Genomic DNA, 57,671 nt, shown 5'->3' on the forward strand with positions numbered 1-57,671 from the left:
GGTCAGTTTAGCTTCCTGCGCTCGACTTGCATGTATTAGGCACGCCGCCAGCGTTCGTCCTGAGCCAAGATCAAACTCTCAATAAAATTGATGAGTAATACTTTACTCTGGTTTCAAGCACTAGCTTGTCTTACTTTATTTCTTAACATTACTGTGTGTGTTATTCAGTTTTCAATGGTCAAATAATTAACTGTCCGTGTCAGACAGTAAATATATCATAGCATAGCGACTTTACACTGTCAACATAAAATATTCACAATTATCAAAAAATGTCGATGTGCGCGTTCGAAATGCAACGTTTTCTATCATAACGAATCCTTACTTGAATGTCAATGATGAATATACAAATACTTTACGTCTCTACTCTATTCTTTACCAAGAGTCATGACATGGATTAAAAAAAGAGCATGCACCGTTTATTATAGTACATACTCTTTTTGTCTATTTAATTCGCTACGATGTTAACAAGTTTACCAGGCACAACAATAACTTTACGCACGGTTTTATCTGCTAGCTTCTCTTTGATTTGATCATGCTCTAGGGCAAGTTTTTCTAAATCTTCTTTAGATATGTCTTTGTTAACCATCATCTTCGCACGGTTCTTACCTAGAATTTGAATGACGATCTCAACTTCACTTTCAACAAGCTTCTCCTCATCAAAAGTTGGCCAAGCAGCATAAGCAATCGTTTCTTCATTACCAAGTAGTTGCCACAACTCTTCAGCCAAGTGAGGGGCTACAGGTGACAGTAATTTCACAAAGCCTTCCGCATAAGCGGTCTTAATCTCATCCGCCTTATACGCTTCATTAATGAAGACCATCATTTGTGAGATCCCTGTATTAAACTTCAATTCTTCAAAGTTTTCCGTGACCCGTTTGACCGTTTCGTGATACACCTTTTCTAATGTATCATCTGATATGTCGACTTTTACTTTACTCGTTATCTGGCTTGTTTCCTCATCAACATAAAGGCGATACACGCGATCTAAGAATCGCCGCGCACCGTCAAGACCGTTTTCTGACCAAGCAATTGATGCATCAAGTGGTCCCATAAACATTTCATAGAGACGCAATGTGTCCGCTCCATGTGACGCAATAATTTCATCTGGGTTCACGACATTACCTTTAGATTTACTCATCTTCTCATTGTTTTCACCAAGGATCATCCCTTGGTTAAACAATTTCATAAACGGTTCTTTTGTTGGTACAACTCCGATATCATATAAGAATTTATGCCAGAAGCGTGCATAAAGTAAGTGTAAGACAGCGTGTTCTGCTCCACCAATATACACATCAACTGGTAGCCAGTCTTTTAACGCCTCTGGGTTAGCTAATTGTTCACTGTTATCCGGATCGATAAAACGCAGGAAATACCAACAGCTCCCTGCCCATTGCGGCATCGTATTGGTTTCACGGCGCCCTTTCATACCTGTCTCTTCATCTACAACATTCACCCAGTCATCAATAATCGCAAGGGGTGATTCACCTGTACCTGAAGGCTTAATTTCATCTGTCTTTGGCAACACGAGTGGTAAGCTGTCTTCTTTAACGCCTGTTGTTGTTCCATCTTCCCAGTGAATAATTGGAATAGGTTCGCCCCAATAGCGTTGACGGCTAAAGAGCCAGTCTCTTAAACGATAAGTAACTTTTTTCTCACCCTTATGATGTGTTTCTAACCAATCAATCGCTTTGTTAATTCCGTCTACTTTATTTAATCCATTTAAGAAGTCAGAATTAATGTGCGGGCCATCTTCTGTAAAAGCAGCTGTTTCAATATCGCCACCTTCAAGAACCGGAATGATGTCTAAATCGAATTTTTTCGCAAATTCATAGTCGCGCTCATCATGGGCAGGAACAGCCATAATTGCCCCACTTCCATAACTAACAAGGACATAGTCAGCAATCCAAATAGGAACTTCTTTACCGTTAATTGGATTAATCGCGTAAGCACCAGTGAACACACCGGTCTTGTCTTTTTGCAACTCAGTACGTTCTAAATCGCTTTTTGACTTCACTTGATCAATATATGTTTCAACCGCTTCACGTTGATCATCAGTCACTATTTCATTTACAAGGTGATGTTCCGGTGCAAGCACGGTATACGTCGCCCCAAAGAGTGTATCTGGACGTGTCGTAAACGCTGTAAATGACGTGTCATGGTTTTTTATTTCAAATGTTACATTTGCCCCTTCAGAACGACCAATCCAGTTACGTTGCATATCTTTAATGCTTTCTGGCCAATCAAGCTCATCTAAGTCCTCAAGTAAACGATCTGCATAAGCCGTGATTTTTAACATCCACTGTTTCATTGGGCGACGCTCAACCGGATGCCCCCCACGTTCACTCAAACCATCGATGACCTCTTCATTTGCAAGTACTGTCCCAAGTGCTGGACACCAGTTTACAGCTACTTCATCGACATAAGCTAACCCTTTTTCATAGAGTTGTAAAAAGATCCATTGTGTCCATTTATAGTAGTTAGGATCCGTTGTGGCAATTTCACGATCCCAATCATATGAAAAACCAAGCTCTTGAATTTGACGTCTAAACGTATCAATGTTTTTCTTTGTAAATTCAGCTGGATCATTTCCTGTATCAAGGGCGTACTGTTCTGCCGGTAAACCAAAAGCATCCCATCCCATTGGGTGAAGCACTTCATAGCCTTGCATTCGTTTCATACGTGATAGAATATCCGTTGCCGTATACCCTTCTGGATGCCCAACGTGTAAGCCTGCCCCTGATGGGTAAGGGAACATATCCAATGCATAAAACTTTTCCTTCGTTGAATAAGTATCTGCTTTAAATGTTTTATTAGAAAGCCAATAGTCGCGCCATTTCTTTTCAACCTGTTGATGATTAAATGACATTATTTCTCCTCCTCATGTATTATGTATAACGACAAAAGTAGAACATACGTTCTAAAATATAAAAAAGCCCTCATCCCAAAACTGGGACGAGAGCATTCCCGCGGTACCACCCAAAATTAACGCCAACAGGCGTTCACTTTCATTCTTTAACGCAGAATACGGCGGTCATTACTATTGTTCACAACCGCAACCAAACAGGTGAGTTCAACTGATCCATTGAGTAACTTTCACCGACCGTTACCTCTCTTGACAACGCATCACGCCTACTATTCCTCTTTATTGTCGTTCTTCATATTTTAATCGTATTGTAAGTAAACCGTCGTTATTTGTCAAGCAAATGTTAAAAAATCGACAAATCTCAATGCCCCTTCCATCTGTCATTATGTTAGAATAACCAACGTAACATTATTTTAATCAAGTAGGAGCGTATATTTATGACAAATCCCTTTCCATATGCGTTTGAGGACAAACGCTACCATTCATGGAATTATCATTTAAAAAATCACTTCGGTGAAAAAATTTTTAAAGTCGCCCTTGACGGTGGGTTCGACTGTCCTAATCGTGACGGCACCGTCGCTTACGGTGGGTGTACTTTTTGTTCTGCGGCTGGGTCGGGTGACTTTGCGGGTGATAGAATCGATGACTTAGAAACACAATTCAACACCGTAAAAGAAAAAATGCACCGAAAATGGCCGAACGCAAAGTATATGGGCTATTTCCAGGCTTACACTAATACGCATGCACCGGTTGAGGAGCTGCGCGAGAAGTTTGAACTTATTTTAAAACAAGACAATGTAGTCGGGCTATCGATCGGGACACGTCCTGACTGTTTACCTGATGATGTTGTTGAGTATCTAGCAGAACTTAACGAACGCACGTATCTATGGGTTGAACTCGGCCTTCAAACAATGCATCAATCAACATCTGATTTAGTTAATCGTGCCCATGATATGGCGTGTTATTTAGAAGGTGTTGAGAAGTTAAGAAAACATAACATCAATGTGTGTACACACATTATTAACGGGTTACCCGGGGAAGACTATCACATGATGCTCGATACCGCAAAAGCTGTGAGTGAAATGGATGTTCAAGGCATTAAAATCCATATGATGCACTTACTCAAAGGCACACCTATGGTGAAACAATATGAAAAAGGCATGCTAACATTCATGACTCGCGATGAGTACATCCAGCTCGTCGTTGACCAATTAGAGATTTTACCGAAAGAAATGATTATTCACCGGATTACTGGCGATGGTCCTCCTGAATTACTGATTGGTCCAATGTGGTCGATGAGCAAGTGGGAAGTCCTAAATGCCATTGATGCTGAACTCGTTAAGCGCAATAGCTACCAAGGGAAACATTACAATCAATATCCGGCGGTGCTTGCATAATGAAGCGCGTCATCCCGTACAGTCATCAATTACTAAAAGAAACCATTCAACCTGGCGACGTTGTTGTTGATGCGACAATGGGGAATGGTCATGATACGTTATTGTTGTCAGAACTCGTTGGTGAGTCTGGGTTCGTCTATGCTTTTGATATACAAGAAAAAGCATTAACTGCTACGAAACAGCGTTTAGAAGTACATCAACAACCACCACGCGAGCTTATTTTAGATTCACATGCTCATGTGGAAAATTATTTAAAACCAGAACACAACCGTCATATTAAAGCGGCGATTTTCAATTTAGGTTATTTGCCCGGCAGCGATAAAACCATTATCACTACGCCTGACTCAACCATTACCGCCGTTAAAACATTGATTGATCATTTAACGTTTGACGGTTTAGTCATTCTCGTCGTCTATCACGGTCATCCTGGGGGTGACATTGAACGAGATGCTTTAACTGCTTACTTAAGTCAATTAGATCAAAAATCATTTGATGTCCTCCGTTATGGATTCATTAATCAAAAAAATCATCCACCGTTTATTTTAGCGGTCAAAAAAAAGTCGAGAAACTAAGTTTCTCGACTTTTTTGCTCATTATCTAGTAATCGCGATTACTTTCAGTTCTAACATCACGTTCTTACTCTTTATTGATGCGCTTCAACATACTGTACAATCGCTTCAGCTTTATCTGTTTTCTCCCAAGGGAAGACCACATCCGTTCGACCGAAGTGACCGTAAGCGGCTGTTTGTTTAAAAATCGGTTGACGTAAGTCTAACATCTTAATAATCCCCGCTGGACGCAAGTCAAATAAATGACGGACCGCTTCAACGAGTAACTGTTCAGTTACTTTGCCTGTTCCGAATGTATCGACAGCAACCGATACAGGTGATGCGACACCAATCGCATATGCGAGCTGAACTTCACAGCGGTCCGCAAGACCAGATGCGACAATATTCTTCGCCACGTAACGCGCCGCATAAGAAGCTGATCGGTCCACTTTCGTTGCATCTTTCCCACTAAAAGCACCACCACCGTGACGAGCGTATCCACCGTAAGTATCGACAATAATCTTACGACCCGTTAAACCAGCATCACCTTGTGGTCCACCAATGACAAAACGCCCACTTGGATTGATAAAGTATTTCGTCTCATCATCCAGTAAGTCACTTGGAATGACCGGAAGAATGACGTGTTCTTTAATATCTTTTTGAATTTGACTTAATTCAATTTCTGGATGGTGCTGAGTCGAAATAACAATGGTATCAATCCGTACGGGACGATCATTTTCATCATACTCAACCGTGACTTGCGTTTTACCATCTGGACGTAGGTAATCCAATACTTTTTCTTTACGTACATCACTTAAGCGTTTAGCTAATTTATGTGATAAAGCGATCGGTAACGGCATCAGTTCAGGTGTTTCATTGTTGGCATAACCAAACATTAACCCTTGGTCCCCTGCACCGATTGCTTCAATATCTTCATCATTCATTTGACCTTCTCGCGCTTCAAGCGCTTGGTCTACTCCACCAGCAATATCAGGTGATTGTTCGTCAATTGCTGTTAAAACGGCACACGTTTCAAAGTCAAAGCCATACTTGGCACGTGTATAACCAATGTCTTTAACCGTTTGGCGAACAATTTTCGGGATGTCAACATAGGTTGATGTTGTGATCTCTCCACTCACTAATACAAGCCCCGTTGTAACGGTTGTTTCACATGCGACACGCGCAAGTGGGTCTTTTGCTAAAATAGCATCCAAAATCGCATCAGAAATTTGATCACTGATTTTATCTGGGTGACCTTCTGTAACGGATTCGGATGTGAATAAACGACGATTTAGAGTCATTCTAAATCTCCCCTTTCTGTAACATGCTTATGTTACCTCTTTATTTTGTTTTATAGCGCGTTTTCTTAGCCAACTTTATCATAACGGAACAGATAGAGAATTGGCAGATACCGTTTCTTTTTTGTTCGTCTTTTTTAGTTGTTTGTCGAAATTTGTCAATCTCGATTCGATTAGCGTACGAATGTTATCGTATCTAAACAACTCCCGCTTGTCAATATTCGTTGTCTATTTTTACTGAAGTTTTTTAACACGTAAAAAACTTTGTCACATTTTCCACCCTTTATACATGACAAAAGCTTTAAAGCACCGCGCTTTAAAGCTTTTTTTCTTCAATCCATTTAATCGCTAACGCCACAACCTCATCTTTCATAATAAAACTGTATCGCTCATCCGTTTTCAATTCTTTTGGGAGACAGTTCACTAATACCGGACCATGCGTCTCATAATACGTATCTTGGCCTATTAATTGAGCAACATCTGCAAGATAAACATTCTTAACGATTTGGTCAGCTTTTCCGTCGACATAATATTGACCGAGATAAATAAGGTGGTCAACATCGCCCCCGGTCTCCTCTTTCACTTCACGAATAGCCGCTTCCATTGCCGTTTCGCCTTTTTCTACTTTCCCACCAGGAAATTCTAGTCCACGGGTTTTATGGTGTGTTAATAACCACTGATTCCCAATTCGAGTAATGACAAGCACATGTTTTGGCTCTTTTGAAAAAGGATGATCGGAAAAAGAGAAAGTGACGGTATTATTGTAGTAATCTTTAAATATCTTCATAACAACCCCATTCTCCCTCTTCTTTTTAACCAGTATAACATATACCACTTTTCACTTTTACACTTACTTAGTCATTTAGTTCACTTGAATGAAGATCGACCTGACTAATCCTCCATTGATCTGTGTAATTAAAACGTAGCTGGATGTGATAAGGTCCGTACAATTCTATATTTTCTACTGTTTGTTCGACAATGACTTCTTTGTCTGATACTTCGGTTAACTCATACGGTATATCTTTTTCAAACCACGGGGGTAATTCTGTCGGACGTAAGTAGACGCCCTCTTCAGTCTCAGTAAAATAATAAGACACATGAGGCTCACTGACCTCCCGCGTGGCCACTTGGTCAAATTGCTCATATAATTCAGCGATTGTTGGGACATGAACTAGTCGGTAATCATCATCAATCTCTTGTTTAATATAAGTTAAATACGCCTCTGTAAGTGTCGTTAAGTCAGCTTCAGTAAAAGGGATAGATGTTTGTTTAATCGTCGCTTTATCACTCACTGCCGCTTGACGATAGCTATTTGATTCATTCGCTATGTTTTCAGACTTAGTCACGTAAGCTGATACAAAAACCGCCCCACTGACAATGATTATAATTGTTATTAAGCTGATTACCATTCGCTTCATTATTGCCACCCTCTTCTTTTATAGCCACCTTTTTATTTATCGCTCGTTCACTATAATAGTTGATTCCACAAAATCGTGACGATTAAACCTGTTCCTTATTTCCAATGCCCTCCGATTTTTTTCGCCCGAATCTTGGCTTGCCCTGCATCAGTGAGTGACGATGCACGCATCACACTATCAGCCCCGAACGTTTCTTTAAGATGATCCATCACCTCGGCAAGCTGCTCCTTTTTTATCGGATCATCAAATAACGATAATTGACGGGTCGTTTTATCTTCTAAGTGGGTTAATGTTACCCCCACTGACCGTACCGGTTGTCCGTTCCACGACTGATCGAATAGCCGTTTTGCCGCTTCGTAAATATCATCCGATACCGCTGTTGGTGCAGTTAGCTTCATTTGTCGCTTAAAACCATCGTGACGGTGAAAGTCATGTCCCCTCACATATAAATTTATGCCCGACCCAAGATAGCGTTGTTTCCGTGTTCGTCTGGCGACTTCTTCTGACAATTCACGTAAGACGACTAAAATAGCCTCCCTTTCAACATAATCATACGGTAATGTCATATGATGACCAATCGCTTTTTGTTTGACATGGGTATGTTTCGTCACCGGGCTTGGATCAATACCGTGACTAAAACGATATAACACTTCTCCATTAATACCAAAACGTTGTTTAATCCAGACAAGCGGATGGTTGGCTAAACTACCAATCGTATAGAGCCCCATTCGTTTAAAATGCGCCTCCATTCGGTGTCCTACACCAAATAAATCGCCTATAGGCCTAGGCCACAATTCGGCTTCTATTTGGTCTTTAGTTAGCTCATAGATACCCGTTGGATGCTTTTTCGCAAAGTGATCACACGCCATTTTAGCCAACACCTTTGTCGGACCTATCCCTATCCGCGATTCAATCCCAATCGTATCTAAAATCTCATCATGGATGGCTTGAGCCATATGATTTCGGTCTTTAAAGAGATGTACCGTATGTGTGACATCGACAAATTGCTCATCAATCGAATACACTTCCACTAAATCTGTATATTTTTCTAAAATACGCGTGATTTGCATTGAGACATCAATATACAGCGCCATATGTGGCTTGATAACTTTTACACCAGGACACTTAGCCCGAGCTTGCCACAATGGTTCAGCTGTTTTTATTCCGTAAGCTTTTGCCTTTGGACAGGCAGCAAGGATAATGCCACTGCGCTGATTCGGATCCCCCGCAACAACGATAGGTTCATGCCGAAATCGCGGATGTGTCACTTTTTCAATAGAGGCATAAAATGACTGCATATCGACTAAAAAAATAATCCGTTCCATTAAAAAAACCTCCAGAGTAAGACCGCGTTGTTTATCTCATTATAAACGAACACACGTTCTTTTTCTAGAGGATATTTGTTCCATCACTTTATTCAAGCGAGACATCACTTCCTTTGTTGATTCGCAAACGGTACCCTTTATTACGGACAGTCTCTATCATCTCTCCTGCTTCTTTTAACTTCTGTCTAAGACGACTGATAAAAACATCGATGATACGGACATCTGATTCTTCCGCATGACTCATCACTAATTTTACTAACGTTTCACGGGTTAACACTTTTTCCGGATGAAGCAATAAAGCATACAGCAGCATCGCTTCTTTTTCTGTGAGCGTGACCGGTTTATCTTCAACATAAGCGGTTTGTGTATCAACACGGAGTGAGAGGATACCAAACTTAATTGTCTGATTGGATTCTGTTAGAAAATGAAAATTCCCCCGTCTTTCCACTGCGCGGATACGTGTTAAGAGCTCTCTTAGGTCGAACGGTTTAACTAAATAATCATCAGCTCCTAACTCTAACGACAGCATACCATCCAGTTTCATCGGTTCAGAAACGAGTACCATTAAACAACCATTAAATTTTAAACGTCGTAAATCCGCACAAAGATCGGCACTTTGATAATATAACGCACGATCAATAATAATATGCGTTGGCTCAACTGTACTTATTAGATAATGCAATGACGGCTCTGATTCCACGACCCAAATTGAATAACCTTCCCGTTTAAACGACGGCTCTATTTGAGCGATGAGCTCTTTATCTTCACTTAAAAGAATTAATACACGTGACATCCTTTCACCCTCTTCGTCTATAAATATCTAGTATTTAGTCTAACGAATAGATGTTAGCTAGAAATGAATAGAAGGTAAAGTTTATGTAAAAAAAGCCACATAAAAAGCTATGCCGAAAATGGCATAGCTTTTAGTAAAAGACTCAAATTAAGCTGATAGTTTCACATGAGCCTGTTTTTGAGCAATCCACGGCTTCAACTTAACAAATAACGGGACAAATAGAATGGAGACAATGACACCTTTAATTAAGTTGAAAGGGACAACGCCCGCAAAGATCGTTCCAAGTAAAACACTTGGTGTTAGTTGTTCAAAGCCCATAAACGCACTATAAATTGGTAGTAATACAAAATAGTTTAAGATACCCATCGCAATGGTCATAACGACAGTTCCGACAACAAGACCGGAAATGAGACTTTTTTGACCTTTGTACTTGTGATAAACCATCGCAATTGGCACAACAAACGTCACACCAGCGATAAAGTTAGCTAACACACCCACCGGATCGGCTGCACCTGATAATGCAAGGTAAAGCAGGTTTTTAATCAATTGCACAACCACACCCGCCATTGGCGAGAAGATAAGCGCCGCAAGTAGTGTTGGTACTTCACCAAAATCTACTTTTAAATACGGTGGTAGGAAAGGTAATGGAAAGTTTAAAAACAGTAAAACCATCGAGACCGTTCCAAAGAGTGATAAAATAATCAGTTTTGTTAATTGTGATGTTTGACCTTTTTTCATGTCGACATCCTCCTTCATCTTGTTTATCGATTGGGATCTTTATGATGAAGGGAGAGTAACATTCTTGAACATTAAAAAGACCTAAAGCACATACTTTGGGCTTTAGGTTTAATGGCATCAAGAAATAAATGGTCGATGACCATTTTACTCCATATCTTCTCCCATCCAGACTTTAACTGTCGGCTCTGGACTCTCACCAGATCCACCGCACACGTGCGGGTCACGGACTTCTAACAAAGGTTAGTTACCGTCGGTCGGGAATTACACCCTGCCCCGAAGATTCAATCGATATTTTATTATAGTTACAGTATAGCGCGACTTATGAAAAAAGTGAAGAGTTTTGCATGAACTTTTTTCACAAAGTTTAAAGTTATGTATTTAAAGTGCCTCTCCGTTTAAAAAAAGAGACACAAAACCCGCCTCAATTATAATGAGACGGGTAATGACTAGTCTTCTAACGGATTTAAATTTTCTTTACCTGTCATATGAAGGATCCAATCGACGATTAAATCGATTTCTTCTTCAATATCTTTAATACTTGCGGTTTCAACAGGTGAGTGCATATAACGTAGCGGTAAAGACACTAAGCTAACCGGCACACCTTGATTAGTTAAACGCATTTTATCAGCATCCGTTCCCGTCATACGCGGCGTTAATTCATACTGCACGTCCATATTTAAACGTTTGGCTGCTGCTTCTAACCATTGATTGATTTTTCGGTTAATCGGAGCACCTTTGGCAAGGACTGGTCCACCGTCAAGAATGATATCTCCGTATTTGTTTTTATTGACATGTGGATAATCTGTCGCAAATGTCACATCACACGCAATCGCAAGCGTTGGATTAATCCCACTTGCCGCAAAGTAAGCCCCACCCATATTCGTCTCTTCATTGACCGTACTCGCGGCATAGACACCGACATTTAAGTCTTTTCCTTTTAGTTTACGTAAGACTTCTCCAACAATAAACTGCCCGGTACGGTTATCAAGACCGCGACCGGTAATATAGCGGTCCATCAATACATCAGGTGAACGGTCATATACGGCCAGATCACCAATTTGAACAAACGCACTGATCTCTTCTTTCGACTTTGCCCCACAATCAATGTATAGATCATCGACATCAAAGTCTCCTTTTATGCCACCATGGTGCTGGGCATTCACACCAATTACTCCAGTCAACGTTTTATGACTACCCATTACATGCACACGCATCCCAATGGCAGCCTTCGGGTTGACACCACCCATTTTATCAAAGTATAAAAAACCATTCTCATCTATCCGATTAATCACGAGCGCAATTTCATCGCAATGTCCCGCCAGTAAAATTTTAAAATCTGCCTCTTTATTTAAGACGGCAATCGCATTACCGGCATGATCAGTAATGATCTCATCAGCATACGGTTTCATGTAGTCGATCCACGTTTTTTGAATCGCCATTTCCATACTAGACGGAGATGGCGTTTTAAGTAAGGTCATTAAAAAATCTTGATTTTCTAACGTCAATAGTAACGCCTCCTGTAGCTTTTATTGGACATTCTCTGTTCTTGCTCATCAAAAGAGCCACGCACTTTTATTAGTATCGCTTCTTTAACGAAAAAAATCAAGGCATCCTAGGACACCTTGATTGTTAATCGTTAAAAAATTACAAACGTTTTTCTAACGCTTTTTTCTCTTCTTCGAATCCTGGTTTACCAAGTAAAGCAAACATGTTTTTCTTATAAGCTTCTACACCTGGTTGATCAAATGGATTCACACCGAGTAAGTAACCGCTAATCGCACATGCCTTTTCAAAGAAGTAGGCCACATAACCGAATGTATAAGCATTTAATTCTGGTAAGTGAACAATGAGGTTAGGTACTTGACCATCTGTATGAGCTAAGAGGGTACCTTGGTACGCTTTTTCATTCACAAAGTCAACGGTCTCACCGGCAAGATAATTCAAGCCATCTAAGTCTTGTGGGTCTTCTTCAATTGTTAAGTCATGACGTGGTGATTCAACGTGAAGCACTGTTTCAAAAATATCACGACGTCCTTCTTGTACGTATTGACCTAATGAGTGAAGATCGGTTGAAAAGTTAGCTGATGATGGGTAAATCCCTTTAAAGTCTTTCCCTTCACTTTCACCAAACAGTTGCTTCCACCATTCGTTGAAGTATTGTAATGCTGGTTCATAGTTAATCAGCATTTCAATTGTTTTACCTTTATTGTAAAGGACATTACGCACAGCCGCATATTGATATGCAGGGTTCTTATCTAAATCCGGTTCACTAAAGTCAACCTGTGCTTGGTGAGCCCCTTCCATCATGTCATCAATATTGACCCCACTTGCCGCAATGGGTAATAAACCAACCGCTGTCAGTACTGAATAACGGCCACCAACATCGTCAGGAATGATAAAGCTTTCATAACCTTGTTCTGTCGCCAATGTTTTAAGTGCCCCTTTTTCACGGTCTGTCGTTGCGTAAATACGTGATTTCGCTTCTTCTACGCCGTATTTATCTTCTAAGAACTTACGGAAGACACGGAAAGCAAGCGCTGGTTCTGTTGTTGTTCCACTCTTAGAGATAACGTTAACTGACACGTCTTTATCTTTTAATAGATCAAAGAGGTCGTGCATGTAAGTTGAACTGATGCTGTTACCAACAAAAATCACTTGTGGCGCTTGGCGATCTTCTTTACCGAGGAGGTTGTAGAATGAATGATTTAACATTTCAATCGCCGCACGCGCTCCTAAGTAAGAACCACCAATACCGATAACAAGTAAGACATCAGAATCTGATTTAATTTTTTCTGCTGATTTTTTAATACGAGCAAATTCTTCTTTATCATAGTTCTCAGGTAAGTCTACCCATCCTAAAAAGTCGCTACCTGCACCTGTTTTATTATGTACCTTATCATGCGCTAATTTTACAGGCTCTTTTAAATAATCTAATTCATGCTCGCCAAAGAAGGCTAAAGCTTTGTCATACTCAAAACGTACGTGTGTCATTATTGTCCCTCCAGTTTTAAATTTAAACTTCTCTTTTAATTTACCTAAAAAACCTTATGAAATCAAGTACAATCAAACGTTGAATGAAAAAAATACGATTATTGTCAGAAAAATCAGAGATAATCACGCATTAATTATAGCGAATAATTAATAGGCATCTGATCAATTATAGTCATAAAAAAAAGAGCAGGTACCGTAGTCCTACTCTTTCATTCATACTTATTTATTTTGGCCTGATTGCTTTAACCATTCTTCTAACTTGTCTTTAAGCGTGTTGAATCCTTGTTCCTCTTGTTGAGGGGTATAAGATTGCTTTGGCTTATTGTTGTTACGTGGTGCTTTTTGTTTTGGTGCTTCTTCAGTTGCACGAATAGATAAAGAATACTTGTTTTTCGCTTCATCAATTGAAAGAATCTTCACGTTTACTTCATCGCCCACTTTAATGTGATCGTTAATATCTTTAACGAACCCGTGAGTGATTTCTGAAATGTGAACTAAACCTTGTACTTGATCATCTAATGCAACGAATGCGCCGTAAGGTTGAACACCCGTAACTTTCCCTTGTAATACTTGACCTTCAGTGAATTTTTCTGACATAATTACAACTCCTCATTTAATTTTGACAAATCTAAAACGACATACTGTCATTGGATTTACCGATAGCGTTTATACACAATTATTGATTCTACCACATGAACCCCCATTTTTACAAGCATTTACCCTCAACTTTATTCAGTGTTTTTTCTATAACCGGACAAGCGGCAGATGATTAGAACTGACAACGTAAGTTATGTTATAATGCTAAACAACTTGATAATGATAGATTATGACTAGGAGGTTATACAAATGGAGCATTTCAATACCTTTCCTGACCGTAAAGGTACACGGTCAGTCAAGTGGGATAAAGTACAAGAATTATACGGCTCAGATAATGTCCAGCCACTATGGGTAGCGGATATGGATTTAGAGATTGCCTCACCGATTAAAAAAGCGTTACATGAGCGCGTCGATCACGGCATATTCGGCTATACCTTCACTGATGAAGCACTGAATAAAGTCGTCATCGATTGGGTTAAAAACCATCATAACTTTGATGTTGCATCTAACGATATTGTTTACAGTCCAGGCGTCCTCGAAACGATTCATATGACGATTTTGACACAAACGGATGAATTAGATAAAATCTTAATTCAAACACCCGTGTATCACCCTTTCCAGCATATGATTAAACGACACAACCGTACTTTAGTTACAAGTCCACTCATCAATACCGAAGGTCACTATACCATGGACTTTAATGATTTAGAAGTCCAGTTCAAAACTGGCGTGAAGATGATGATTCTTTGTAGTCCTCATAACCCTATTGGGCGGGTATGGACAAAAAAAGAGTTACAACGTGTTCTTGAATTAGCAAAGCAATATCACGTCCTCATCGTATCGGATGAAATTCACGCTGATCTTGTTTACTCAGGACACAAGCATACACCGATGGCGTCGCTCGACTCAGTAGCAAGTCATCCAATCATTACGCTGATGTCACCCACAAAAACATTTAACCTAGCCGGGTTACAGATTTCTTATGCGATCATTCCGGACAAGAAGATCCGAACGCAAATTAAAAATGCGTTTGTTCGATTTGGTATGACGATGTTAAATCCACTAGGTATTACCGCACTTGAAGCGGCTTATACCCAAGGTGAGGATTGGCTTAGTCAGCTCATCGACTTACTGACAACGAATAAAACGCTCGTGGAGACAACGCTTGAACCTTATGATAGCGTGACTGTCACACAAGCAGAGGGCACCTATTTACTTTGGTTAGACTTCAACCATCTAGGAATGAGTCACGATGACTTAAAAACATGGATGGAAAAAGAGGTGGGGCTCGGTCTTAACAGCGGAATTGCTTTCGGTGAAAATGGCAGTGGCTTTATGCGGATGAATATTGCTAGTCCAACGACTTATATAACAGAAGCGCTCGATAAACTAACAAAGGCACTCGATAATAAGGCATAGTATTGCTGAGATATTTTACATCCATACCCTAACCGTACGTTTAAAACGATATGAAGATAAATGAAAAAGAAGCATGGCCGCAACGTACGCGCCATGCTTCTTTTTTAAGTATGCGACAAAAATTATTCGCCTAATTGTTCACGGATTGCTGAAGAAATGCCTTCTATTGCTTGATCTTCATCAGACCCTTCAACAGTGACTTTGATTTCAGCGCCTTTAGGTACACCTAAAGACATAACACCCATGATTGATTTTAAGTTAACTGCTTTACCATTGTAATGCATTTCTACGTGTGATTCATATTGTCCTGCTTTGTTCACTAAAAGCGTCGCTGGACGTGCATGAATACCTGTGTCATCAGTAATTGTAAACGTTTGTTCTTTCACTATGATTCCTCCCATCTTCATAAATTCATTCATCACGGATGATGATGAATATATACTATTATATACGAAATTTACCATGAAATAAATATGTTTACAAGCTTTATTATAACGTTTTCATTCTTTTAGTACGAATTGTCTAAGTTTGTTTTGTTAACTTACATTTATTCCTAGTTAACGTTCGGATTTTCAGTTGTATTTTTAATTTTTTTATGATACCGTTATCTTATCAAATGAATCAAGGAGGCTTTTTAGTTATGAGTACTCATATCGGAGCAAAACAAGGTGAGATTGCGGATAAAATACTATTGCCAGGTGATCCTTTACGCGCGAAATACATCGCTGAAAATTTTTTAGAGAACCCTGTATGTTATAACGAAGTTCGGGGAATGTTAGGTTATACGGGGACTTATAAAGGTGTAAAAGTATCGGTCCAAGGGACAGGTATGGGGGTTCCTTCTATCTCGATTTATATTAACGAACTCATGCAAGAATACGGTGTACAGAAACTTGTACGTGTGGGCACGTGTGGTGCCTTACAGAAAGATGTTAAAGTAAGGGACGTTATTCTCGCACAAGGTTCGACGTCTGACTCCCAGATGAATCGAATGACTTTTGGTGGCATTGATTATGCTCCTATCGCTGACTTTGACTTACTTAAAAAAGCTTATGACACTGGTATAGAAAAAGGCTTAAAACTCCGCGTCGGTAACGTCTTCACGAGTGATAGCTTTTACAGAGATAACGCTTTAGATTTATTCAATAAGTTAGCGGATTATCAAGTACTCGGTGTAGAAATGGAAACGACCGCCCTTTATACACTTGCGGCTAAATACAACCGTCAAGCACTTTCAGTCCTTACTGTTTCTGACCACATTTTAACTGGAGAAGAGACAACCGCTGAAGAACGTCAAACAACCTTTAACGACATGATTGTCGTTGCCTTAGACGCTGTGATTCAATAGTTTGTTTTGACATTAATTCAACACCAACACTTATCTCGATGATTTCATTGAGGTAAGTGTTTTTCTATAACGACATCATTTCGATGACGAATGTCTTTAGGCTGTGTTATACTAGATGATATCAATCGACAGAGACAGAAGGGATCGATCAAGCGTGACCATCTTTCAGAACTTTCCATTAATGACCGCTTTGTTTGCGATTTTTTTCGCCCAAGGTGTAAAAGTACCGATTCATTTCATTGCGACACGTGAATTTAAACCTGGCCTTGCCTTTAGTACAGGTGGCATGCCAAGTAGCCACTCTGCGGCTGTCACAGCTGTAACAACAGGGATTGGCATTGAACACGGGGTTACTTCAGGATTATTCGCGGCGTCTGTTATTTTTAGTATCATCATTATGTTCGATGCAACCGGGATACGCCGTCAAGCTGGTGAACAAGCGATTGTGTTAAATATGTTAGTGAAAGACTTTCAATACTTTGTAGATGAAGCAAAAGTATGGACAAAAAAGAAAGAGTATGAGCGTAGAAAAGAATTAAAAGAGTTACTCGGTCATCAACCAATTGAAGTGTTTTTCGGTGGGTTAACGGGGATTATCTTAGCCTTCTTGATGTACCCACTTTTCTAAACTTTAGACATAGCAAATGTCAAAAAAAGCTGTCTCCTCCAATGAATCTGGAGGAACAGCTTTTTTTGACTTAATGAAAAATGACGACTAATCTATCTTTCCCGTCGCGACCTTTTAAAGACGTGCGACCAAAAAACAAGTCCCCCCATTTGTAATACGACAATGTGATCCGTTACCCGTTTAATCATCGCAGCAGTATAACCTACTACCTTCTTTTTGTTCCACAACAAACCAATCGCATCACGCTGACCTATAGAAGCAATCCGACTACCATAAGCTTTAAAACTAAAGTGACTCGGTCTCTGTTTATCATCTATCTTCGCCAGTAAGTGATTAGCACAATATTTGCCCTTTTGAATCGCTAAATCAGCATTAGGGAGCACTTTTTCATTTGATTGTCCTGTTGTCTCGGCGGCATCGCCGATGATGTATACATCCGGGTAGCCTTCAACGGTTAAATCATCTGTTAATCTAACAGGACCCGCCTGATGTTGAAATAGCGCTGTTTGAAGAATGGCATGCGTTGACACCCCTGCGGTCCAGATAAATAAATCGTGGGGCAATTCCTCAATAATACCACCACGTTCAACCTTAACTGTGTGACGCGCGATGGCTTTAATTGCTGTTTGTAATTTAATATCAATATATTCTGCCTCAAGTTGACTTAACGCATATTCCCCGAGTTCTAAATTAAATTCCGGTAACACCGTTGAGGCCTTTTCAATTAGTGTAATTTGAGCTTTTGTCGGAGAGACTTGGTATTGTTCAAGTAATTTTGGTAATTGTTCTTTAAGTTCCCCTACTAACTCAATGCCAGTAAAGCCACCACCCCCAACAACGATCTTTAATGAATCACTACGATTTGACTTTTGATAGTCTGCAATGACAGTTAATAAGCGGTTATATAAACGATTAGCCCGGGCAAGCGTGACAATGCTATGGGCATGCGACTCAAGTCCAGGCACTTCACTCGTATTAATTTCAGCGCCTAAGGCAACAACGAGATAATCGTATGTGTAAGTTGCCTGATCTGTTGTTACTTGTTTCATATCCGGTCTTATTTTTTTAACGGTTTCTTTTTTCAGTGTCACTCGTTTTTCGTCAAGAACGGTAGCTAAGTCAATCCGTGCTAAGTCTTCTGAATAGAGACCAACCGCACAGCGATGCAACCACGTCGTTTGGTAGTGATAACGATGTTTATTAATCAGTGTTATGAAAACATCTTGATGTTTTAATTTTTTCTGCAGCCTGAGTACCGTGGTCAGGCCAGCATACCCGGCCCCTAATACGACAATATGGGTCATAAACGTTCGTCCTCTCTATCCTATCATTCCGTCACAAATTCGTCATAATTTAATCTTATCTTGTTTCATTCATTTTTACAATGAAAAATCCTTAAAAGCATTATCGATTCATCTCTTACTAAAGTATGTTAGAATATTGAATGTATTTAACGATCAAATGGGGGATAAACAAATGGAAGAAAATCAACTATACGATATAACAATTATCGGTGCAGGTCCTGTTGGACTTTTCACTGCCTTTTATGGCGGTCTTCGCCAAAAGAAAGTTAAGATTATTGAAAGCTTACCACATACCGGCGGACAATTAAGCGCGCTTTACCCGGAGAAATATATTTATGATATTGCCGGTTTCCCTAAAGTACGCGCACAAGACTTAGTCAGTAACTTAGAAGAACAAGTCAGGATGTTCAACCCAACCTATTGTCTTGAAGAAAACGTACAAAACGTAACCAAACAAGACGACGGGTCGTTTATGATTGAAACAAACAAAGAGACACATTTCAGCAAGACGATCATTATTACCGCAGGGAATGGTGCCTTTCAACCGCGTAAACTCGCGTTAAAAGAATCAGAAGCATATGAAGGGCGTAATCTACATTATTACGTCGATCAAATGATGAAATTCAAAGATAAACGGGTTGTATTATTTGGTGGGGGTGATTCGGCATTAGACTGGGCACTCATGTTAGAACCAATCGCCAAAGAAGTGACCCTTGTGCACCGACGTGATCAATTTAGAGCACATGAGCATAGTGTTGAGAAACTTCAACAATCATCGGTCAATGTTGTCACTCCTTACGTCCCTGAAGCCCTACACGGTAAAGACCAAATCGAATCAGTCGTACTTAAAGAGGTCAAAGGGGACAAGACGTTAACAATTAACGTCGATGACGTGATTGTTAACTATGGTTTTATCTCATCACTCGGTCCCATTAAAAATTGGGGACTAGAGATTGAGAAGAACAGCATCGTTGTTAACTCACGCATGGAGACAGCGGTAGAAGGTATTTACGCAGCGGGTGATATTTGTACGTATCCTGGTAAAGTTAAATTAATTGCTACTGGTTTTGGCGAGGGGCCAACAGCGATTAATAACGCGATCAATCATATGGAACCAAAAGAGCGGTTGCAACCCAAACACTCAACGAGTATGTTTGAATAGCCGATGAACTCGAATAGACCTGACGTTACGCCATATCGCGTGACATCAGGTCTTTTAGTTCTTTGTCTAGTAGATGATAAATGAACAGATGTTTTCATCGTCATTTAAATGCCTTTTAAAACTCAATGTGAGGACTCTATACTTCTTGTACTCTGAAGAATATACGTCATGATTTCATCATCAACTTCACCCGTTTTAAAGATGTCATTGGTGTGTTGGGGACGCTTAACATACCCACGGCCAATTAATTCTTTTAGTAAATCACTATATTCAACCGACGTTTTGCCGATGAGTAAATGCTCGAATGAGTCCCCTCGCTTATGTTGATTATAGATTTTAATAAAACCTCTAAGATACAAGTAGTCCTTCGTAAAGCCACCACCACGCATGACTCTTGCGGTTAAATCAAATGCTTTGTCACGAGTGAAGTGATATTCATCGACAAAGTATTCAAAGATTTCTCTAAACCCTTTACCTTTTACCATCATGTTGACGGCAATAACGCGGTAAGCCAAATCTTTCAAGCGATTAATATGCATCGTACCCGTTAAAAATTCTGATAAGACCGCTAAACCTTCTTGCGTTTCCACATTGTTAGGTGTGCCAAGCAACAAGAATTTAAGTGGTTGTTTATTGGCATTCATCGTTGTTAGCATATGCACACCAATTTCATGTTGGGATAATAACTTTATGTCATTTTCATTAAACTTAGCTTTTTCATTAATCACCAATGTTTTTTTAGCCGAGTTGACCATCATTCTAGCCGCCATATTCTTACCAAAAGTTAATTTGCCCCCCATGTTCCACTCTTTAAGCGCAAAGGCAAATCGTTGCCGTACTTCTTCTTTTGTGAGTGTTTTCGGTGCTTCATTATCTAAACCATACGACTGAATGATATAATTGGCATTCATCACGTCCACCTTATCCGGTTTTCCGTATAGTCTAAGTGAATTGTATAAAAAGTCATCCGTTCCACGTGCTGCTAACATATCAATCGTAATGGCATACTCCTGAATGATATCTTTATACAGGCGCTGGATCGAGATATCATAAATATCAGCTACCGGTAATTCATATAGCCGCTTCTTTAATTCGTAAGGATCGATATTGAGTGGTCGATAAGTAAACTCAGGCTCTTTTCGGTAATTTGAATCGAAAAATTGTTTTCTGCTTTGTTCTAAATTTTTTGGGTTCACGTACAATAATGTCTCAAAACTCCTTAACATCTTGTACAATTTTTTATCAATCGACAATAACACGGGGTCATCTACGTTTGATAACAGTTTTGTTTTATTGCTGATTTTCTGATCACATTCACGATTATTAAAGTATAACGATGTTGCCATAATTGCCTTCTTCATACCCTCCGTAATGCGGTCAATTACCTCAGGATAAATATCCCCTGTGTTTTCATCACAATAAATCTTCTTGACTTCAATTGGCATAACGACTGTATTTTCAAAGTTTTTTGTTACAAACTTCGATACATAGCCTCGTCCAAAAAACACATCATTTTCTGCGACCGTATTTTCAATATTATCAAAACTGATTTTCTTTAATTCTTTTAATAATCGCGTCACATATTTTCCGTAACGATGTTTATTCACATTCTCTGTACCTAAGTTAAAGACAGGATGGGCGTGCTCAATCACTTCCCGTTGATAGTTATACGAATGAATATCATACAAGATGGCTGCACCAAACTTCGTTTCAATCTTCTTGATTAAGGCGTTTAAGACAGCATAAAACTCCCGGTGTCGACTTAAACTTAACAGCTTGACATCAGGGGTAAGTGGTTCACGCCACACAACTTTACCCCAAGCAACATCATAAATCGCTTCCTCTTCTGATCGATTGAGATCGTAGTAATACCGTGAATCATTACCAATGATTCTAATCGGTAATGATTCGATAAATTTACCGGTAAATGGATCTTCTTCATTCCACCGCGAGCGTTCATCAAGCGCACATTGACCTGTCAAGAAATCACTCATCGAGCTACCGTCATGAACAGCAGCACAAATAAACGGCACATATTTCTCAATATGCAACGTAAAACCACCCGCTGTGTTCGTAGCAGAAAAAACTTCCTCACGATTAATTTTCTCAATGATTTCCTCAACCGATAACTTATACATTGTTAACCTCATTTTTATAAGACTCTCGGTTTCGAATCTTATGACTCTTCTCTTTTAGTTGGTTTTCTTTGTCTCTCACAACATCTTCAACAAAGTCAATCACATCACGCTGGAGTTTAACCTTATTGAATTTATTAATATTCACAATTCCACCAGGACTTTGTACGTTCACTTCAAGTAATTTTTTATTGATTAAATCAATACCAGCAAAATAGATCCCATCATCTTTTAATTTTTTTGCGATTGTTTTACAAACAGCCATTTCATCCGCTGTTAACGTATATTTCTCTGCTGAACCACCCGCATGGATATTCGAGCGAATATCCCCTTTGTTTGGCACGCGGCGATAAGCCCCGATCACTTTACCATTTAAAATCATGACACGAACATCGCCGTTCTCTGCCCCTTCAATATACTCTTGCAGCATGACATACTTTTTCCCTTTATCCGTATTAATATAAAAATCTAAAAGCGAGTTAAGGTTTTGTGTTGCCGTTTTTTCAATAATAATGACACCACTACCTCCGTAACCATCTACGGGTTTTAAAATCATTTTCTCATGTTCACTTTCAGCCACAATTCGTTTTAAATAGTCAATATTCTTAGATACATACGTTTTCGGAATATATTCGTTATCTGGATCATGGAAAGTGGTCGTATACAATTTATTATTGGCTTTTCTGATACCGTGAATATTATTGACGATAAACACATCATCATTGATAGAATCTAGGAAGTTTAATAGTAAGTTGTCTACCGGAGGATTTTTTCTTAAAAAGACGACATCGAACCCCGTAAGTGGTAACATTTGTTCTTTAAACTGTACTTTCTTATAAAACGTGACCATATTATCTGAAATATTATCCATTTTGTTGATCATTTTAATAAACCCATAAGTCTCATTATTTCTTATTGTCAAATTTGTCGTATAAAGGATCCCTACATTATGGTTTCTTTTACAAGCCTCGTGGATAATTCGTAGCGTTGATTCAGTTTCTGGCACCATTTTGTCCCAGTGATTAATAATAAAACAAATATTCATTATGCATTCTCCTCGTATTATAATAGTTTTTTGTGAGAGATGACCTATTCACATACTTAACAGCATTCGTACGTTCGCCAATTAATGAGGCAATCATCTCATTGAATGATTGCCTACAGTTTTAACCGCACTTATCATACTTATACCCTATCTTTTAATAGACCAAGCCTGTTGTTGTCTATGAGATATCTTTGACTCATTTACCTCTCATCTCTGCTAGTATTTCATGGCATGATAACGAATACATAATGCGCGTGATAGGCTTTAGAATCCGTTTATACCCGAGATAACAAAGAAATTATAGCACCTTATTTTTAGAAAAGATAGCTAAATTTTTAATTGACATAATAATCATGCAGGGGTAATTTAAACCTTGTTATATCAACGGTTGGTTGAAAAGCGTCTGCTTTATTTACATACAAAAAGACAACGCAGATACAGCGGATAGTATCATGCGTTGCTATTTATATCATGAGTTAATTTTCGGCTATAAATGATTGCACTTGGTATGACCTCATCAACTGTCATCATTTTTAGTATGTTATTAATAAACTTCCTCTTCTTCTTTTGATGAACAACAACATTCCTTTTCAGCTTGGGGATTATATATACTAAATCCTCCACCCATCATGTCTTGTTCAAAATCAATCGTCGCACCACGCAATAAAGCCACATCTGATTTTTTAATAATAAACGGAATAGAATTAATCGTCTCTATATGATCGTTATCCGTCGTACGTGTATCAAATCCAAGTGTATATGATAAGCCGTTGCATAGACCATCTTTCACTCCAAAACGCACACGTGTCTGATTGTCTCTCTCACGTTGTAGCATTTCTTCAAATTGTCGTTTGGCTCGATCTGTAATCAGTAGCATGACATCCGTTCCTTTCTCTATATCCTACTACTTAGTATACTTAACTGATTAAAAATGTTCAATTAGTCTGTTTGAGGAACCATTCTAAACCATACATACTGATACTCCAGCTTTAGAATTAATGTTTACTATGATCAAAATAAATACCGGTCGTGATGGTCTCAGCTGCACCACGCATCCAGACTTTTCCGTCATGAGCCCATGTAATGGTTAAATCACCACCGGCTAAATGAACCGTTACTGGTTCATTGCGTTTGCTTTGTCCATTTAGCACACTAGCGACTGTTGCCGCACACGCACCCGTTCCGCACGCCTCTGTCACGCCAGAACCTCGCTCCCATACTCTAAAATGCATTTCTGTCTCACTAATGACTTCAATAAACTCAACGTTAACCCCTTCTGGGAAACGATTATCGTTCGTAATGACCGGTCCGAGTTCATAAAGCGGCGCTTGATTAATATCATCCACAAAGAAAATGACGTGCGGGTTACCCATCGATACCGCTGTTGCAAAAAGCGTCTCATTCTCAACCTCAAAACGTTCATTAACCACATGATTATCTTTCTCACCGAGCATGGGGATCAGCTGTCTTTCTAAAATAGGGGCCCCCATATCAATCGTCACCTCATTTACCTCTTTTTGATCTTTATTAAGGTGAACATATGCTTCTACCATCCCTGCTTTTGTTTCAATTGCAAACGTCTCATTTTGGACGAGTTGGTGTTCAAATGCATATTTTGCCACACATCGTAACCCATTGCCACACGTCTTTCCTTCTGAGCCATCTTTATTGAACATACGCATCCCAACATCTGCTTGATCAGATGGTGTAATTAAAATTAACCCATCTGATCCTATACCTGTATTTTTATTTGAGACTTTTATCGCAAGAGAGATTAACTCACTTTCAGCAAGTGTCTCTTCAAAAGTGTTTATATAAATATAGCTATTTCCTAAACCGTGCATCTTTGTATAATGAATTTCTTTCATTATTAAGTCCCCCTTATGTAACGCTCAAATTAAACAATAATATGTTCTAGTATAGCGGATATTAAGGTTAATATAAATCATTACGCACAACTTTTGTGCTATTGTTCTCAATATCTGATTTCTTATTTATCGCATTAAGGCGAGAAGACACCTTCCTCAAGTGCGTCAGCACTAGGTGGGTGATGAATCGCTTGTTTTGAATATTTTTGAAGTGACAAACTTATATTCCGTTTGGTATAATTAAAGCAATAACAATGACCATCACAAAACAAAGAGAGGGTGGGTTTCATGGGCATGAAGGCTATTTTTTCAAATCGCTTATATAAGCATAAGATCGACCCAAACCTTGTTATGTCCATGGATCACACCCTTCGGGTGTTTAATCAAGCCAAACATTTTCGCTATCAAGCGGAGGTCCGGGAGCTTAGGGGCGTGAAAGCGAAAAATTCCGTCTCCATCCATCAACAGTTGAAGCAACGTTACGGATTAAATGATTATTATGCGAACAGTGCTGTTCAAGAAGGACGGGCCCTTCTATCCGCGCAAAGAGAATTGAAGAACATGTACATGCGTAATAAAAAAGAACAAATCAACGCCGTTAAAAGAAAATTAAAAGCGACGAAGGCGCGCTTGACGACCCTTCAAAAGATAAAAGCCTCTTTTGTCAAAGGAACACCGATGTTTAATAAAACGTCACGTGAACAACAAAAAGGGGCCTTTTTTGTTGTGACATATAAGCATTCCACACGCTTATTTTACTGTGCTTATGATTTTGAACATCAACACCTTGATGTTGAAATCAAACACCTAAAGTCTCGCTTGGGTCAGTTGAACTTTAAGAAAGATCGATACGAAAAACAGCAGACACAACTGACAAATAAAGTGATTGGTGTGTGTTTTGGCAGTAAAAAACTCGCCCGCGGCCGGTTAACACAAAAGACGTATAACGCTCATCCTGAGCGTTGGCAGAAAGATTGGGCAGCGGCGCGTTACGGTAAGATGACCATTTCGGGACGGAAAGATGCTAAATCAGGTAACTTTGTGTTTCATTATCACCCAGAGACGCATACCCTTACCTTTAAAGCGATCGACCAATGCGTCATTAGTCTCTCTGACGTTGCTTTTCCTTATGGCCAAGATCATGTCAATTGTGCCATTCAGACACAAATGAACCTGAAAGATAAGAAAAAGTACGGAAAGCCTATTGGATGGTCACTTGAGGACCATGGTGACTACTACATCGTTAAATGCTTAATCGATGTGCCGGCTACACCTTATCTAAATACCTCAACATCAACGGGTATGGTTGGTGTTGATTTGAATGTAAATCATATCGCAGTCGCCAATATCAACGCCATAGGTCAATGTGTGGATGCCTTTACCCTCCCGTTTAACTTAGAGGGTAAAACCAGTGGGCAGGTAACGAAAATCATAGAAGCGGAGGTTATTGCCCTCGTTGACTATGCCGTTAAACATCATAAACCACTCGCCATCGAAAGATTGGATACGACGCGGTCCAAAGTGTCGCGCCCCTATGGAAACAAAAAAGCTAATCGACGAATGAGTCAGTTTGCTTATCAAAAGATGATCCTAGCGATTAAGTCAAGAGCTGAAAAAATGGGGGTCGCTGTCTACGTTGTTAACCCCGCTTATACAAGTCAAATTGGAAAAATGAAATATATGAAACGGCTCGGTGTATCTATTCACGTAGCAGCCACTTATGTCATTGCCCGTCGGGCAATGGGCTTTAAAGAAATACTCCCACCGATGTTGTATTCACTTGTTCCAGAGCAGAAACAAGGTCTACATCATTGGGCGCAATGGGCGTATTTGACGCGTACCCTGTCTTTTGTCAGAACACACGTGTTCTACCAGACAGAACGATTCGACCAAAGTAAGTTGTGTTCCTTGGACACACTATTTCCCCAACAGGCTTTAACAGATGTTGAGAAAATAGGTTTACGGCGGTTGGAGAGTAGAAAAAACCATGCTTAGTTGAACGAGCATGGGTCACCTTTGTGGTGTCCTTATGGAATCCCCTTCCTCAAACATTCGTTAGAATGTTAGGTGGGGGTAGTTCAATGAACCATACCAACTGCCTTTCACAGTGAAAATACTTCTTTTTCTAATGGGATAATGTTATACTAAACGAAGCAACAGAAAGGATGGTTGAACGATGGAACAACAAGTACAAACAGTATTAAATAAATTACGCCCTCTCCTTTTACGTGATGGTGGTGACGTTGAACTGATTGGTGTTGAGGACGGTATCGTCCGTTTAAAATTATTGGGTGCTTGTTATAACTGCCCGAGTTCAACAGTGACATTAAAAGCAGGCATTGAACAAGCTTTAATCGCACAAGTACCTGGTGTGAAAGGCATTGAACAAGTATTTGAATAATCAGCAATAAGGCTACCTCCCGGGTAGCCTTTTATATTGATGACACAAACGATAAAACATTAGTGACTATAAAAAAACCTCTCAAGGAGTCCATTGACTACAAATGAGAGGTTTTCTGTTAGTAACCATCAACAACGTCAATCCCATGATTAACTGGTTGTAAAATGAGCCATTCGTGTTCTGGCATAGCTTCACGCCACTCCTGAAGCTGTTTTTTCGCCATGGCTTCATCAACTAATACCATTAATGTAGGTCCTGCCCCACTAATGTACACACCATAGGCATGGTGACCGACTAATGCTTTCACAGCTTCATAATGAGGAATCAATGCCTTTCGGTGCGGCTCATGGAAATGATCCTGGTTCATCATTTGTCCAAGGAGCGCCCAATCTTCTTTAACAAGCGCAGCTGTCGAGACATTCGCCACACTACTTGCACGCACGGCATCGCTATAACTAAACGTGTCTGGCAGAACCGCCCTCGCATCCTTTGTTTTTAATTCAAAGTCTGGTATGACCGCAACAAAGCTGACATGTGACACATCCACTTTGACATATTGAACGATGTCTTCATAATGTCCGATGACCGCCCCACCAAGAATAGCTGGCGCAACATTATCCGGGTGCCCTTCAATTTCTGTTGCAATTTGCACCTTATCATGGTCACTCAAGTGTAAATCCAACAATAAATTCGCCAGTTCAATGCCACAGGCAATCGCCGTTGCACTACTACCTAATCCACGCGCAAGCGGAATATCACTAAACAGTTCCACATGACATGCCGGTAAGGCACCTTTATCATAGCGGTCAGCTACTTGTTTGGCTATTTTGTAAATATAGTTATCTTTCCCTTTCGGAATATCATGTAAGTGCTTGGAGTGGGATACAAATGCCCACTCATCCGATGCACTTACTTTAATAAATAAATATAAATCTAATGCTACGCCAATCGAATCAAATCCTGCGCCTAAATTAGCTGTTGTCGCCGGTACTTTGATTCGCCAACTCATGCGTGTTCACGACCAAGAATAGCTTTCACAACAGCCGCTTCATCGTTTTCAAGTACCATTGATGAAATATCACTATATTCAATCGCTGTGTTTGGATCTTTTAGTCCATTACCCGTTAAGACACACACAACTTGACTACCTGGTTCTACTTGGTTATTCTCCAACGCTTTAAATAGACCAGCGACAGATGAGTTAGAAGCAGGTTCAGCAAAGATACCTTCGTTCTTCGCCATCCACTGATACGCTTCAATCATTTGTTCGTCCGTGATCTCATCAATGACCCCATTGGACTCATCTCGCGCATTGACTGCTTGCTTCCAGCTTGCAGGGTTACCAATTCGGATGGCTGTTCCTATTGTTTCAGGATTTTCAAATACTCGGTCGTGGACAATCGCGGCTGCTCCGCTTGCTTCATAGCCCATCATCTTTGGTAGACCGGTTTGTTTTTTCTCATTATATTCTTTGAAGCCTTTCCAGTACGCTGTAATGTTACCTGCGTTACCTACTGGAATGAAAAGATAGTCTGGCGCTTTTCCAAGTGCATCACATACTTCAAAGGCCGCGGTCTTTTGCCCTTCAATTCGGTAAGGATTAACAGAGTTCACGAGGGTAATATCATCACGATCACCTAATTTACGTACGATTCTAAGCGCATCATCAAAGTTACCTTTAATCGAATAAATCTCAGCGCCATACATAACCGCTTGTGCCATTTTACCTTGAGCAATCTTTCCTTCAGGAATAACGATAATTGAACGCAACCCAGCCTTGGCGGCATAAGCAGATGCTGCTGCTGACGTGTTCCCTGTTGACGCACAGATGACTGTATGTGAGCCGTCTTCAATCGCTTTAGCCATCGCCATCACCATCCCACGGTCTTTAAATGACCCTGTTGGGTTGGCTCCTTCAATCTTTGCATAGGCTTCAACACCATATTTTTTTGATAAGTTGTCTAATTTGACTAATGGCGTATTGCCTTCGTTTAGAGTTAACATCGGTGTTTTATCATTGACAGGTAATAAATCCTTATATTCTTGTAATAATCCTTGCCACGCCATGTTCTATTCCTCCCCATCGACTCGATAATGACTAATAATGCGGTCGACTACAGTTATTTTTTCTAGAGCTTGTAAACTTTTTTCAAGTTGTGCCTTATTAATTTTGTGTGTAATCATGACAATTTCTGCTTTTTGATCTGTTTCGATTGGTAATTGTAAGATTTTTTGGAAGCTGACATGATGATCCGTGAAAATATTCGTGATTTCTTGAAAAGCTCCCGCCTGGTCTTCTACTTCTAAGCGAATAAAATGTTTCGAATATTTTTCTTCAGACGCTTTAATTTGTCGTTTGAATTGTGGCTCTTGATAAGCATTCCCACTAATACCTAGACGAATATTACGAATGATTTCCATTAAGTCTGATACAACCGCTGTAGCCGTCGGCAAACTACCAGCACCAGGACCATAAAACATCGTCTCACCTACCGCATCACCGTAAACATAAACCGCATTAAATTCATTTTTGACATTCGCTAGCGGGTGGTCTTTTGGCAAGAGCGTTGGTTCTACCATCACTTCTACTTTTTGGTCATGCATAGCCGCAATACCAATCAACTTAATCGTATAGCCTAAGCTATGCGCAAAATTGATATCATCCTGAGTAACTGCCGTAATACCTTTTACTTCTACATCATCAAGATTCACTTCCATCTTAAATGCTAAGTTTGCGAGTAACGTCATTTTACGAGCAGCGTCTAAACCCTCGACATCAGATGTTGGGTCAGCTTCCGCAAAACCTAATCGTTGCGCTTCTTTTAACACATCATCAAAAGGTAGTCCTTCATCTGTCATCTTGGTCATAATAAAGTTCGTCGTACCATTGACAATGCCCATCACTTTTTCAATGTGATCACTTGCTAACCCGTCCACAAGTGTTCTTACGATTGGAATCCCTCCAGCAATACTGGCATCAAATAAAATATCACAGTGATTCTCACGTGCCAGTTGTAATAATTCCCGCCCGTGTAAGGCCATTAAGTCTTTATTGGCGGTGACGATATGTTTTTTATTCTTTAGTGCCTCTTCTAATAATTCTTTCGTACCATTCACACCACCCATGACTTCAACAATAACATCGATATCATCGTCTTGTACAAGTTCATCAGGTTGATCTGTCAACCACTTACGGTCAATGATTACATCTCGCTCTTTATTTACATCATTCACCAAAATTTTACTAATCTCTACTTCGCACCCTAACTTATGTATGATGCGTTCCTTATGATCAGCCAAAACACGGACGACACCCGTACCTACAGTACCCAGTCCGCATAAGCCTACTTTTATCTTATCCATTTAATTGCCCCCTTTGATTTATTGTATTCTCTAAGTGTACATTTGTTTATTTATAGTGGACATTATACCGTGTGAGCCACTGAACTTCAAGTGTTAAATTCACATAAATTTCAGAAAATAAAAACTAACGAAAAATTTAAAAAATACGAACTAGTGATAGTGTATCATATTTTTCTGACTTTTTGCCGTTTAATTCTAATTTATTTAGGGTATACTTATTAAGTACTTTAAAAAGATTGGATGGGATATTATGGATAAAAATAACTTACAAACAGCTTTAGAAACAAAAGCACGTGAGTGGCTGATTGAGCGCGGGGTCGAACTTAACGATATCGCTGAACTTGTTTATTACTTGCAATCGCCTTACCACGATGAGTTGACAATGGATAAATGTTTAGAAAACGTCGATGCCGTCTTAGGTAAACGCGAAGTCCAAAACGCGATTATTACCGGTATTCAACTTGATATTCTCGCAGAAGAAAAAAAGCTTACTGAGCCATTACAAGAAACCATCATTACCGATGAAGGACTTTACGGTGTTGATGAAATCATCGCGCTCTCAATCGTAAACGTTTATGGGTCAATTGGCTTAACTAACTTCGGTTATATCGACAAACAAAAACCCGGCATTTTAAAAGAGTTAAACGATAAATCCGGTGATAAATGTCACACGTTCTTAGATGATATTGTCGGTGCGATTGCGGCCGCGGCATCAAGTCGTCTTGCTCACGGTAAAAACGAGAAAGAACTTGACTAATACAAAAAAGCGTTCCTAATTAAGGAGCGCTTTTTTCATATGCTTCATCAGTCTTTATTGCTTCTTTTACTCAAAACTTGTCCATTAATTATCAATCTTTTGTACAATAAAATAGGCACAACCAAAATTACAATACTCCAACAAATAATCATTAATGGTACTTGCTCTTGTATCGAACGTTGATTTATTGTTTTGATCATCATAAAAGCCTTTTAAACGTAGTTGATCATATCCCCAATCGCCAACGATGAAATCATATTTCCCTAAAATATCACTGTATCTCGCTTTAAAAGCTTCTTCGTTAAAGCCATCACGGTAATCTTCAACGACATCGTAATTTTTCCCATCTACTTGAAACATACTAAACCCTCACTTTATGTCACTCCACTTTTTCTCATTCTATCATAAACTTATTGAGTGAGTCATCCTGTTTTCTAGAATCCCTCAAATGAATGTTAGAAAAAACAGCAGGGATCATGAGAGATCCCTGCTGTTTGTGATTGAGTTATCGATTTTGACGGGCTACTTTTACTGCGTAACCAACACTGACAAGGAAGCCGCCCCATATAATAACCATACCTAACGTCATCATAATAATTGCTGACAAGCTCATATTAGACATCCTCCTTTGGCCATTTTTTTAACGTAAATAGAATACCGATAATTATTACGGCTAAAGCAATTGCCCAACCATATGTGATCAGGAACATTGTTGGATAGCCTTCATAGTTCTCGGCAAAGTCTGTTCTAAAGTTTTGAATCATCATAAACCCTAAAACAACCGGTGTAATGACCGATAGTGAGAAAGACCACCAAGCGCCAATTTTAATATCAGAGACGTTATTAGCATGATCTTTTAATGGTTTAAGCTGACGTAAGAACCAAACGACAACGACGACTTCTACGAGACCAACAAGCGCGACACCGTAGTTGTTAATAAAGTAATCCACAGTATCCAGTAGGAATAAACCACCTTGATTAGCATAGGCAAATGATACAAGGGCTGAGAGGCCAACACCGACAGAAACAGCTGTATGACGTTTGATACTAAATTTCTCTTGCAGCGCGGCGATATATGTCTCAGAAATAGAGACCATCGATGACAGACCCGCTAACACTAGTGAACCAAAGAATAACACACCAAAGAATGAAGAAGCTGGCATTTGACTAATAATTCTTGGGAAAACCATGAAAGCAAGTCCAATGCCGCCCTCAACAACTTCTGATACGGGCTGACCTTGTTGTGCTGCCATAAAACCAAGCGCTGAGAAAACACCGATTCCTGCTAAAAGCTCAAAACTTGAATTGGCAAACCCTGTAATAAAGGCATTATTCGTAATATCCGAGTCTTTTGGTAGATAAGATGAAAATGTAATCATAATCGCAAAAGCAATCGACAAACTATAGAAAATTTGACCATAAGCCGCAATCCATACCGATCCATCAAAGATCGTATCCCAGTTCGGTTCAAAGAACGTGTTTAGTCCTTCGGCCGCACCAGGTAAGGTCACCGCACGAATAACAATTAAGAAGAAACTCACCATTAATAAGGGAATAAAGATTTTATTCGCGACTTCAATCCCTTTTTTAACCCCGCGATAAAGTATCGCAAAAACAACGGTCCAAATAAGTAATAGCGGAATCACAACATTCGGTACAAATGAACCGAACTCTCCCGGTTCTGAAATGGATAAGAAGTCATTTAAGAAGAAACTTTGAGGGTCTGCCCCCCATGCTTCTGTAAATGAAAAGTAAGTAAACATAAGAGCCCAAGCGACAATAATCGGATAGTACGTATTAATAACAAAAGAAATACCGACTTGCCACCAACCAATCCATTCTGCCTTCTTATTAAACTTTTTAAAGGCACGTGGTGCCGAACTACGATATTTATGTCCAATTGTGTATTCCATAATGAGCAGCGGAATACCGGCTGTTAGTAAGGCGAATAAGTACGGGATGAAGAATGCCCCACCCCCGTTTGAGTAAGCTGTTGCGGGAAAGCGCCAAATATTCCCGAGACCAATTGCCGACCCCATCGCCGCCAGGAGAAAACCTAAGCGCGTTCCCCATTGTGAACGTTTTTCCATTTTAATTACTTCCCTTCTCTTTATGAATAAAATGAATTTTCTGATTATTATAAGCTAAATGAAAATATAGTACAACCTAAGAAAACGATTCGATTTTATTCTTGTAATATTTATTTTTTTCTGACATTTTAAAATTATAGCGATTCCAACGCTACATGTCAAAGGTTTTTTCGACAATTGTCCAATGTTGTCGTTTACATTTAAAAAAGACTAAAATAATAACCAGTCAGCTATCAGACTTTTCCAAATAGCTGGCTGGTTATTTTATAGATAGTTATTTGTTATGTTTCATCCAATACATAATGACAACAACAAGACTCACCACAATTAAACTCACCACGAGTGATAACCAAATCATTTGCGTCATCGCAAAAACCGTGTAACCAACGATTGAACTAAACCCACCAATAAAGGCATACGGCAATTGCGTTAATACGTGATCGATATGATTAGCACCAGCACCTGTTGATGATAGAATGGTCGTGTCTGAAATCGGTGAACAGTGATCACCAAATACAGAGCCCGCAAGTACCGCCGACATGGCTGGTAATACAAGATTTGTATCTACTGTCATCGCAATCTGTGCCGCGATCGGCAACATAATACCAAAAGTTCCCCAACTCGTCCCAGTTGAGAGGGCCATAAAGCCAGCAAACACAAAAATGATGAGTGGTAGATAATGAATATCAAATGACATCGCTTCTACTACATCAGCTAAATACTTCCCTGTTTCAAGGGTACCGATAATATCACCAATCATCCAAGCAAGGACAAGAATATATATCGCCGGTAACATCGATTGAATCCCTTGTTTTAATACTTCTAGACCATTTGCTTTTGGATGGGATTGCGCTGCGAATAATAGAAAGCCAACAATCACACTCATGAGTCCGCCTAAAAAGAGCGATAAGTTAACGTTTGTTGAGGCAAAGATATCTAATAATGACGCCCCTGCTCCCACTTCTCTCCAGCCAGTGTACACCATTAAACCCACTGTTGTTAAAACAAGGGTCACGATCGGAATAATTAAGTGATACATTCTTCCTTCGTCATGCGGTTCAACATCTTCGGTTAACTCACCCGCAATATCTCCGCGTTCTGGGTCAAATAATTGTTGGTCTTTCATGGCGCGTTTTTCATGCACACGCATCGCCCCGACGTTTAAGTTAAAAGCCGCTACCATAAACACTAAAAGAAGCGAACTAAACGCGTACATGTTGAGTGGAATCATTCGGATGAATCCTTCAAAAGCGCCGTAATCAGTGAAGGATGTACTCGCGAAGATCCCTCCCATTGTACCAATGATATAGGCCCCCCAACTTGAAATCGGTGAGATGACTGTAATCGGTGCTGACGTTGAGTCAATGATATAAGCAAGCTTAGCGCGCGAGACGTGATAACGGTCCGTCACAGGTCTTGCGACTTGACCAACAGCTAACGCATTGAAATAATCATCAATAAAGATAATCACCCCTAAAAAGGCGGCCATTAATTGAGACCCTCGACGTGTTTTCACATGTTTTGTCGCATAACGACCAAACGCACGACTACCGCCAGTGGCTGTTAAAATGGCCGTTAAAATACCAAGTAAAAATAAGAAGGCCAATAAATAAATACTTCCTAAGTCTAAGCCATCTTCATTTGTATAAAAGATATTTAAAAAGACCGTCCAAACTTCTACAACAGTGTCGACAATATTAAAGTCTTGAAGCATAAAAGCTCCAACAATAATACCTGTTCCTAATGATAAATAAATCTTCCTCGTACTCATCACAAGCACAAGCATTAATACCGCTGGTATTAACGAATAAATTGTTCCTTCCATAACTTCCTCCTAAGATTTTATACACTTATCTACTGTTATAAAAAACCAAAAAAGCAGCAGAAAATAGATCATAACCTATTTCTGCTGCTGACATTAAAGTTAGCGCTTATGTTATCATCCGGTCGATCAACAGCCCATCACGCAAAAGACATGACAGTATAACACTTTTTCAGTCTTATACCAGCAAGTAACAGTTGTCAGCCATTACTCACTTCGGCAACTTAACCCTTTCTACTCCCTTCAAAGCTGACAGCTCAGGAAATATACTGATTTTAAATTGCGCCTCTATCTCATCGATCTGATAAGGTATATTATTTTTTCCTTTCATATCTTAACAAGAAATACGCACCAATGCAAGTATTCATTTACTTTACTCCGCCCCATCCAACATACCAGGATAATAATACATATCGGGTACATCACCAATAAATCCACCACTCCCAAGCGGTATGACTTGTTTTAACGTTGCTTTCCTAGAAGCAAATGGCACCAAGGTACGAATCTCAACGGTTAAATGCACAACCGGTTCAATATGCATACTGTTGATCTGTAAGGGGGTTAATTTCGTTTCAAGTTCCGCATTCACAAAACCTGTCACTTCAAGTTCTATCGGGATTTTTGGTCCGAGATTTTGAAATAACGGCAAATCTAACGCCTGACCTAGAGGAATCGTAAACACTGTTTCATCTTTTCTTTGGTCCAAATCACTAAATGTTTGTTCACGTCGTTGATCTGTCATTAAAATGTCTGATTGATTTAGAATAATGCCTTGTTCTAAATATTTCAAGTACAGATCAACCCGTTCATACATATGGCTTTTTAATTGGTTTTCTAATTGAAGATTAATGTTGTAACTAACAACGCGGCCTGTTTGATCGTATTGAAATTCAAGTAAGTCATCTGAGGATAAATCTTCGTAAATCGTATGGTGAACAGCTAAACTCATCGCTTCATTTACATATTGCGTAATTTTCGTTTCGGCAATATCTAATATTAGTGGGCGTAATTTGTAGTTAATATAAATTAAGGAGATAAGCGTGACAATGATGAATAATATACACGTAAATAAAAAAGACCGGTACCATCTTTTATATTTAAAATACATAAAAACCCCCTCCTAACATGAGTCTATGTTAAGAAAAGGGGGGATCATGACATTTTATAGCCTGTAACGGTCACATTATTTTCTGTCGCTAAATCTAAGTCATAAGGCGTCACGACTTGATTGTTTTCACTAAAGACGCGGACAACAGGGCGGTTGTATAATTTATGATTTTGTCTGACAACAATGGCGCGGCGATTGTCACTTAACTCAATCGTTACACCGTTTGGATAAACGGCAATCGTGTCTCTAAATAAGCGCACCATTTCCGGTTCAAATAGCGTCCCGCTTCCTGCAAACAAGATATCGAGTCCTTCTTGTGGTAACATCGCATCACGATAAACACGGTGACTCGTCACGGCATCAAATACATCCGCAACACCAAGAACTTTACCAAACAAATGAATCTCATCACCAACAAGACCACGCGGGTAACCTGAGCCGTCCATTCGTTCATGGTGCTGATAAGCACAATGTGCCACAAGTAACGGTAAATCTGATGATGAACGTAAAAATTCAAATCCTAGCTCGGGGTGTGTTTTAATTAAATCGAACTCAAAATCATTTAATTTACCGGCTTTTTTCAAGATTTCTTCTGGTAAAAACACTTTCCCTACGTCGTGAAGCATGGCGCCAAGACCGAGCTGACGTATTTGTTTTTGCGTCATCTTCATCTCACTCGCCAGCGCCACAGCATACATCGTCACGTTGACCGAGTGTGAAAATAAATAATCATCACTAATAAAGATATCTGACATAATCGATAACACTTCTTGGTCACGTTGAATTTGCGTAATGATTGTATCGACTAATTCGGTCATATTTTCATTGACTTTACTAAATAAAAACCCTTTATCTTTAAAGCCATTATTCTTAAATGAATTAAAGACCGATTTCACCGTTTGCATCGATTCAATTTTCACTTCTTCTGATACAGGTGAGTGGATAATAATATCATCTGAGATAGCATCTTTCACATAGACAAAGGTGACACCTAAGTGTAACAAGCGGTTAATCATCGCTTTCGTTAATTTAATATCTTTTTGAATGAGGACTTGTCCCCGATCATTGTAAATCGGTTTCGCTAATTCACTGCCTTCCTCTAAGCTCTTTGCTGCAATTAATCTCATGTCTTTTCCCAACTTTTTCGTCTATAGTCTTTCTCTAAGAAAATCCTAACAGAAAACGCGACTTTTTTCTACCCATTTCACAGACATTATAGACAACTTTACGCGGTTTCGAGTGATATTTTTAACAAATCGCGCATGAATTCGGGCATAAAATACGTTTTTTTGCTGGCATGCGCGATATTTGGTGCCAAATGACCGAAAGTAAACATATCTGCGGTTGCTAACGTGTAGGTTTCATTAGGGTCAAGAAGCTTTTGATTGATGCTAATACTTCTAATGAGTGGTTCATGACAATCTACTTCTTTTAATTCAATTTCTAAACCATCATAAACTAACACTCCCATCACTTTCCCCCTAAAACCATAACCGACAACAGGATAATGAATATAACGATCCGTTAACCCTTCCCGAATGACTTCTTGAAGTTCACGACCAGTCATTTCAACAACCGCTGGATTAATCGGATGTGGACAAATACGGTGGAGATCGTGTAGCGTAACGTCCCCTTTCGGTAACGACTCGAGAATAATTCCCGCATTTAACATCGCAATATCTGCCCCGGTCCATGATTTTAAAGTCTCTGTCAGTGATTGAATGATTGGCGTTTCTTTAAACCAATCCACTTCTAACGGTGCTGGTAATGTACACACGACATCACTCATAGTACGACTCGCTTGCTCCCCTAATGTATCAAGTAGCGTTTCTGTCGCTGGATCTGCCTTTAATGTGTCGATAGATAGTGCATATGCCGTCTTTTCTATGACAGCTCGCTTGTCAGTGTCATACGTGAGGCTGGCTTGTCCGACATAATGACCAAATTTACCGACAGCACTTAAGATACTGTTATTGATGTGTTTACCCTCTTTAAATAAATGATGGGTATGGCCGCCAATAATGAGATCGACTTCATCAAAGTATTTTGCGATCAATTCATCTTGGTCCACGCATAAATGAGACAAGACGATAATGCTGTCAACCTGGGGTGTTAGTTCTGTCAGTGTAAGTTTTAACTGTTTTAAAGGATCTAGCGCATCCCAACCCATTGGGTGATAAAAATGATTAAATGGGGCTGTTAAACCGACGATGCCTACTTTAAAATTTGGTGTAACGTCTTTAATCACGTAGCGCTTTAACCAAGCAGGATTATCGCCATCTTGGCTCACAACGTTCGCACACACAACGGAAAAGTTAGCGTCGTCATACAGATGATAAAACTCATCACGATCAAGGGTAATGCCTTCATTGTTACCAAAGGTCACGACATCATATTTGGCTTCATTTAATAATGTGACATTACTCAGTCCTTTAGATGCTTCTGAAATTGGCTGCACCCGGTCTAAATGGTCGCCATTATCGAGAATTAAGTAGGGTTCTTGTTTTCTTTTATGTTGGTGTATTTTCTCTTTTAAGAAGTGGACAATTTTAGGCCAGTTTTCAAAATGACTATGTAAGTCACTCGTATAATATATATGTAATGTTTCCTTCATGTTTAAACCATCCCTCACATTCGGTACTTCTATCTTTTGTCGAGTCGTTACTCACGTCATTTATATTTTTATGCATCTCTATTCATAGTATACAAAAAAACCTATCTCGTCCAATAGTTGAGATAGGGTTTCTCTAGTTAAATATTAAACATCCGAGTAATCGCTGCTTTGGCATCTTGTCTTTTGGCATCGTCTACTTTGATCACATTTATTGGATCATTTTTTATCAGTTGTTCGAGTGCCCACGCTAAATGTGGTAAATCAATCCGATTCATCGTCACACAAGCACACATGTGCGGATTTAGTGAACGAATATCTTTATCTGGATGATGCGCCTTTAAACGATTGACTAAATTCATCTCGGTACCAACCGCAAACTTACTACCTGACGGGCTCTGTTCAATCGTCTCGATGATGTATTTTGTTGAACCAGCATAATCAGAGGCTTGAACAACGTCGTAATGACATTCCGGATGAACAATGACCTGAACGTCTGGCTCATCTTTTCGTAAAGTATTCATTTGTTCAACAGTAAAGTGTTGGTGCACAGAACAGTGACCTTGCCATAAAATTAATTGAATCTGTTCGTCTGCACTCGTTTGATTTAACGTTTCTTTAATCGGATCCCACACCGCCATCTGGTCTAACGCCATACCTAAGTCAACGGCCGTATTTCTGCCTAAATGCTGATCAGGTAAAAATAAGATTCTTTTGCCTTGTCCTAGTGCCCATGTCATTACTTTTTTTGCATTTGAAGATGTGACCGTTGCCCCGCCGTGCTTACCGACAAAGGCCTTGATCGCCGCTGAGGAATTCACATAGGTGACCGGCAACAGTTCCTCGCCAAACCGCTCGGTTAAAATGTCCCAACACATTTCTGTTTGACGTTCTGTCGCCATATCAGCCATTGAACATCCAGCGCGCATATCCGGTAAGATAACGCGTTGATGGGGACGAGCCAATAAATCAGCTGTCTCTGCCATAAAGTGCACACCACAAAAGACAATATATTTGGCGGTTTTTTCTTTTGAATAAAGCGCCAATTGTAAGGAATCACCGGTCGCATCAGCGAACTGAATCACCTCATCACGTTGATAATGGTGACCGGGGATAAATAAGTCTTCACCTAGCTCTTTTTTTATTTCGATAATCTGTCGTTTAAGTTCCGCTTCTGTTGCCTGTAAAAACCGTTCAGGTATCGTTGTTTGTTTAAATAAATTTAACACTTAGCTTTCCCCCTTGATGAGTAAACTGATATCTAATGCCTCAGTGGAGTGGGTTAACGCCCCCATTGAAATAAAATCAACCCCACAGTCTCGGTATGTAGCGATATTATCTAATGTAATATTACCCGACGCTTCTGTCACAATCGTCGATGGGACATCCTTAATCCAAGTTGAAATGACGTCTGGCGAGAGATTATCAAACATTATTACATCAACACCTACCTCAATCGCTTCTCGTAACTGTTCCCGTGTTTCAATTTCGACTTCAATTTTAGTTAAGTGGGAGATCACCTGACGACTACGTTTAACCGCTTCTGTGATTGAATCAAAACAAGCTAAATGATTCTCTTTCAACATGACCGCATCATACAGGGCATAACGGTGATTATAGCCACCACCACACGTGACCGCATACTTTTCTAACATTCTTAACCCTGGCGTTGTTTTTCGCGTATCGACAAGCTTGACAGGCGCATCACCTAATTTTGATACGGCCTTCGCTGTCATCGTGGCAATCCCACTCAGATGTTGAATCAAATTTAAAATCACTCGTTCTGTTTTTAACAAGAGCCGATAAGAAGCAACGACGCTACAAATCACCTCTCCCGTTTGACATCGATCACCATCTTTTTTGTACCAAGTGATTTGAACAGGCTCATGAAATAATTGATAACTTGTTTCTATCACTTCAAGCCCGCAAAAGATACCTGAAGCTTTGACGAAGAACGTCGCGTAACCTCGCTTATCTTCGGGAATCATGCGACTTGAAACATCATCATGACCGATATCTTCATTAAAAAACTGTTTTAACTGATCTTCTAGTAATAAAGGATTCACTGTCTCACCGCCTGTTTCTCTTTGTTTGTAAGTTTATGAGCACCGATGGATTCTTTACGATTTAACGCTGCCTGTAAGACAAGTTGACTGACGAGCAACATATTTTCTGATGTGTAACGCTCCAATGTTTTAGTTGGGTGATCGATTGCGCCACGTGTGGTTATCGGTAACGCACGAAGTTCTTTTTCAAACTGCTTTAAAGCTGTTTGGCTTCTTACGACACCTAAATAGGTTTCGTTCGCTTGTTTTAGTGCCTCGATTGACATATCTAGCGGTTGAACCTTCATTGGTAGGTCCTCAGGCACATATGTACCTGGTGACATCGGTGGTTTATTTCTTAATACATCCGCTAAGTCCTTCCCAAAGACAAGCGCTTCTAGTAGTGAATTACTTGCCAAACGATTGGCCCCGTGTACACCAGTGGCGGCAACTTCACCAATCGCGTATAAATGAGGAACAGTTGTTTCATGTTGTTCATTAACCGCCAGTCCTCCCATCGTAAAATGGGCTCCTGGTTGAACTGGAATCAAGCCTTGCTTTATATCGATGCTATTTTCATGCAGTAAGTCGGTGATTTGCGGAAAGCGCCGCTGAAAGCCTTTAACCGACCGAATATCTAAATACGTTGCTTCGCCTTGTTGGTTTCGGGTGTATAGCACTTGACTTACCACATCACGCGGCGCTAAATCTTTTAACGGATGATCAGCCATGATGTATTCACCTCGGCCGTTCACTAACCTCGCCCCTTCCCCGCGAACCGCTTCTGAGATTAAAAATCGTTGCTGGTGTCCAATCGCCAAGGTCGGATGAAACTGAATAAACTCCAAATCTTTAACGGCGGCACCCGCTCGGTAGCCAATCGCAATCCCGTCACCTGTCATGAGTGGATCATTCGAATGGTGTTGAAAAATCCCGGCATACCCTCCGGTCGCAAGGACCACCGCATCAGCAAAGTAGTCCTGCCGTTCTAAGGAATGATTCACTGTTCTAACCCCGACACAACGCCCCTCTTGCTTTAATAGATCCACCGCTGTTGTTTGTTCAATGATTGTCACTTTATCTTGTAATAATTGATGATAGTGACAAGTAAGCCGTTTACCTGTTTGGTCACCACCCGCATGCAAAATGCGTCGATGTTGATGCGCCCCTTCTTTTCCTAAGATAAATTGGCCAACGACTTGATCAAATATAAATCCCGATTGGATTAAAGACTGCATCACATTCGGCGCATTTTTTATGAGTTTTTCTACTTGTGCAACATCATTTAAAAAACTCCCAGCCATCAATGTGTCATGTATATGGCTATCTAAATGATCGTGTTGACCCATTACACAAGCAATCCCACCTTGTGCTTTGACCGTGTTACCTGTTTGTTTATCGCCTTTTGACAGCATAATGACATCATAGTCATTTAATAAATTGTACGCGAGTTGACAGGCACTTAGGCCCGTCCCAATGATGATGAGTTGTTTACGTTTCATAGTCACCCTTCTTTACAGTTGTCTTTACACCTATATTTACATATAATAAAGGAAACCCAAACCTTTTTCAAGAAGAGAGTGAAACAATTGATTTATCTAGATCATGCCGCAACGACTAAACCGTTACCAATCGCCCTAAAAACCTATCAAGACGTCGCAAAACAATATTTCGCTAATCCTGCAAGTCCCCATCATGTAGGCGAAGTGGCAGATGACTTAATCAGCCAAGCGAAGACAATCTTTACAGACTACTTTCATATACCACCAGATGGCATCATTTTCACTTCTGGGGGCACAGAAAGTAACCATCTGATTCTTGACCTCGTCCTCCACCAGTTCAATGGTGAACCGATTCATATAATAACAAGCACTGTCGAACATGCCTCCCTATATGACACGTGTCAGTTATTAGAACAACAAGGGCGTCTGTCCGTTACCTATATTACCCCAGCTAAAAACGGCCAGATCACAAAACAACAATTGATAGACGCGGTGCGACCAGACACCAAACTCGTCACCATTCAACTCATTAATAGCGAAACAGGCATCAGTCAAGATAATGAGATGATAAGTGAATTTTGTAAAGACCATCAGCTATTATTTCACACGGATGCTGTCCAGGCTTTCGGGAAACAAAAACTTTCAACCACCTTTAACTACGTCGATGCCTTATCGCTTTCCGCCCATAAAATTCACGGTCTAAAAGGCATCGGCGCTTTACTACTTAAACAGCCTAAAGAGTGGCGCGCACCTTTTCAATCAAAAACACAAGGCGGATTTAGACAAGGGACGATTGATGCCGGATTAATTGCGAGCTTTGCCGCCTGCGTAAATGACTACATCACACATGAAAGCAAAAGATTAAACCGATTGATGGAATTAAGACAGTATGTAGTCAACCAATTAAAACACGAACAATTACCCATCAGCGTGATCGGTGAAGCCCATGTCACTTCTCCTATCATTGGTTGCTTGTCAACATCAAGCCATGGTGATTATATTCAACAAGCTTTAAATCGCAAACAGATCTATGTCTCAACAAGAAGTGCTTGTCATTCAAAAACAACGGGAGAGATCCGGTCCTTAACACCGCTCTATCCTACTGAACAACATCAGCATTATTTCAGAATCAGTATCGGCTACTTTACAAGTAAATCAGAAATAGATGCCACCATTTCCGCACTAAAAACCACTTAAAACACGAACGTTATAATATAGGTATTGTTAATTATTCGTTATTGATATAGAATAAGCATTATATTCATCACTATTATCTATATAAAGGAGCTAAATGCATGAAATTAACGTATCAAGGAAAAACAAAAGACGTGTATCAACGTCAAGATGGAAATTACGTATTGAAGTTTAAAGACGATGTCACAGGTGTGGACGGTGTTTTCGATCCCGGCGCCAATACGGTTGGCCTTTCAATTGAAGGCGCTGGTAAAGCCGGATTAAAATTAACGACCTACTTTTTTGAACAGTTAAATAAGCAAGGTATTCCGACACACTTTATCGATAGTCATATCGACGAACAAACGATGACCGTTAAGCCTGCGTCTGTTTTCGGTAAAGGTTTAGAAGTCATTTGTCGTTACCGTGCGGTCGGTAGCTTCTTACGTCGTTACGGATTATATGCAGAAGAAAATCAACCGCTTGATGCGTTTGTTGAAGTAACGTTAAAAGATGATGGACGAGAAGATCCACCGATCACCAAAGATGCTTTAGCCATGCTTGATATCCTAACAACAGAAGAGTATGAGACGTTAAAATCGTTGACGCAACAAATTGCGGGTGTCATTAAAGATGAGCTGGCGAAAAAAGACATCGAACTATATGATATTAAATTTGAATTTGGCCGCGATCAAACAACCGGAGACATTCTCTTAATTGATGAAATTTCAGGCGGCAATATGCGCGCCTTTAAAGACGGCGAGTATATTGAGCCACTCACATTAGAAAAACTCTTCTTCCAATCATAAGCACTTTCTCAAACGGCACTTAAAGCACCATCATGACATTTAGGCTAGCACAACCGATCCTGTATCGTTTGTGTTACCCTTTTCTATTGCCCACTTTCTATTAAGCTAGATAGAAACATATCAACTGACGCCTGAGTGCGTGAATGCTATACTTAAGCTAGTTATCTATTAAAATTAAGGAGCAGATATACGTTTATATGACACAAGACAAAATAAAAACCGCACTTGATCGTTTAGTCGATCATTACGGACACCAAGACTGGTGGGAAAGTGATCATTACCTGGCAGATGTGGTTAGTATGATTCTTATCCAACAAACAACCCAACTAAACATGGAGAAAGCTTTAGATAACTTAAAGCCTCACCTTTCACTTGATACATTATTAGCAATGGAACAAAGTGCATTAGAAGCGCTCATTCGCCCAGCTGGTTTCTATAAACAAAAAAGCAAATATATTAAAGCTATTACCCACTGGTTTCACCAACATCACACCACACTAGATAGATTCGAACAGTACCCTACGAATACGTTAAGACAAGAACTTTTAACGATTCAAGGCGTTGGGGAAGAAACGGCTGACGTGTTGCTTTTATATATTTTTAATCGCCGGGTATTTGTGAGTGATCAGTATGCAAGACGATTATTTTCACGGCTCGGCTTTGGTGATTTTAAAACTTATCAAGATATGCGACAACACTACCAACCATTAGTCGAGAATATTAACTTAAAACAATGTAAGGAGTGGCATGCGGCCATTGATGTACACGGGAAAGTCTTTAGACAAAATCCAACCATGGATGAATCATGGTTACTTGATTAAAAGGAGTGGGAGAGTTGCGGAGTGAACAAGCGATGTATGATTTAATCCTCTCTGTCGCAAAAGAAGATACACGGATTCGCGGTGTATTATTAAACGGATCACGGGCCGATGCCAGTAGAAAAAAAGATGAGCTACAGGACTATGATATTATTTATATCACTGAACACGTCACTGACTTCAACAACACCCTAGACTGGTTAGATGTCTTCGGTGAGCGGCTTATCATGCAAACACCGAGCACAAACGACCCTAACCGTCTGGCTGTTTTTTTAATACATTTTACAGATTTCACACGGATAGATTTACGTTTAATCCATCCAGATTTACTCCCAGATGCGATTGATGATGCTCATTCAGTTGTTTTGTTAGATAAAGACGAGCAATTTGATCACTTACATTTTCATCATGATAAACGTTACTTAACGAAGCGATTATCAGAAACAGCACTGAATCATTATGTTAATGAATTTTACTGGGTCAGTACGTATGCTGTAAAAGGGATTGTACGAGAGGATTTCTTTTATACTCAGGCAATATATGCGCAGCCTCTTCTTGAGAGCTATATAACACTGTTAAAACAAGTCGTATTGATACAAGAAAAAAAACAAGCACTGGCTTTTGGAAAAGCGAATCAGTTCTTAAGCGATTATTTAGCACACCCTGAAAGACTACAGGCTTATTTTAACATGTCAACTTTGGCTCATATGAAGCAGTCCTTACTTTCAATGATTGATGACGTTCATCACTTCCAGTTGACGTTAAGTAGCGCAAATAATCAACCAGTAGACCACACGGAATATCAAGGAGTGTTAACTTATTATCAGCATTTTTTAACATAAACACCACCCCATGTTCACATAAAAACCCTCTCACTGATTGCACATCAATCAGTGAGAGGGTTTTGACTATCGTTAAAAGGCTTAACCAATACTTCCTTCCGTTTCGAAGGATTCTAATTTGATAGAAGAAACTAAACACAAGCAATAACAAATAAACACGTCTAACCCTTGGCCTAACTAGGTTTTAGCCGTTATTTAAACACAATGAGTAACTTCAACTAAAAAACAAAGGGATCAAATAATCCATCACCCAGATTTTTGGATGAGAATTTATTTGATACTTACATTATCGGTCTCTACGATTGTCTTTCTCTTTAACCAGGAAGTTCCAGACACCATGTATCAAAAAGACTTAAATTGAGCAGTCGCCCCTACTGAAAAAAAAGGGGTGACTGCTTTTTAGTCTGGAAAATTATTAGTAACATAAGTTTTAGCAAGCAAATCGTGAATCGCCCGCTTATCATCTCTAGTTGAAATAAGATAGATACTAACAAATTGAAGTAAACCCATGCTAAAATAATAAAGTAGATTCTTCACTAAAAGCTCTCGAAAAATAAGTGTACTTAATGTTAACCTATTATTTGAAACAGGAGCAATTCTGATTCCAACGGCTCGTTTTCCAATTGTATATCCATTCCATAGTAGTGGAAGTGTGATGCTGTATACGTGTGATAAAATAACCAGCGCAATAATAAAAAAATCTAAAAATGGGAAATTACCTTTGTGAAAAACAAAACTAATTATTAAAGCAATTATTACATTAATAATTAGATCGATAATTAGTGCAAGGCCTCTTTCAATAACTCCAACTGGACTTGCTGATAAAGTATTCATCCTGACACACCTCGCAATTCATAGTATTTATATATATATTTTGAATGAACGTAATTTAATTAAAGATTTTCATTAGTATCGCATAGATATCTTTGGACTTTTTTAACAATATTCGCAATATTCCGAAAGAGTGTTTTACGAATGAATTTCATAATTCTGAGGCCTTGCGGCCCAATAGTTTTGAAGCATAAGAAAAGCTCCATGCAATCGCGCGCGCGCGCACTTATACACTCTACCGAGTATGTGCTAAAACACACATGTTATTTAGATTTTCATCACGCGTATATTAAGTGTAGCAAATTTAGAACGAGAAGAAACAAAATGAACGAAAGAAAACGTAAAAGAGGTTACTAAATGTCGAGTATTTATGTTAGAAGAAGATCAATAATTAAAAAGCAAATTTAATTACTAAAAAATTATCCTTATAATTTTTGTTGCATCCATTGAGGGTTACTAAGAATTATATGGACAAGTAGTCTCTTCTAAAAGATAGTTTTTCTCCTTCTCTTCTAGGTTCTATTTGTTTGAGTTACTTTTCATAACTTCTATTAGAATCTGGTACATTAAAAATATTATGGTGCAGACAGTTAAATTTATTGGTAGAGAATACACGAATGCTTGTATTATAGTTGTGCCAAAATCCAATAAAACTAAGAAGTTACTTATTGATATCAAACATAGTATAAATATAACTAAACCCATGAATTCACCTCCAATTACCACCCAATAATATCTGCTGTTGATTTAAAATTGTTAGCACTTGAAGAATAAGTTACACTCGTCATGCCAATATTTACACCATAGCTGATATTTCCTAAAATACTTTTACCATCAGCATAACTAATGCTAATTGTACGATCAATTGTGCTACCTACCGGCTTCGCTTTAAAGTAGCCATTACCTTCGTAGTCATGCGGGAAACTCCCAAGACCACTCATCTTAAAAGAGTGACCTGAATAATCCGACATAGAAGCTCGATCTATAAAGTATGAAGTAGTTGAACCTTCAGGTCCGAAATCTCTCATCCATAAATTTAATGTAGCACCAGAAACGTTATCCCAATATTTTTTGTTTAATGCGAATCCAAAAGAGTCATTATCCAATTCTACGTTCTCTTTCCAGTAGAAGCTTGGATAGATACTGTATGTTCCATCAGTATTCCTCCAACCTGTTGCATCAAATTCTAAATCACTGGTAGGGATGAATTGAACAGAAAAATCACCATCACTACTTGGTAAAGAAGCTGCTTTTCTTTCTGAATACCCATCAAATATAGAATCATCTTCTAATGTAGTATAAATTGTATACTCACCTCGATAGCTTAAATTATTTAACACATCATCAGGCATACCTCGACTCGCTAAGAATGTATCTATTGTATCTTCATTAATATTTTCAAGATTTATCATTTCTACTGCCACATCATCATTTTTAACCTTTTTTTGTTTTTGCACTAGCAGTACTTGCGAAAACCATACTAAAAACAAGAACTAGTAACACTAGTAGTAATAGATTTTTTTAAACACTCTTGGCCCTATTTTCATAATTTCCTTATTCCTCCTTTTTATATATAAATAAAGGATAACATAGTTAAAGTTCAAAAAAACAAAAATCAAGAAAAAAAAGTTTATGCATTTGACTTTACAATTCAGGTGAATTGTAAAGCTTCTTCCGTTCATTTAATGATTCATCAACAAGACGGACGATGGTTAAGAACCAATATTGTCAGAGAATATTTTAAAGAAGTATGTAAAAGAGCAAAAGTCCCGATTTTAAGCTCTCACGCTTTAAGACACAGTCATGCCGTTCACTTATTAGTATTTGGTGCAAATATAAAATACGCATCTGAGAGACTCAGCCATAAATCGGCACATGTCACTGCAGATACGTATTTACACATTACCGAGAAACTCGAAAAAGAATCTCCCGATTTGTATTCAAATTACATTAATTCATGATTTGGTGGGTAAAAAGGGGCAAGCCTCAATTACACCTCACCAAAACGTTTATATAACAACGTTAACCAATACTTCCTTCCATTTCGAAGGAAATTAATCGGTTCATTTCAACCGCATATTCCATTGGTAATTCTTTTGTGAATGGCTCGATGAAGCCCATGACAATCATTTCTGTCGCTTCTTGTTCTGAAATACCACGACTCATCAAGTAGAACAGTTGTTCTTCAGACACTTTCGACACTTTCGCTTCGTGCTCAAGTGAAATGTTATCATTTAAGATTTCGTTATATGGAATCGTATCAGACGTTGATTTATTATCCATAATTAACGTATCACATTCAATGTTTGACCGTGCCCCGTCAGCCTTACGGCCGAAGTGAACAATCCCACGGTAAGAGACTTTACCACCGTGTTTTGAGATAGATTTAGATACAATCGTTGACGATGTATTTGGTGCCAAGTGAATCATCTTCGCCCCAGCATCTTGCACTTGTCCTTTACCCGCAAGCGCAATGGAGAGTGTCATACCACGTGCACCTTCTCCTTTTAGAAGAACGGCAGGATATTTCATCGTTAACTTCGATCCAATATTGCCATCAACCCATTCCATCGTCGCATTGGCATCACATGTTGCTCGTTTGGTAACGAGATTATAGACGTTGTTTGCCCAGTTTTGAATCGTTGTATAACGGCAATAAGCATCCTTTTTAACATAGATTTCAACAACCGCACTGTGGAGTGAGTTTGTCGTAAAGACAGGTGCTGTACACCCTTCTACGTAATGAACCGATGCGCCTTCATCAACAATGATCAATGTACGTTCAAACTGCCCCATATTTTCTGAGTTAATTCGGAAGTACGCTTGCAGTGGCGTATCTGCTTTCACACCTTTTGGTACATAGATAAATGAGCCACCTGACCATACAGCTGAATTTAAAGCTGAAAATTTGTTGTCAGTATAAGGAATGACTTTACCGAAGTATTCTTTAAACAAATCTTCATTTTCTTTCAGTGCTGTGTCTGTATCTTTAAAGATAATCCCCATTTTTTCAAGGTCTTCTTTTAAGTTGTGGTACACAACTTCAGATTCATACTGTGCGGACACACCGGCAAGGTATTTTTGTTCCGCTTCTGGAATACCTAATTTATCAAACGTTCGCTTGATTTCTTCAGGCACCTCATCCCACGAACGTTCAGAACGTTCAGATGGTTTTACGTAATAGGTGATTTCATCAAAATCAAGTTCTGATAAATCGCCACCCCATTGTGGCATTGGTGTTTTATAGAAATGTTCGAGCGCTTTAAGACGATATGACAACATCCATTCAGGCTCATTTTTTATTTTAGATATTTCACGCACGACTTTTTCTGTTAGGCCGCGTTCGGTACGGAAAATCGAGACATCTTTGTCATGAAAACCGTATTTATATTCGCCCACTTCTGGTGCATTTTTAGACATAATAGCCCCTCCTTTGTTACATCATAGTATTAAGCTTCGTCCTCTTGCTCAATTGCTTTCTCCATCGCTTTCCACGCAAGTGTCGCGCATTTAATGCGCGCTGGAAACTTTTGAACACCTTGAAGTGCTTCGATATCCCCGAGCTCTAACCCGTCACTATCCGTTTCTTTTCCTAACATCATATCAGAAAAATACTGTGATAGTTTTAAGGCTTGTTCGACAGATTTCCCCTTAACAACTTGGGTCATCATTGAAGCAGATGCAAGTGAAATCGAACAGCCTTCGCCTTCAAACTTAGCATTTGTGACTGTGTCACCTTCAATAATAAAGTGCAACTGAATCCGGTCACCACAGGTTGGGTTATTCATTTCAAGGGTCAAACCATCTTCTAATGTGCCTTTGTTTCGCGGATTTTTATAATGATCCATAATGACTTGACGATAGAGTGTATCTAGATTATTAAAAGACATCTCCGAAAAACTCCTTCGCTTGTTTAAGTCCGTCAATAAAAAGATCAACATCTTCAAACGTATTATATACATAGAAACTTGCTCTGGCTGTTGCGGTCACCTTAAGCCACTTCATCAGCGGCTGGCAACAATGGTGCCCTGCTCTTACTGCAACACCGAATGAGTCTAGAACCGTTGCGGTATCGTGTGGGTGAACGTCTGTTAAGTTAAACGTCACCAAACCACATCGTTTGTCCGGTCCATATATGTCAATACCGTCTATTTTTTTTAGTTCTTTTATTGCATAATCAGTCAATGCTTGCTCATGGGCCGTGATTTTATCAAACCCAATCGATTGTAAGTAGCCAATCGCGCTTGCTAATCCGACCGCACCGGCAATAATCGGTGTACCACCTTCAAACTTCCACGGCAACTCTTTCCAAGTTGCGTCTGTTAAACTGACAAAATCAATCATTTCACCGCCGTAATCAACCGGGTCCATTTGATTGAGTAACTTTTCTTTACCATACAACACACCGATACCTGTTGGTGCCCCCATTTTATGCCCACTAAAGGCATAAAAGTCACAATCAAGGTCTTGTACATCAACTGCCATATGCGGGACAGCCTGTGCACCATCGACAACAACAACGGCACCCATGTCATGCGCATGAGCTGTAATGTCTTTAATTGGATTGATAGTACCTAATACATTGGATACGTGTGTAATGGCCACAAGTTTCGTCTTTTCAGTCACCGTCTGTTTAACAGCCGTCATGGTCATTGTCCCATCCGCTTCAAGCGGGATGAATTTTAGCGTCGCCCCAGTCCGCTTAGCTACTTGTTGCCAAGGAATCAGATTACTATGATGTTCCATCTCAGTTAACACAATCTCATCACCCGCTGTAATAAACGCATCGCCATAACTTCTTGCGACAATGTTAATACTCTCTGTTGTACCACGGGTAAAGATAATCTCTTTTGATTGCTTAGCATTGATAAACTTTGTCACCGTCTCCCGTGCCCCTTCGTAGGCATCGGTTGCTCGTTGGCCAAGTGTATGCACCCCGCGGTGGACATTCGCATTGTCAAATTTATAGTAATCATTCACAGCATCAATGACCACTTGTGGTTTTTGGGCCGTTGCGGCTGAATCCAAGTAAACAAGTTGATGACCATTGATTGTCTGATCTAGAATAGGGAAATCACTTTTGACATCTAAGATGGTCATCTTAGTATACTTTCCCTTCGATAACATCTGTTAGTTGCTTGCGCACCGCTTCGATTGGAATTTCATTCACTACAGGTGCTAAGAAACCATGAATAATGAGACGTTCTGCTTCTCGCTTAGAAATCCCACGGCTCATCAAGTAGTAAAGCTGAACCGGATCCACACGTCCAACAGACGCTGCGTGTCCAGCCGTTACATCATCTTCATCAATGAGTAAGATTGGATTGGCGTCTCCTCTTGCATGTTTACTTAACATTAACACGCGCGATTCTTGTTCTGCGTTGGCTTTTGTTCCACCGTGTTCAATCTTACCGATTCCGTGGAAAATACCGGTTGCTTTATCTTTCATGACACCGTGCTGGAGGATGATACCATCGGTGTGTTTACCATGGTTAACAATGTTGGCTGTGAAGTTTTGTGTTTGATCACCACGACCAACAGAGACTGCTTTCGCATAACAAACAGATTGATCACCTAATAGGTGCGTCACGTTTTCTGAAATCGTATCGCCATCATTCATTTGGCCAAGTGCCCACTCAATTTTCGCATCACGTTCAGCTAAACCACGACGGTTAATATAAGACGTCGTACCGTGCGCAAAGTGATCAACTGAACCGTATGAAATTTTCGCATTCGCTTTAGCAAACACTTCACTCACTACGTTCATGACTGTTTTTGCTTCTGTTTCAGATGCTAAATAATTTTCAACGTAAGTAACTTCACTATTTTCTTCTGCTACAAGTATGACGTGATTAAACAACGCTTGTGCCGGGTTATCCTGCCAAAAGATGGTTTGAATTGGTTCTTCAACTATCACATTTTTTGGTACATAGATAAACGCCCCACCATTAACGAGTGCTCCGTGAAGAGCCGTTAACTTATGTTCATTTACGCTTACCGCATCTGTCATAAAGTATTGTTTCACTAAATCCGCATGTTCTTTAATCGCCGTCTGAAGATCTGTGACAATCACACCTTGTTTTGCCAAATCTTCACTCCTGTGGACATACTCACGAACATTATCACGTAAGATTAATAAGTTTTGTTCTTTTTCAATGTCGATAAACTTTTTAATCCCTTCAGGTAAATCATTAAGGGCGATTTGTTTAGCCGATTGGTTATTGGTCACATGATCAAACGTGTCAAAATCCCAGCGGGTGATTTTCGTTTTATCCGGTTTTGGCATATCAATCGTTTCAGCTGTTTCAAAAGCTTTCAAGCGGAAATCTGTCATCCATGCCGGTTCTTGTTGTTGTTTCGAATAACTTTCTATATAGTCACACGTAAATACATCGTTAGACATCAAATTCCTCCTCCCCTATATATTATTTGCCGACAGTTTCGTCTTCAATTCCGAGTTCGTCTTTAATCCACTCATACCCTTCGCTCTCTAAACGTTCGACAAGTTCAGGTCCACCAGATTTTACAACGCGCCCTTGCATCATCACGTGAACATAATCTGGTTTTACGTAGTTTAATAGACGTTGGTAGTGTGTGATAATTAAGCAACCAAAGTTTTCATTACGTAATTTATTGATCCCTTTTGATACAACTTTTAACGCATCAATATCAAGACCTGAGTCAATTTCATCTAGAATACCAATGGCTGGTTTTAATAGCATGAGCTGCAGAATCTCATTACGTTTTTTCTCCCCACCTGAAAAACCTTCATTTAGATAACGTTGTGACATATTTTTATCCATTTCAAGATAATCCATCGCGTCATCCATCTCTTTAATGAACTTCATCAATGGAATCTCATCACCCTCTTCGCGGTGAGCATTAATAGAAGACCGTAAGAAATCTGACGTTGTCACCCCACTGATCTCACTCGGATATTGCATCGCTAGGAAAAGACCCGCTTTTGCACGTTCATCTACTTCCATCTCAAGAACATCTTCACCGTCCATTAAGATTTGTCCTTTTGTTACTTCATATTTAGGGTGTCCCATAATAGCTGACGCCAATGTTGATTTACCCGTACCGTTCGGCCCCATAATCGCATGGAACTCGCCGCCTTTTATCGTTAAATTAACGCCTTTTAAAATCTCTTTCCCATCAATCTCCACATGAAGATCTTTAATCTCTAATGTTGAACCACTCATATCTATACCTCCTAAGTAATTTGCTTACGTGTTATTCTGATACTGAGTCTCATTTTCATTCTCAGTTTATACTCATTACAATCTTAAACTATTTCAAAAATTATGGCAAGATTTTAAGACCGAAAACATCACTTTTTAAACAATAACGTAAAAAAAGTTTATATCGTTTTCCCGAGTAAGTCAAACATTGCCACATCTTTCAATATTTTTGCTCTGATCGACGGTAACGACGCTCTGAATAATTAACGCCTCCATCACGACTAGCGATTGCCTTATTTTTGGTAATATAAAGAAAAACCTCTCACACTATTTATTTAAATAGCGCAGAGGTTTTTCTCATTTACTCATGTTAATTGAGTTTACATATCTCGGTGAATATCTTGTTGTAGTTCAGCAATCAATTTCATACTTTGTTCATGACTTTTTTCTCGTTCTCGCTCCACTTTCATGCGCTTCTCGACATTCATTTCATATTCTGTGAAATTCACGCCGTGATTTTGATGCATAGCTTTTTCCATTTCTGGTGTGTAGTTCAGATTGAGCTTTTCCATCTCGTTTTAAAAGTCCCCTTATTGATTAATTTATTTATTGCTTGATACAAGTATTATTATAGCACGCTGCCCCTACTATGAAAAACGTGCTTTGACATGATTTGACCTCATTTCACCGAGTAATAACCGCTCTATTCAACATACCTCAGCGCACATAAAAATACAGACGAATTCTTCCGTTTTCGTCTGTATTTCATTGTTCAGTTATTCACCGGCAACAGGAACAACTTCGCCTTGGTATTTTTCATTAATGAAATTAGAGATTTCTTCTGACTGCAAGATTTCAACTAACTTTTGAAGATTCTCATTATCTTCATCTTCAGCACGTGCGGCGATAATATTAACATAAAGGGAATCGGCACCTTCTACGAATAACGCATCGTCCACCGGTGATAGACCTGCTTCAATCGCATAGTTACCATTAATAGCAATGAGTGTATTTGCTTCATTTTCATATGCTTCGATCAGGAATTCCGGATTCACTGATGGAGAAAACGTAAGGTTCAATGGATTTTCCACAATATCATCGATTGTAGCAGCGGATTTATCTACATCATCGGCAAGTGTAATAAAACCATTTGCTTCAAAGAGTGCTAAAATACGCCCATGGTCAGGTACGTTACGACTAATAATCACTTCTGTTCCTTCTTCAATATCATCTACTGAAGCAATGTCTTTTGAAAACACACCGAGAGGTTCTACGTGAATGCCCGCTAGATTAACTAAGTCATAACCATGATCTTCTAAAGATAATTCAAAGAATGGAATGTGTTGGAAGTAGTTGGCATCCAATTCTCCACGTGATAAATCTTCGTTTGGTAATGCGTAATCTGTATACGTTTCAATCGTTAACTCAATACCTTCTTCTTCTAGCAATGGACGCGCTTCTTCTAAGATTTCTGCGTGAGGCACAGAAGTAGCCCCGACTTTAATTTCATTCTCTGCTGATTCTTCTCCACAAGCAGCTAAAAATCCAAGTGACAAGACAAGTAAAAATAAAGTTACAATTTTTTTCATCATGAAATCCCCTTTTCTTTTTTTAATATATGAATAAGCTCATTAGCGCTTATCAATTTTTTTCGTAATAACATCGCCAATAAATTGAAAGATAAATACAATTAATACAATCAGGAGTGTACAGACATAAACGATATCCATATCTCGACGAGTAAAGCCGTAGAAGTAGGCATAATCACCAAGACCCCCAGCACCAATCGATCCTGCGACGGCGGTATAACCGATTAAAGCAATCGCCGTTACCGTCAGTCCTGAAACAAGCGCTGGCATCGATTCTTTTAGTAACACCTTAAAGATAATCGTCGATGTTTTTGCCCCCATCGCTTTCGCTGCTTCAATTACACCGTGATCAACTTCACGTAAAGCAATCTCAACGAGGCGACCATAAAACGGCGCAGAACCTAAAATTAATGCAGGTAATGCGGCTGTTGGTCCGCGGAACGTCCCAAATAAAAAGACGGTGAGTGGTAAAATTAAAAAGATTAAAATAATAAAAGGAATCGCCCGAAATATATTCACAAATCCAGCGGTAATTGAATAAACAATTTTATTATCCCACAAGTTACCCGGCGCGGATAAATAAATGAATAGACCTAGGATCGTACCTAAAATCAACGTCCCTATTAAAGCGACAAGTGTCATATAAAGTGTCTCACCTGTTGCCCATAAAAGATCCATCCAATCAATGTTTGGAAATAAATTAGCCATGTGTGATCACCTCCACATCGACTGATGTTGATCGAATAAATTGAATCGCCTGTTCCACTGCTGGTAAGTCCCCTGTCATTTTTACATAAAGCGAGCCGTAAGCTCCTTCTTGTGTTTGTTTAATGTTTCCTTGAATAATATTAATATCAACGTCATAATGTTTAGCTACCTCTGAAATAATCGCTTGATTGGCTGTTTCTTTTACGAAGGTTAACTTTAGTACATGACCATCTGAAATATGTTCGATTAATACATCATCGGTGAGTTCTTCATCTGGTTTACCCATGACCTGTTCAACAAACTTTTTCGTCACCGGTTTTTTAGGGTGTGAGAAGACTTCAAGGACATTTCCTTGTTCAACCACACGTCCCGCTTCCATTACGGCTACGTTATGACAAATCTTTTGAATGACGTGCATTTCATGGGTAATGAGGATAATCGTTAAACCGAGCTTTTCATTAATATCAACAAGCAAAGCTAAAATTGAGTCGGTTGTCTCTGGGTCAAGAGCCGATGTTGCTTCATCACAAAGTAATACTTTCGGTTTATTTGCGAGTGCTCGTGCAATACCAACCCGCTGCTTTTGTCCCCCACTAAGTTGTGACGGATAATTCTTTTCTTTACCTGTTAGTCCAACAAGATCAATCAATTCTTGCACACGCGTTTGTATTTCAGCTTTTGATGTCCCGGCAATTTCTAATGGAAAGGCAATGTTTTCTTCAACGGTGCGCGACCACAACAGGTTAAAGTGCTGAAAAATCATGCCAATTTCCTGGCGTTTCACCCGTAATTCATGTTTTGATAGGCTAGTGATATTTTGTCCTTCTATTTCTACTGTCCCACTTGTCGGTTCTTCTAAGCGATTAATTAAGCGAATAAAAGTGCTTTTACCAGCACCGCTATAACCAATCACGCCGAAAATCTCACCTTTTTCAATCGATAAACTTAAATCATCTACGGCTTTTAGTTCATGTTCGTTTGTTTTAAAAACTTTCGATAACTGATCAATGACGATCATGTGACTTCCCCCTAATATCTAAATATTCATTCTTTTTATAACGGTATTCATTCTTCTCTCTTTAACCGAATACGCGATGGTTTAATGATTAAATTATCAACCAAACACTATTTCAATCAATAT

Annotated in this window: 54 protein-coding genes, 1 rRNA gene, 2 riboswitches and 1 other annotated feature; of the genes, 14 read left to right on the forward strand and 41 right to left on the reverse strand. The window is 39.4% G+C overall.

From position 1 onward, the window contains the following. Together BM390_RS05345 and leuS are read right to left on the reverse strand one after the other, a co-directional pair. A 16S ribosomal RNA gene (locus BM390_RS05345) occupies window positions 1-86 on the reverse strand; the annotation flags it as partial. A gap of 359 nt (window positions 87-445) precedes the next feature. Beyond that, a complete protein-coding gene (gene leuS / locus BM390_RS05350) occupies window positions 446-2,866 on the reverse strand; it encodes a leucine--tRNA ligase (protein ID WP_089853227.1) in 2,421 nt (806 codons plus the stop codon). A gap of 79 nt (window positions 2,867-2,945) precedes the next feature. Then, window positions 2,946-3,155: a binding site (T-box leader), on the reverse strand. 145 nt (window positions 3,156-3,300) lie between these two features. On the opposite strand from leuS, the gene mnmL reads away from it, so the two are divergent. Both mnmL and mnmM read left to right on the forward strand, forming a co-directional pair. Then, entirely contained in the window at window positions 3,301-4,260 is a 960-nt protein-coding gene (mnmL, locus tag BM390_RS05355) for a tRNA modification radical SAM protein MnmL/YtqA (RefSeq protein ID WP_062323198.1), read from the forward strand. Further along, window positions 4,260-4,832: a tRNA 5-(aminomethyl)-2-thiouridylate-methyltransferase MnmM gene (gene mnmM, locus BM390_RS05360; protein ID WP_089853230.1), complete on the forward strand. Its 573-nt coding sequence runs from the start codon at window positions 4,260-4,262 to the stop codon at window positions 4,830-4,832. The genes mnmL and mnmM overlap by 1 nt, the downstream gene beginning before the upstream one ends. Before the next feature lie 71 nt (window positions 4,833-4,903). Here mnmM and metK read toward each other — a convergent pair whose 3' ends face one another. The 9 genes from metK to yugI form a co-directional block, all read right to left on the reverse strand. Further along, the gene (gene metK / locus BM390_RS05365; protein ID WP_062323193.1) at window positions 4,904-6,109 is read right to left on the reverse strand and encodes a methionine adenosyltransferase; all 1,206 of its coding nucleotides are present in this window, start codon (window positions 6,107-6,109) and stop codon (window positions 4,904-4,906) included. Between the two features lie 313 nt (window positions 6,110-6,422). Further along, window positions 6,423-6,893: an RNA deprotection pyrophosphohydrolase gene (gene ytkD / locus BM390_RS05370; RefSeq protein ID WP_062323191.1), complete on the reverse strand. Its 471-nt coding sequence runs from the start codon at window positions 6,891-6,893 to the stop codon at window positions 6,423-6,425. 67 nt (window positions 6,894-6,960) lie between these two features. Further along, a complete protein-coding gene (locus tag BM390_RS05375) occupies window positions 6,961-7,524 on the reverse strand; it encodes a hypothetical protein (RefSeq protein WP_062323189.1) in 564 nt (187 codons plus the stop codon). A gap of 95 nt (window positions 7,525-7,619) precedes the next feature. Then, window positions 7,620-8,849, reverse strand: coding sequence for a DNA polymerase IV (locus BM390_RS05380; protein ID WP_089853233.1), 1,230 nt, complete (start codon window positions 8,847-8,849; stop codon window positions 7,620-7,622). An 88-nt stretch (window positions 8,850-8,937) separates the two neighbouring features. Further along, a complete protein-coding gene (locus tag BM390_RS05385) occupies window positions 8,938-9,642 on the reverse strand; it encodes a response regulator transcription factor (RefSeq protein WP_062323187.1) in 705 nt (234 codons plus the stop codon). Between the two features lie 147 nt (window positions 9,643-9,789). After that, window positions 9,790-10,380 (reverse strand): ECF transporter S component, encoded by a 591-nt coding sequence (locus tag BM390_RS05390; protein ID WP_062323185.1) that lies wholly within the window; start codon window positions 10,378-10,380, stop codon window positions 9,790-9,792. Window positions 10,381-10,529: 149 nt separating this feature from the next. Then, window positions 10,530-10,665, reverse strand: a riboswitch (FMN riboswitch). Between the two features lie 161 nt (window positions 10,666-10,826). After that, window positions 10,827-11,858: a M20/M25/M40 family metallo-hydrolase gene (locus tag BM390_RS05395; protein ID WP_062323200.1), complete on the reverse strand. Its 1,032-nt coding sequence runs from the start codon at window positions 11,856-11,858 to the stop codon at window positions 10,827-10,829. A 166-nt stretch (window positions 11,859-12,024) separates the two neighbouring features. Further along, window positions 12,025-13,371, reverse strand: a complete 1,347-nt coding sequence (locus tag BM390_RS05400) for a glucose-6-phosphate isomerase (protein ID WP_089853236.1) — start codon at window positions 13,369-13,371, stop codon at window positions 12,025-12,027. Window positions 13,372-13,590: 219 nt separating this feature from the next. Further along, a complete protein-coding gene (gene yugI / locus BM390_RS05410) occupies window positions 13,591-13,968 on the reverse strand; it encodes a S1 domain-containing post-transcriptional regulator GSP13 (protein WP_062323182.1) in 378 nt (125 codons plus the stop codon). 249 nt (window positions 13,969-14,217) lie between these two features. Between yugI and BM390_RS05415 the strand changes: the two genes are divergently transcribed. Continuing rightward, entirely contained in the window at window positions 14,218-15,387 is a 1,170-nt protein-coding gene (locus BM390_RS05415) for a MalY/PatB family protein (RefSeq protein ID WP_062323179.1), read from the forward strand. A 122-nt stretch (window positions 15,388-15,509) separates the two neighbouring features. Here the strand turns inward: BM390_RS05415 and BM390_RS05420 are convergent, their stop codons facing one another. Then, window positions 15,510-15,773: a phosphocarrier protein HPr gene (locus tag BM390_RS05420; RefSeq protein ID WP_062323178.1), complete on the reverse strand. Its 264-nt coding sequence runs from the start codon at window positions 15,771-15,773 to the stop codon at window positions 15,510-15,512. Between the two features lie 254 nt (window positions 15,774-16,027). Here BM390_RS05420 and deoD point away from each other — a divergent pair, with 254 nt between their 5' ends. Both deoD and BM390_RS05430 read left to right on the forward strand, forming a co-directional pair. Further along, the gene (deoD, locus tag BM390_RS05425; RefSeq protein ID WP_062323176.1) at window positions 16,028-16,735 is read left to right on the forward strand and encodes a purine-nucleoside phosphorylase; all 708 of its coding nucleotides are present in this window, start codon (window positions 16,028-16,030) and stop codon (window positions 16,733-16,735) included. A 154-nt stretch (window positions 16,736-16,889) separates the two neighbouring features. After that, entirely contained in the window at window positions 16,890-17,363 is a 474-nt protein-coding gene (locus BM390_RS05430; protein ID WP_062323173.1) for a divergent PAP2 family protein, read from the forward strand. 92 nt (window positions 17,364-17,455) lie between these two features. Here the strand turns inward: BM390_RS05430 and BM390_RS05435 are convergent, their stop codons facing one another. Then, window positions 17,456-18,667, reverse strand: a complete 1,212-nt coding sequence (locus BM390_RS05435; RefSeq protein ID WP_062323172.1) for an NAD(P)/FAD-dependent oxidoreductase — start codon at window positions 18,665-18,667, stop codon at window positions 17,456-17,458. Window positions 18,668-18,839: 172 nt separating this feature from the next. On the opposite strand from BM390_RS05435, the gene BM390_RS05440 reads away from it, so the two are divergent. Next, window positions 18,840-19,829 carry an NAD(P)/FAD-dependent oxidoreductase gene (locus BM390_RS05440; protein WP_062323169.1) on the forward strand — a complete coding sequence of 330 codons (990 nt, stop codon included), beginning with the start codon at window positions 18,840-18,842 and terminating at the stop codon, window positions 19,827-19,829. A 122-nt stretch (window positions 19,830-19,951) separates the two neighbouring features. Here BM390_RS05440 and BM390_RS05445 read toward each other — a convergent pair whose 3' ends face one another. The 4 genes from BM390_RS05445 to dapF form a co-directional block, all read right to left on the reverse strand. Next, a complete protein-coding gene (locus BM390_RS05445) occupies window positions 19,952-21,967 on the reverse strand; it encodes a flavohemoglobin expression-modulating QEGLA motif protein (protein ID WP_177220635.1) in 2,016 nt (671 codons plus the stop codon). Further along, window positions 21,960-23,009 (reverse strand): glutathione synthase, encoded by a 1,050-nt coding sequence (gene gshB / locus BM390_RS05450; RefSeq protein ID WP_062323165.1) that lies wholly within the window; start codon window positions 23,007-23,009, stop codon window positions 21,960-21,962. The genes BM390_RS05445 and gshB overlap by 8 nt, the downstream gene beginning before the upstream one ends. 544 nt (window positions 23,010-23,553) lie before the next feature. Then, the gene (locus BM390_RS05455) at window positions 23,554-23,886 is read right to left on the reverse strand and encodes a HesB/IscA family protein (RefSeq protein ID WP_062323163.1); all 333 of its coding nucleotides are present in this window, start codon (window positions 23,884-23,886) and stop codon (window positions 23,554-23,556) included. Between the two features lie 118 nt (window positions 23,887-24,004). After that, window positions 24,005-24,877, reverse strand: a complete 873-nt coding sequence (dapF, locus tag BM390_RS05460) for a diaminopimelate epimerase (RefSeq protein WP_089853242.1) — start codon at window positions 24,875-24,877, stop codon at window positions 24,005-24,007. A gap of 288 nt (window positions 24,878-25,165) precedes the next feature. Between dapF and BM390_RS15390 the strand changes: the two genes are divergently transcribed. Then, on the forward strand, window positions 25,166-26,872 hold the full coding sequence (locus BM390_RS15390) for an IS200/IS605 family accessory protein TnpB-related protein (RefSeq protein ID WP_177220636.1): 1,707 nt from the start codon (window positions 25,166-25,168) through the stop codon (window positions 26,870-26,872). 181 nt (window positions 26,873-27,053) lie between these two features. Beyond that, a complete protein-coding gene (locus BM390_RS05470) occupies window positions 27,054-27,278 on the forward strand; it encodes a NifU family protein (RefSeq protein WP_062321943.1) in 225 nt (74 codons plus the stop codon). A gap of 118 nt (window positions 27,279-27,396) precedes the next feature. Here the strand turns inward: BM390_RS05470 and thrB are convergent, their stop codons facing one another. Genes thrB through BM390_RS05485 form a run of 3 tightly spaced genes read right to left on the reverse strand, consistent with a single transcriptional unit; the run spans window position 27,397 to window position 30,641 of the window. Further along, a complete protein-coding gene (thrB, locus tag BM390_RS05475) occupies window positions 27,397-28,287 on the reverse strand; it encodes a homoserine kinase (RefSeq protein ID WP_089853245.1) in 891 nt (296 codons plus the stop codon). Beyond that, on the reverse strand, window positions 28,284-29,345 hold the full coding sequence (gene thrC, locus BM390_RS05480; RefSeq protein WP_062321941.1) for a threonine synthase: 1,062 nt from the start codon (window positions 29,343-29,345) through the stop codon (window positions 28,284-28,286). The genes thrB and thrC overlap by 4 nt, the downstream gene beginning before the upstream one ends. A gap of 3 nt (window positions 29,346-29,348) precedes the next feature. Beyond that, window positions 29,349-30,641: a homoserine dehydrogenase gene (locus BM390_RS05485; RefSeq protein WP_089853248.1), complete on the reverse strand. Its 1,293-nt coding sequence runs from the start codon at window positions 30,639-30,641 to the stop codon at window positions 29,349-29,351. Between the two features lie 250 nt (window positions 30,642-30,891). Here BM390_RS05485 and BM390_RS05490 point away from each other — a divergent pair, with 250 nt between their 5' ends. Further along, the gene (locus BM390_RS05490) at window positions 30,892-31,398 is read left to right on the forward strand and encodes a phosphatidylglycerophosphatase A family protein (protein WP_089853252.1); all 507 of its coding nucleotides are present in this window, start codon (window positions 30,892-30,894) and stop codon (window positions 31,396-31,398) included. Between the two features lie 84 nt (window positions 31,399-31,482). On the opposite strand, the gene BM390_RS05495 is transcribed toward BM390_RS05490, so the two are convergent. The 10 genes from BM390_RS05495 to nadB all read right to left on the reverse strand — a co-directional run bounded on the left by BM390_RS05495 (window position 31,483) and on the right by nadB (window position 42,576). Beyond that, window positions 31,483-31,758 (reverse strand): YutD family protein, encoded by a 276-nt coding sequence (locus tag BM390_RS05495; RefSeq protein WP_062321939.1) that lies wholly within the window; start codon window positions 31,756-31,758, stop codon window positions 31,483-31,485. Window positions 31,759-31,903: 145 nt separating this feature from the next. Then, a complete protein-coding gene (locus BM390_RS15230; protein WP_143103140.1) occupies window positions 31,904-32,011 on the reverse strand; it encodes a methionine/alanine import family NSS transporter small subunit in 108 nt (35 codons plus the stop codon). A 1-nt stretch (window position 32,012) separates the two neighbouring features. Continuing rightward, window positions 32,013-33,488: a sodium-dependent transporter gene (locus tag BM390_RS05500; protein ID WP_089853255.1), complete on the reverse strand. Its 1,476-nt coding sequence runs from the start codon at window positions 33,486-33,488 to the stop codon at window positions 32,013-32,015. Window positions 33,489-33,762: 274 nt separating this feature from the next. Then, window positions 33,763-35,313, reverse strand: a complete 1,551-nt coding sequence (locus BM390_RS05505) for a Na+/H+ antiporter NhaC family protein (RefSeq protein WP_089853258.1) — start codon at window positions 35,311-35,313, stop codon at window positions 33,763-33,765. 122 nt (window positions 35,314-35,435) lie between these two features. Beyond that, window positions 35,436-35,609: riboswitch (Lysine riboswitch) on the reverse strand. 74 nt (window positions 35,610-35,683) lie between these two features. Beyond that, on the reverse strand, window positions 35,684-36,418 hold the full coding sequence (gene yunB / locus BM390_RS05510; protein WP_062321937.1) for a sporulation protein YunB: 735 nt from the start codon (window positions 36,416-36,418) through the stop codon (window positions 35,684-35,686). A 44-nt stretch (window positions 36,419-36,462) separates the two neighbouring features. Continuing rightward, window positions 36,463-37,545: an HD-GYP domain-containing protein gene (locus tag BM390_RS05515; RefSeq protein WP_062321935.1), complete on the reverse strand. Its 1,083-nt coding sequence runs from the start codon at window positions 37,543-37,545 to the stop codon at window positions 36,463-36,465. A 98-nt stretch (window positions 37,546-37,643) separates the two neighbouring features. Continuing rightward, window positions 37,644-39,032, reverse strand: a complete 1,389-nt coding sequence (locus BM390_RS05520) for a bifunctional metallophosphatase/5'-nucleotidase (protein ID WP_089853262.1) — start codon at window positions 39,030-39,032, stop codon at window positions 37,644-37,646. Between the two features lie 137 nt (window positions 39,033-39,169). Next, window positions 39,170-40,258, reverse strand: a complete 1,089-nt coding sequence (gene nadA / locus BM390_RS05525; protein WP_062321930.1) for a quinolinate synthase NadA — start codon at window positions 40,256-40,258, stop codon at window positions 39,170-39,172. Further along, window positions 40,259-41,095, reverse strand: a complete 837-nt coding sequence (gene nadC / locus BM390_RS05530; RefSeq protein WP_062321928.1) for a carboxylating nicotinate-nucleotide diphosphorylase — start codon at window positions 41,093-41,095, stop codon at window positions 40,259-40,261. Beyond that, window positions 41,092-42,576 carry an L-aspartate oxidase gene (gene nadB / locus BM390_RS05535; protein ID WP_089853266.1) on the reverse strand — a complete coding sequence of 495 codons (1,485 nt, stop codon included), beginning with the start codon at window positions 42,574-42,576 and terminating at the stop codon, window positions 41,092-41,094. The genes nadC and nadB overlap by 4 nt, the downstream gene beginning before the upstream one ends. Before the next feature lie 87 nt (window positions 42,577-42,663). Between nadB and BM390_RS05540 the strand changes: the two genes are divergently transcribed. The 4 genes from BM390_RS05540 to BM390_RS05555 all read left to right on the forward strand — a co-directional run bounded on the left by BM390_RS05540 (window position 42,664) and on the right by BM390_RS05555 (window position 46,218). Beyond that, window positions 42,664-43,773 (forward strand): cysteine desulfurase family protein, encoded by a 1,110-nt coding sequence (locus BM390_RS05540; protein WP_062321926.1) that lies wholly within the window; start codon window positions 42,664-42,666, stop codon window positions 43,771-43,773. Between the two features lie 98 nt (window positions 43,774-43,871). Continuing rightward, a complete protein-coding gene (locus BM390_RS05545) occupies window positions 43,872-44,558 on the forward strand; it encodes a phosphoribosylaminoimidazolesuccinocarboxamide synthase (protein ID WP_062321924.1) in 687 nt (228 codons plus the stop codon). A gap of 197 nt (window positions 44,559-44,755) precedes the next feature. Next, the gene (locus BM390_RS05550; RefSeq protein ID WP_062321922.1) at window positions 44,756-45,379 is read left to right on the forward strand and encodes an endonuclease III domain-containing protein; all 624 of its coding nucleotides are present in this window, start codon (window positions 44,756-44,758) and stop codon (window positions 45,377-45,379) included. A gap of 14 nt (window positions 45,380-45,393) precedes the next feature. Next, a complete protein-coding gene (locus BM390_RS05555) occupies window positions 45,394-46,218 on the forward strand; it encodes an aminoglycoside 6-adenylyltransferase (protein WP_062321919.1) in 825 nt (274 codons plus the stop codon). A gap of 399 nt (window positions 46,219-46,617) precedes the next feature. On the opposite strand, the gene BM390_RS05560 is transcribed toward BM390_RS05555, so the two are convergent. Both BM390_RS05560 and BM390_RS05565 read right to left on the reverse strand, forming a co-directional pair. Then, window positions 46,618-47,052, reverse strand: coding sequence for an RDD family protein (locus BM390_RS05560; RefSeq protein ID WP_062321917.1), 435 nt, complete (start codon window positions 47,050-47,052; stop codon window positions 46,618-46,620). Window positions 47,053-47,768: 716 nt separating this feature from the next. Then, entirely contained in the window at window positions 47,769-48,506 is a 738-nt protein-coding gene (locus BM390_RS05565; protein ID WP_143103141.1) for a hypothetical protein, read from the reverse strand. A 132-nt stretch (window positions 48,507-48,638) separates the two neighbouring features. Between BM390_RS05565 and BM390_RS05570 the strand changes: the two genes are divergently transcribed. Continuing rightward, window positions 48,639-49,010, forward strand: a complete 372-nt coding sequence (locus BM390_RS05570; RefSeq protein WP_371859883.1) for a tyrosine-type recombinase/integrase — start codon at window positions 48,639-48,641, stop codon at window positions 49,008-49,010. Between the two features lie 61 nt (window positions 49,011-49,071). Here the strand turns inward: BM390_RS05570 and sufB are convergent, their stop codons facing one another. From sufB to BM390_RS05615, 9 genes are all read right to left on the reverse strand, one after another. Next, window positions 49,072-50,469, reverse strand: a complete 1,398-nt coding sequence (sufB, locus tag BM390_RS05575) for a Fe-S cluster assembly protein SufB (RefSeq protein ID WP_062321906.1) — start codon at window positions 50,467-50,469, stop codon at window positions 49,072-49,074. A 29-nt stretch (window positions 50,470-50,498) separates the two neighbouring features. Continuing rightward, window positions 50,499-50,939: a Fe-S cluster assembly sulfur transfer protein SufU gene (gene sufU, locus BM390_RS05580; RefSeq protein ID WP_062321904.1), complete on the reverse strand. Its 441-nt coding sequence runs from the start codon at window positions 50,937-50,939 to the stop codon at window positions 50,499-50,501. Further along, a complete protein-coding gene (locus BM390_RS05585) occupies window positions 50,929-52,149 on the reverse strand; it encodes a cysteine desulfurase (protein ID WP_062321903.1) in 1,221 nt (406 codons plus the stop codon). The genes sufU and BM390_RS05585 overlap by 11 nt, the downstream gene beginning before the upstream one ends. Window position 52,150: 1 nt before the next feature. Then, window positions 52,151-53,452, reverse strand: a complete 1,302-nt coding sequence (sufD, locus tag BM390_RS05590) for a Fe-S cluster assembly protein SufD (protein ID WP_062321901.1) — start codon at window positions 53,450-53,452, stop codon at window positions 52,151-52,153. Window positions 53,453-53,474: 22 nt separating this feature from the next. After that, on the reverse strand, window positions 53,475-54,254 hold the full coding sequence (gene sufC / locus BM390_RS05595) for a Fe-S cluster assembly ATPase SufC (RefSeq protein ID WP_062321899.1): 780 nt from the start codon (window positions 54,252-54,254) through the stop codon (window positions 53,475-53,477). A 359-nt stretch (window positions 54,255-54,613) separates the two neighbouring features. Further along, window positions 54,614-54,805, reverse strand: coding sequence for a YuzK family famiily protein (locus BM390_RS05600; RefSeq protein ID WP_062321898.1), 192 nt, complete (start codon window positions 54,803-54,805; stop codon window positions 54,614-54,616). Between the two features lie 204 nt (window positions 54,806-55,009). Continuing rightward, window positions 55,010-55,822, reverse strand: coding sequence for a MetQ/NlpA family ABC transporter substrate-binding protein (locus tag BM390_RS05605; protein ID WP_062321896.1), 813 nt, complete (start codon window positions 55,820-55,822; stop codon window positions 55,010-55,012). Between the two features lie 42 nt (window positions 55,823-55,864). Continuing rightward, the gene (locus BM390_RS05610) at window positions 55,865-56,530 is read right to left on the reverse strand and encodes a methionine ABC transporter permease (RefSeq protein WP_062321894.1); all 666 of its coding nucleotides are present in this window, start codon (window positions 56,528-56,530) and stop codon (window positions 55,865-55,867) included. Next, window positions 56,523-57,548, reverse strand: a complete 1,026-nt coding sequence (locus BM390_RS05615; RefSeq protein WP_062321892.1) for a methionine ABC transporter ATP-binding protein — start codon at window positions 57,546-57,548, stop codon at window positions 56,523-56,525. Before BM390_RS05615 ends, BM390_RS05610 begins: the two co-directional genes overlap by 8 nt. Window positions 57,549-57,671 lie beyond the last annotated feature (123 nt).

It is taken from the genome of Halolactibacillus miurensis, assembly GCF_900116255.1.
In the GTDB taxonomy this organism is placed as follows: Bacteria; Bacillota; Bacilli; order Bacillales; family Amphibacillaceae; genus Halolactibacillus; species Halolactibacillus miurensis.

Bases quoted from the DNA above. Each gene is read 5' to 3' on its own strand.
- deoD (WP_062323176.1), top strand. From the start codon at position 16,028: ATGAGTACTCATATCGGAGCAAAACAAGGTGAGATTGCGGATAAAATA.
- dapF (WP_089853242.1), bottom strand. From the start codon at position 24,877: ATGAAAGAAATTCATTATACAAAGATGCACGGTTTAGGAAATAGCTAT.
- BM390_RS05390 (WP_062323185.1), bottom strand. From the start codon at position 10,380: ATGAAAAAAGGTCAAACATCACAATTAACAAAACTGATTATTTTATCA.
- BM390_RS05415 (WP_062323179.1), top strand. From the start codon at position 14,218: ATGGAGCATTTCAATACCTTTCCTGACCGTAAAGGTACACGGTCAGTC.
- yugI (WP_062323182.1), bottom strand. From the start codon at position 13,968: ATGTCAGAAAAATTCACTGAAGGTCAAGTATTACAAGGGAAAGTTACG.
- ytkD (WP_062323191.1), bottom strand. From the start codon at position 6,893: ATGAAGATATTTAAAGATTACTACAATAATACCGTCACTTTCTCTTTT.
- metK (WP_062323193.1), bottom strand. From the start codon at position 6,109: ATGACTCTAAATCGTCGTTTATTCACATCCGAATCCGTTACAGAAGGT.
- BM390_RS05560 (WP_062321917.1), bottom strand. From the start codon at position 47,052: ATGAATACTTTATCAGCAAGTCCAGTTGGAGTTATTGAAAGAGGCCTT.
- BM390_RS05550 (WP_062321922.1), top strand. From the start codon at position 44,756: ATGACACAAGACAAAATAAAAACCGCACTTGATCGTTTAGTCGATCAT.
- BM390_RS05455 (WP_062323163.1), bottom strand. From the start codon at position 23,886: ATGCTACTGATTACAGATCGAGCCAAACGACAATTTGAAGAAATGCTA.
- BM390_RS05520 (WP_089853262.1), bottom strand. From the start codon at position 39,032: ATGAAGGAAACATTACATATATATTATACGAGTGACTTACATAGTCAT.
- thrC (WP_062321941.1), bottom strand. From the start codon at position 29,345: ATGGCGTGGCAAGGATTATTACAAGAATATAAGGATTTATTACCTGTC.
- nadB (WP_089853266.1), bottom strand. From the start codon at position 42,576: ATGAAACGTAAACAACTCATCATCATTGGGACGGGCCTAAGTGCCTGT.
- BM390_RS05500 (WP_089853255.1), bottom strand. From the start codon at position 33,488: ATGGAAAAACGTTCACAATGGGGAACGCGCTTAGGTTTTCTCCTGGCG.
- sufC (WP_062321899.1), bottom strand. From the start codon at position 54,254: ATGAGTGGTTCAACATTAGAGATTAAAGATCTTCATGTGGAGATTGAT.
- gshB (WP_062323165.1), bottom strand. From the start codon at position 23,009: ATGAATATTTGTTTTATTATTAATCACTGGGACAAAATGGTGCCAGAA.
- BM390_RS05615 (WP_062321892.1), bottom strand. From the start codon at position 57,548: ATGATCGTCATTGATCAGTTATCGAAAGTTTTTAAAACAAACGAACAT.
- BM390_RS05605 (WP_062321896.1), bottom strand. From the start codon at position 55,822: ATGAAAAAAATTGTAACTTTATTTTTACTTGTCTTGTCACTTGGATTT.
- BM390_RS05600 (WP_062321898.1), bottom strand. From the start codon at position 54,805: ATGGAAAAGCTCAATCTGAACTACACACCAGAAATGGAAAAAGCTATG.
- BM390_RS05505 (WP_089853258.1), bottom strand. From the start codon at position 35,313: ATGGAAGGAACAATTTATTCGTTAATACCAGCGGTATTAATGCTTGTG.
- BM390_RS05485 (WP_089853248.1), bottom strand. From the start codon at position 30,641: ATGGATAAGATAAAAGTAGGCTTATGCGGACTGGGTACTGTAGGTACG.
- BM390_RS05610 (WP_062321894.1), bottom strand. From the start codon at position 56,530: ATGGCTAATTTATTTCCAAACATTGATTGGATGGATCTTTTATGGGCA.
- BM390_RS15230 (WP_143103140.1), bottom strand. From the start codon at position 32,011: ATGAGCTTGTCAGCAATTATTATGATGACGTTAGGTATGGTTATTATA.
- BM390_RS05395 (WP_062323200.1), bottom strand. From the start codon at position 11,858: ATGACCTTACTTAAAACGCCATCTCCGTCTAGTATGGAAATGGCGATT.
- BM390_RS05470 (WP_062321943.1), top strand. From the start codon at position 27,054: ATGGAACAACAAGTACAAACAGTATTAAATAAATTACGCCCTCTCCTT.
- BM390_RS05375 (WP_062323189.1), bottom strand. From the start codon at position 7,524: ATGAAGCGAATGGTAATCAGCTTAATAACAATTATAATCATTGTCAGT.
- BM390_RS05435 (WP_062323172.1), bottom strand. From the start codon at position 18,667: ATGACCCATATTGTCGTATTAGGGGCCGGGTATGCTGGCCTGACCACG.
- sufD (WP_062321901.1), bottom strand. From the start codon at position 53,452: ATGTCTAACGATGTATTTACGTGTGACTATATAGAAAGTTATTCGAAA.
- thrB (WP_089853245.1), bottom strand. From the start codon at position 28,287: ATGAGTTGGCGAATCAAAGTACCGGCGACAACAGCTAATTTAGGCGCA.
- BM390_RS05440 (WP_062323169.1), top strand. From the start codon at position 18,840: ATGGAAGAAAATCAACTATACGATATAACAATTATCGGTGCAGGTCCT.
- BM390_RS05490 (WP_089853252.1), top strand. From the start codon at position 30,892: ATGGATAAAAATAACTTACAAACAGCTTTAGAAACAAAAGCACGTGAG.
- mnmM (WP_089853230.1), top strand. From the start codon at position 4,260: ATGAAGCGCGTCATCCCGTACAGTCATCAATTACTAAAAGAAACCATT.
- BM390_RS05385 (WP_062323187.1), bottom strand. From the start codon at position 9,642: ATGTCACGTGTATTAATTCTTTTAAGTGAAGATAAAGAGCTCATCGCT.
- BM390_RS05495 (WP_062321939.1), bottom strand. From the start codon at position 31,758: ATGTTTCAAGTAGATGGGAAAAATTACGATGTCGTTGAAGATTACCGT.
- yunB (WP_062321937.1), bottom strand. From the start codon at position 36,418: ATGTATTTTAAATATAAAAGATGGTACCGGTCTTTTTTATTTACGTGT.
- BM390_RS05445 (WP_177220635.1), bottom strand. From the start codon at position 21,967: ATGTATAAGTTATCGGTTGAGGAAATCATTGAGAAAATTAATCGTGAG.
- BM390_RS05400 (WP_089853236.1), bottom strand. From the start codon at position 13,371: ATGACACACGTACGTTTTGAGTATGACAAAGCTTTAGCCTTCTTTGGC.
- leuS (WP_089853227.1), bottom strand. From the start codon at position 2,866: ATGTCATTTAATCATCAACAGGTTGAAAAGAAATGGCGCGACTATTGG.
- sufU (WP_062321904.1), bottom strand. From the start codon at position 50,939: ATGTCTTTTAATAATCTAGATACACTCTATCGTCAAGTCATTATGGAT.
- BM390_RS05380 (WP_089853233.1), bottom strand. From the start codon at position 8,849: ATGGAACGGATTATTTTTTTAGTCGATATGCAGTCATTTTATGCCTCT.
- mnmL (WP_062323198.1), top strand. From the start codon at position 3,301: ATGACAAATCCCTTTCCATATGCGTTTGAGGACAAACGCTACCATTCA.
- sufB (WP_062321906.1), bottom strand. From the start codon at position 50,469: ATGTCTAAAAATGCACCAGAAGTGGGCGAATATAAATACGGTTTTCAT.
- BM390_RS05585 (WP_062321903.1), bottom strand. From the start codon at position 52,149: ATGACCATCTTAGATGTCAAAAGTGATTTCCCTATTCTAGATCAGACA.
- BM390_RS15390 (WP_177220636.1), top strand. From the start codon at position 25,166: ATGGGCATGAAGGCTATTTTTTCAAATCGCTTATATAAGCATAAGATC.
- BM390_RS05545 (WP_062321924.1), top strand. From the start codon at position 43,872: ATGAAATTAACGTATCAAGGAAAAACAAAAGACGTGTATCAACGTCAA.
- BM390_RS05515 (WP_062321935.1), bottom strand. From the start codon at position 37,545: ATGAGATTAATTGCAGCAAAGAGCTTAGAGGAAGGCAGTGAATTAGCG.